This is a genomic window from Nocardiopsis coralliicola (assembly GCF_054779695.1).
In genome coordinates this window covers 1-57,671 of record NZ_BAAGXT010000001.1, presented here as the reverse complement: position 1 = coordinate 57,671, position 57,671 = coordinate 1, and the positions used below count along the sequence as shown (strand labels likewise).

Annotated in this window: 45 protein-coding genes (1 of these 45 running past the window's edge); 29 read left to right on the top strand and 16 right to left on the bottom strand. The window is 74.1% G+C overall.

Annotation, left to right across the window (positions count from 1 at the left end):
• Nucleotides 1-227 carry the 5' end (the start) of a sugar ABC transporter substrate-binding protein gene (locus tag ACYVGT_RS00225; RefSeq protein WP_460854255.1) on the bottom strand. Its footprint begins 835 nt before the window's first position, so 227 of the gene's 1,062 nt are visible here — the first part of the coding sequence; it begins with the start codon at nucleotides 225-227; its stop codon lies off the left edge, out of view.
• Nucleotides 228-559: 332 nt separating this feature from the next.
• Between ACYVGT_RS00225 and ACYVGT_RS00220 the strand changes: the two genes are divergently transcribed.
• From ACYVGT_RS00220 to dctA, 7 genes are all read left to right on the top strand, one after another.
• Nucleotides 560-1,390, top strand: coding sequence for a FadR/GntR family transcriptional regulator (locus ACYVGT_RS00220; protein WP_460854254.1), 831 nt, complete (start codon nucleotides 560-562; stop codon nucleotides 1,388-1,390).
• Nucleotides 1,391-1,858: 468 nt separating this feature from the next.
• Nucleotides 1,859-3,175: an enolase C-terminal domain-like protein gene (locus tag ACYVGT_RS00215; RefSeq protein WP_460854253.1), complete on the top strand. Its 1,317-nt coding sequence runs from the start codon at nucleotides 1,859-1,861 to the stop codon at nucleotides 3,173-3,175.
• A 523-nt stretch (nucleotides 3,176-3,698) separates the two neighbouring features.
• Nucleotides 3,699-4,538 carry an SDR family NAD(P)-dependent oxidoreductase gene (locus ACYVGT_RS00210; RefSeq protein ID WP_460854252.1) on the top strand — a complete coding sequence of 280 codons (840 nt, stop codon included), beginning with the start codon at nucleotides 3,699-3,701 and terminating at the stop codon, nucleotides 4,536-4,538.
• Nucleotides 4,535-5,551, top strand: a complete 1,017-nt coding sequence (locus ACYVGT_RS00205; protein WP_460854251.1) for an aldo/keto reductase — start codon at nucleotides 4,535-4,537, stop codon at nucleotides 5,549-5,551. Before ACYVGT_RS00210 ends, ACYVGT_RS00205 begins: the two co-directional genes overlap by 4 nt.
• A 97-nt stretch (nucleotides 5,552-5,648) precedes the next feature.
• Nucleotides 5,649-5,972 (top strand): L-rhamnose mutarotase, encoded by a 324-nt coding sequence (locus ACYVGT_RS00200; protein ID WP_460854250.1) that lies wholly within the window; start codon nucleotides 5,649-5,651, stop codon nucleotides 5,970-5,972.
• A 239-nt stretch (nucleotides 5,973-6,211) separates the two neighbouring features.
• Nucleotides 6,212-9,511: an amidohydrolase family protein gene (locus ACYVGT_RS00195; protein ID WP_460854249.1), complete on the top strand. Its 3,300-nt coding sequence runs from the start codon at nucleotides 6,212-6,214 to the stop codon at nucleotides 9,509-9,511.
• A gap of 456 nt (nucleotides 9,512-9,967) precedes the next feature.
• The gene (dctA, locus tag ACYVGT_RS00190) at nucleotides 9,968-11,461 is read left to right on the top strand and encodes a C4-dicarboxylate transporter DctA (protein WP_460854248.1); all 1,494 of its coding nucleotides are present in this window, start codon (nucleotides 9,968-9,970) and stop codon (nucleotides 11,459-11,461) included.
• A 261-nt stretch (nucleotides 11,462-11,722) separates the two neighbouring features.
• Here the strand turns inward: dctA and ACYVGT_RS00185 are convergent, their stop codons facing one another.
• Nucleotides 11,723-12,718 carry a threonine ammonia-lyase gene (locus ACYVGT_RS00185; RefSeq protein ID WP_460854247.1) on the bottom strand — a complete coding sequence of 332 codons (996 nt, stop codon included), beginning with the start codon at nucleotides 12,716-12,718 and terminating at the stop codon, nucleotides 11,723-11,725.
• Between the two features lie 79 nt (nucleotides 12,719-12,797).
• On the opposite strand from ACYVGT_RS00185, the gene ACYVGT_RS00180 reads away from it, so the two are divergent.
• The 4 genes from ACYVGT_RS00180 to ACYVGT_RS00165 all read left to right on the top strand — a co-directional run bounded on the left by ACYVGT_RS00180 (nucleotide 12,798) and on the right by ACYVGT_RS00165 (nucleotide 18,501).
• Nucleotides 12,798-13,397 (top strand): flavin reductase family protein, encoded by a 600-nt coding sequence (locus ACYVGT_RS00180; protein WP_460854246.1) that lies wholly within the window; start codon nucleotides 12,798-12,800, stop codon nucleotides 13,395-13,397.
• 122 nt (nucleotides 13,398-13,519) lie between these two features.
• A complete protein-coding gene (locus ACYVGT_RS00175; protein WP_460854245.1) occupies nucleotides 13,520-15,496 on the top strand; it encodes an ABC transporter ATP-binding protein in 1,977 nt (658 codons plus the stop codon).
• Between the two features lie 149 nt (nucleotides 15,497-15,645).
• Entirely contained in the window at nucleotides 15,646-17,205 is a 1,560-nt protein-coding gene (locus tag ACYVGT_RS00170) for an aldehyde dehydrogenase family protein (RefSeq protein WP_460854244.1), read from the top strand.
• A 144-nt stretch (nucleotides 17,206-17,349) separates the two neighbouring features.
• Nucleotides 17,350-18,501, top strand: a complete 1,152-nt coding sequence (locus ACYVGT_RS00165; RefSeq protein WP_460854243.1) for a pyroglutamyl peptidase — start codon at nucleotides 17,350-17,352, stop codon at nucleotides 18,499-18,501.
• Nucleotides 18,502-18,618: 117 nt separating this feature from the next.
• Here ACYVGT_RS00165 and ACYVGT_RS00160 read toward each other — a convergent pair whose 3' ends face one another.
• The 5 genes from ACYVGT_RS00160 to ACYVGT_RS00140 all read right to left on the bottom strand — a co-directional run bounded on the left by ACYVGT_RS00160 (nucleotide 18,619) and on the right by ACYVGT_RS00140 (nucleotide 21,361).
• On the bottom strand, nucleotides 18,619-19,002 hold the full coding sequence (locus tag ACYVGT_RS00160) for a hypothetical protein (protein ID WP_460854242.1): 384 nt from the start codon (nucleotides 19,000-19,002) through the stop codon (nucleotides 18,619-18,621).
• 54 nt (nucleotides 19,003-19,056) lie between these two features.
• Nucleotides 19,057-19,443, bottom strand: a complete 387-nt coding sequence (locus tag ACYVGT_RS00155) for a hypothetical protein (protein ID WP_460854241.1) — start codon at nucleotides 19,441-19,443, stop codon at nucleotides 19,057-19,059.
• A 24-nt stretch (nucleotides 19,444-19,467) separates the two neighbouring features.
• A complete protein-coding gene (locus tag ACYVGT_RS00150) occupies nucleotides 19,468-19,851 on the bottom strand; it encodes a hypothetical protein (RefSeq protein ID WP_460854240.1) in 384 nt (127 codons plus the stop codon).
• 281 nt (nucleotides 19,852-20,132) lie between these two features.
• The gene (locus ACYVGT_RS00145; RefSeq protein WP_460854239.1) at nucleotides 20,133-20,504 is read right to left on the bottom strand and encodes a hypothetical protein; all 372 of its coding nucleotides are present in this window, start codon (nucleotides 20,502-20,504) and stop codon (nucleotides 20,133-20,135) included.
• Nucleotides 20,505-21,097: 593 nt separating this feature from the next.
• The gene (locus tag ACYVGT_RS00140) at nucleotides 21,098-21,361 is read right to left on the bottom strand and encodes a hypothetical protein (RefSeq protein ID WP_460854238.1); all 264 of its coding nucleotides are present in this window, start codon (nucleotides 21,359-21,361) and stop codon (nucleotides 21,098-21,100) included.
• A 267-nt stretch (nucleotides 21,362-21,628) separates the two neighbouring features.
• On the opposite strand from ACYVGT_RS00140, the gene ACYVGT_RS00135 reads away from it, so the two are divergent.
• Entirely contained in the window at nucleotides 21,629-23,236 is a 1,608-nt protein-coding gene (locus ACYVGT_RS00135; protein ID WP_460854237.1) for a polysaccharide deacetylase family protein, read from the top strand.
• A 713-nt stretch (nucleotides 23,237-23,949) separates the two neighbouring features.
• On the opposite strand, the gene ACYVGT_RS00130 is transcribed toward ACYVGT_RS00135, so the two are convergent.
• Entirely contained in the window at nucleotides 23,950-24,687 is a 738-nt protein-coding gene (locus ACYVGT_RS00130) for a GntR family transcriptional regulator (RefSeq protein WP_460854236.1), read from the bottom strand.
• Between the two features lie 294 nt (nucleotides 24,688-24,981).
• Between ACYVGT_RS00130 and ACYVGT_RS00125 the strand changes: the two genes are divergently transcribed.
• The 5 genes from ACYVGT_RS00125 to fdhD all read left to right on the top strand — a co-directional run bounded on the left by ACYVGT_RS00125 (nucleotide 24,982) and on the right by fdhD (nucleotide 32,671).
• On the top strand, nucleotides 24,982-25,992 hold the full coding sequence (locus tag ACYVGT_RS00125; RefSeq protein WP_460854235.1) for a 2-dehydropantoate 2-reductase: 1,011 nt from the start codon (nucleotides 24,982-24,984) through the stop codon (nucleotides 25,990-25,992).
• Nucleotides 25,993-26,259: 267 nt separating this feature from the next.
• The gene (locus ACYVGT_RS00120) at nucleotides 26,260-28,242 is read left to right on the top strand and encodes a molybdopterin oxidoreductase family protein (protein ID WP_460854234.1); all 1,983 of its coding nucleotides are present in this window, start codon (nucleotides 26,260-26,262) and stop codon (nucleotides 28,240-28,242) included.
• Nucleotides 28,243-28,571: 329 nt separating this feature from the next.
• Nucleotides 28,572-30,641, top strand: a complete 2,070-nt coding sequence (locus tag ACYVGT_RS00115; RefSeq protein WP_460854233.1) for an NAD(P)H-dependent oxidoreductase subunit E — start codon at nucleotides 28,572-28,574, stop codon at nucleotides 30,639-30,641.
• Complete coding sequence (locus tag ACYVGT_RS00110) at nucleotides 30,638-31,645, top strand: 2Fe-2S iron-sulfur cluster-binding protein (RefSeq protein ID WP_460854232.1); 1,008 nt, start codon at nucleotides 30,638-30,640, stop codon at nucleotides 31,643-31,645. Before ACYVGT_RS00115 ends, ACYVGT_RS00110 begins: the two co-directional genes overlap by 4 nt.
• A 147-nt stretch (nucleotides 31,646-31,792) precedes the next feature.
• The gene (gene fdhD / locus ACYVGT_RS00105; protein ID WP_460854231.1) at nucleotides 31,793-32,671 is read left to right on the top strand and encodes a formate dehydrogenase accessory sulfurtransferase FdhD; all 879 of its coding nucleotides are present in this window, start codon (nucleotides 31,793-31,795) and stop codon (nucleotides 32,669-32,671) included.
• Between the two features lie 90 nt (nucleotides 32,672-32,761).
• On the opposite strand, the gene ACYVGT_RS00100 is transcribed toward fdhD, so the two are convergent.
• Nucleotides 32,762-33,748: a hypothetical protein gene (locus ACYVGT_RS00100; RefSeq protein WP_460854230.1), complete on the bottom strand. Its 987-nt coding sequence runs from the start codon at nucleotides 33,746-33,748 to the stop codon at nucleotides 32,762-32,764.
• A 225-nt stretch (nucleotides 33,749-33,973) separates the two neighbouring features.
• On the opposite strand from ACYVGT_RS00100, the gene ACYVGT_RS00095 reads away from it, so the two are divergent.
• On the top strand, nucleotides 33,974-34,753 hold the full coding sequence (locus ACYVGT_RS00095; protein WP_460854229.1) for an SDR family NAD(P)-dependent oxidoreductase: 780 nt from the start codon (nucleotides 33,974-33,976) through the stop codon (nucleotides 34,751-34,753).
• Nucleotides 34,754-34,802: 49 nt separating this feature from the next.
• Here ACYVGT_RS00095 and ACYVGT_RS00090 read toward each other — a convergent pair whose 3' ends face one another.
• From ACYVGT_RS00090 to ACYVGT_RS00065, 6 genes are all read right to left on the bottom strand, one after another.
• Entirely contained in the window at nucleotides 34,803-36,122 is a 1,320-nt protein-coding gene (locus ACYVGT_RS00090; RefSeq protein ID WP_460854228.1) for an SLC13 family permease, read from the bottom strand.
• 99 nt (nucleotides 36,123-36,221) lie between these two features.
• Nucleotides 36,222-36,428 carry a hypothetical protein gene (locus ACYVGT_RS00085; protein WP_460854227.1) on the bottom strand — a complete coding sequence of 69 codons (207 nt, stop codon included), beginning with the start codon at nucleotides 36,426-36,428 and terminating at the stop codon, nucleotides 36,222-36,224.
• A gap of 72 nt (nucleotides 36,429-36,500) precedes the next feature.
• Entirely contained in the window at nucleotides 36,501-37,874 is a 1,374-nt protein-coding gene (locus tag ACYVGT_RS00080) for a WW domain binding protein 11 (protein WP_460854226.1), read from the bottom strand.
• Nucleotides 37,856-39,943 (bottom strand): hypothetical protein, encoded by a 2,088-nt coding sequence (locus ACYVGT_RS00075; RefSeq protein WP_460854225.1) that lies wholly within the window; start codon nucleotides 39,941-39,943, stop codon nucleotides 37,856-37,858. Before ACYVGT_RS00075 ends, ACYVGT_RS00080 begins: the two co-directional genes overlap by 19 nt.
• The gene (locus ACYVGT_RS00070) at nucleotides 39,931-40,953 is read right to left on the bottom strand and encodes a hypothetical protein (RefSeq protein ID WP_460854224.1); all 1,023 of its coding nucleotides are present in this window, start codon (nucleotides 40,951-40,953) and stop codon (nucleotides 39,931-39,933) included. The genes ACYVGT_RS00075 and ACYVGT_RS00070 overlap by 13 nt, the downstream gene beginning before the upstream one ends.
• Nucleotides 40,954-41,055: 102 nt before the next feature.
• Complete coding sequence (locus ACYVGT_RS00065; protein WP_460854223.1) at nucleotides 41,056-41,736, bottom strand: Crp/Fnr family transcriptional regulator; 681 nt, start codon at nucleotides 41,734-41,736, stop codon at nucleotides 41,056-41,058.
• Nucleotides 41,737-41,948: 212 nt separating this feature from the next.
• Here ACYVGT_RS00065 and ACYVGT_RS00060 point away from each other — a divergent pair, with 212 nt between their 5' ends.
• From ACYVGT_RS00060 to ACYVGT_RS00010, 11 genes are all read left to right on the top strand, one after another.
• Nucleotides 41,949-43,733 (top strand): PQQ-binding-like beta-propeller repeat protein, encoded by a 1,785-nt coding sequence (locus ACYVGT_RS00060; RefSeq protein ID WP_460854222.1) that lies wholly within the window; start codon nucleotides 41,949-41,951, stop codon nucleotides 43,731-43,733.
• A gap of 114 nt (nucleotides 43,734-43,847) precedes the next feature.
• Nucleotides 43,848-44,975: a CdaR family transcriptional regulator gene (locus ACYVGT_RS00055; protein WP_460854221.1), complete on the top strand. Its 1,128-nt coding sequence runs from the start codon at nucleotides 43,848-43,850 to the stop codon at nucleotides 44,973-44,975.
• Between the two features lie 713 nt (nucleotides 44,976-45,688).
• Nucleotides 45,689-46,831 (top strand): glycerate kinase, encoded by a 1,143-nt coding sequence (locus ACYVGT_RS00050; protein ID WP_460854220.1) that lies wholly within the window; start codon nucleotides 45,689-45,691, stop codon nucleotides 46,829-46,831.
• A gap of 190 nt (nucleotides 46,832-47,021) precedes the next feature.
• Nucleotides 47,022-48,083, top strand: coding sequence for a 2-keto-3-deoxygluconate permease (locus ACYVGT_RS00045; RefSeq protein WP_460854219.1), 1,062 nt, complete (start codon nucleotides 47,022-47,024; stop codon nucleotides 48,081-48,083).
• Nucleotides 48,084-48,177: 94 nt separating this feature from the next.
• Entirely contained in the window at nucleotides 48,178-49,446 is a 1,269-nt protein-coding gene (larA, locus tag ACYVGT_RS00040; protein ID WP_460854218.1) for a nickel-dependent lactate racemase, read from the top strand.
• An 83-nt stretch (nucleotides 49,447-49,529) separates the two neighbouring features.
• On the top strand, nucleotides 49,530-50,459 hold the full coding sequence (gene larE, locus ACYVGT_RS00035; RefSeq protein WP_460854217.1) for an ATP-dependent sacrificial sulfur transferase LarE: 930 nt from the start codon (nucleotides 49,530-49,532) through the stop codon (nucleotides 50,457-50,459).
• 119 nt (nucleotides 50,460-50,578) lie between these two features.
• Nucleotides 50,579-51,361: a nickel pincer cofactor biosynthesis protein LarB gene (gene larB / locus ACYVGT_RS00030; protein WP_460854216.1), complete on the top strand. Its 783-nt coding sequence runs from the start codon at nucleotides 50,579-50,581 to the stop codon at nucleotides 51,359-51,361.
• Entirely contained in the window at nucleotides 51,358-52,542 is a 1,185-nt protein-coding gene (gene larC, locus ACYVGT_RS00025; RefSeq protein ID WP_460854215.1) for a nickel pincer cofactor biosynthesis protein LarC, read from the top strand. The genes larB and larC overlap by 4 nt, the downstream gene beginning before the upstream one ends.
• Nucleotides 52,543-52,687: 145 nt before the next feature.
• A complete protein-coding gene (locus tag ACYVGT_RS00020; RefSeq protein ID WP_460854214.1) occupies nucleotides 52,688-53,770 on the top strand; it encodes a toxin C-terminal domain-containing protein in 1,083 nt (360 codons plus the stop codon).
• 116 nt (nucleotides 53,771-53,886) lie between these two features.
• A complete protein-coding gene (locus ACYVGT_RS00015; RefSeq protein WP_460854213.1) occupies nucleotides 53,887-54,720 on the top strand; it encodes a hypothetical protein in 834 nt (277 codons plus the stop codon).
• A 602-nt stretch (nucleotides 54,721-55,322) separates the two neighbouring features.
• Nucleotides 55,323-56,239, top strand: a protein-coding gene (locus ACYVGT_RS00010; protein ID WP_460854212.1) for an IS5 family transposase whose coding sequence is annotated in 2 segments (ribosomal slippage) — nucleotides 55,323-55,710 and nucleotides 55,710-56,239 — 918 coding nt in all. Because the reading frame shifts where the segments join, the coding sequence is not laid out codon by codon here.
• A gap of 161 nt (nucleotides 56,240-56,400) precedes the next feature.
• Here the strand turns inward: ACYVGT_RS00010 and ACYVGT_RS00005 are convergent.
• Nucleotides 56,401-57,671, bottom strand: a 1,271-nt coding sequence (locus ACYVGT_RS00005) for a hypothetical protein (protein ID WP_460854211.1), incomplete at its 5' end; no start/stop codon positions are given.

Genomic DNA, 57,671 nt, shown 5'->3' with positions numbered 1-57,671 from the left:
GCGGCGTCGTTGTCGGAGTTGACCGACGGCAGCACGTGGACGTCGTTCTCGACGGCCTTCTGCGGGATGTAGTCGTTGTAGGACTGCCAGAACGGCGACGTGAGCATCGGCAGGACGGCTCCGACGTCGCCGGATCCTTCTCCGGCCGAATCGGCGGTGCTGCCGCATCCGGCGACCAGGACGAGCGCGCCCGCGAGCGCCGACGTCCGGAGGAGGGTGCTGGGCATCTCGGCTCCTTGGGGGGGGGTTCGCGGCGCTGCGCTGGAGCTGCGCCGGGGCGAGAGGACCGGCCCGCTCCGACCGGCCGCCGGGGGAGGCAGCACGTCATCGGACAATAGCGTCGGACCAGATCTCGATATTCGCCGGATATGCCCGATTAAAGACACCTCGGACCACAATCCCGGCCAATTGGTATGATCTCTTCTACTCCCGACACTGAGACGTGTCAAACAAGCGTGTCGGCGGGGGTCGGCGGCGACCCGCCCGGACATGTCCGGCCCCGCGGGCGCACCGATCCCCCCGGCGGCACGGCCGGTACGAGCGGATCGGATGGCCCCGCATGACCACGGACCACGACCCGGCCCACCCCCGGACTTCGGTCGCCCGCCGTGCGATCGAGCAGGTCAAGGAGATGATCGCGAGCGGCTCCCTGCGGCCCGGGCAGCGGCTGCCCACCGAGCGCGAGTTCGCCGCGCAGCTGGGCCTGTCCCGCAGCTCCATGCGGGAGGCGATCAGCGCGCTGGCAGTGCTGGGGATCGTGGAGATCCGGCACGGGTCCGGCGCTTACGTCTCCTCGCTCAGCCCGCGCGACCTGCTGGAGGCGCTCGGCTCGGTGGCCGAGGTATCCAGCGGAGCGACGCTGGTGGAGCTGATGGAGGTGCGCCGCCTTCTGGAGGGGCACGCGGCGGCCGCCGCTGCGGCGCGGATCGGCGCGGCCGGGCTGGCCGAGGTCCGCGCCCACCTGGACCGGATGGAGCGGGGCGGACCGGTCGAGGAGATGATCGCCGCCGACCACGACTTCCACCAGGCCATCGCCGAGGCGTCCGGCAACGCGGCGCTCGCCGCGATCCTCGCCGGGCTCTCCTCGCGCACGTTCGGCGCCCGCGTCTGGCGGGGCCACCGGGCGGCCGAGGTCATGCAGCGCCTGCACGCCGAGCACCAGCGCATCTACGACGCCCTGGAAGGCCGCGACCCCGGTGCGGCCGAGGCCGCCGCGGCCGCCCACGTCCTCGAGGTGGAGGGGTGGCTGCGCCAGCGGGGCGCCGCCGGCCAGGGCACCGGCCTGCCCGCGGAGGCAGCCGGCGGCGGGACTCCGGACCCGCCGGACGGGCCCGCAGCCGTGCCCGACGCCGGACCGCCCGGCCCCGCAGCGGACGCCGTGGCCGACTAGGGTGTGCCGGGCGGGCACCCGGTCTGCTGCGTGGCGCCCTGGCACGCCCCTCGCGGCGTTCTCCTCTCCTCGACAGGACAACCCCGCCCTGACCCCTTCGCCGGCCGTGCGACGGGTGCACCGCCGACACCGCTCGCGACGAACACCACCCACCCAACACGCCCTGGGGGCCCGCGGCCGCCCCCGGCGCGGTGCGCGGCACCGCACGGCCGGGCAGTGCGCGGCCGGTGACCCGCGGGCCAGGGCCGTGCGCTGCGCGGATCAGCGGCAGTCTTGACAGCCGGCGCCCCCGCTCCGTAAAAGTGGTCGGACAATCCGGTCGGATCCCTGCGAACCGGCCGAATGGGCACCGGCACCGCCCCCCCCCCCGTCCGGACGCCGGTGCACCGTTGCGGTGTCCGCGTCCCGCCCCGTCCCCCGACCTGCGGGCCGGTGCTGCGCCGCGGCCCCCCGAGCGAGGGAGTGCGCTTGACCGCCACCATCGTCGACATCGAGGTGCACGACGTCCGCTTCCCCACGTCGCGCGAGCTCGACGGCTCCGACGCAATGAACCCCGACCCCGACTATTCGGCCGCCTACGCCGTGCTGCGCACCGACAGCGGCCCCGACGGCCACGGGTTCACCTTCACCATCGGCCGCGGCACCGAGGTGTGCGCCGCCGCGATCCGCGCCTATGCCCCCCTCGTCATCGGGCTTCCGGTCGACGAGGTCACCGGCGACCTGGGCGGCTTCGCCCGCCGGCTGACCGGCGACTCCCAGCTGCGCTGGCTCGGGCCGGAGAAGGGCGCGGTGCACTTGGCGGCCGGCGCACTGGTCAACGCGGCCTTCGACCTTGCGGCGCGGCGGGCCGGCGCACCGCTGTGGCGGCTGCTGTCCGCGATGTCGCCGGAGGACATCGCCGACCTGGCCGACTGGCGCTACCTGAGTGACGCGCTCACCCGGGACGAAGCGGTCGCGCTGCTGCGGGCCGCGGAGCCGGGCCGCGCCGAGCGCACGGCGGCGCTGCTGCGCGACGGCTACCCCGCCTATACGACGACGCCGGGCTGGCTCGGCTACTCCGACGAGCGGCTGGTGCAGCTCTCGCGGGCGGCCGCGGAGGAGGGCTTCACCCAGGTCAAACTGAAGGTCGGCGGCGACCTCGGCGACGACAGGCGCCGGCTGCGCCTGGCCCGCGAAGCGGTCGGGCCCGGGGTGCGGATCGCGGTCGACGCCAACCAGCGCTGGGACGTCGGCGAGGCCGTGGCGTGGATGCGCGAGCTCGCGCAGTTCGACCCGTACTGGATCGAGGAGCCCACCTCGCCCGACGACGTACTGGGCCACGCCGCGGTGCGCCGGGGTGTGGCCCCGATCAAGGTCGCCACCGGTGAGCACGCCCAGAACCGGGTGATCGTCAAGCAGCTGCTGCAGGCCGAGGCGGTCGACGTGGTGCAGCTGGACGCCTGCCGGGTGGGCGGGGTCGCGGAGAACATCGCCATCCTGCTGCTGGCGGCGAAGTTCGGGGTGCCGGTCTGCCCGCACGCCGGCGGCGTCGGCCTGTGCGAAGTGGTGCAGCACCTCGCCATGTTCGACTTCGTGGCGGTCAGCGGCACGGTGGCGGACCGGGCGGTGGAGTACGTCGACCACCTCCACGAGCACTTCGCCGACCCGGTGCGCGTCGCGGCCGGCGCCTACCGCGCCCCCGAGGCCCCCGGCATGAGCGCCGAGATCCTCCCGGACTCGCTGCGCGACTACGCCTTCCCCAACGGCGCCGCATGGCGCTCCGCAGCCGCGGACACACCCCGATGACCGCGCCGGCCAGCGGCCCCGGGAGCGTCCGCTGCAGCGGCCCGGACCGCGGCCCCCGCACTGCGCCCGTCCGCAATCGGGCGGCCGAGGGCGGTCCTGCCGCTCCGCCGGGCAGCAGCACCGGTGGCGGTACCCACCCCGGAGCCCTCCGCGGCGGCGTCCGGGCCGGTGCCCGCCGTCCCCGCATCGCCGAGCGCAGCGCTGCCGGACGGACAGGCCGCCGAGCAGGCAGTGGGACGGCCAGCGGCCAGCCCCCGGCGGCCGGCGCAGCGGCCGGCTGCTCCGGCGCCGATGGCTCCCCGTCCGCGCCCGACCGGGCTCCGGGCCCGCCGGGGACGGCACGGGGGACCGGACGGTGCGGCCGCCCCCGGGACCCGAACCGCACCGATCACCGCCGGAAGCGGCGGCACCGACCGCGGCGCGCTGCCGCAGGGAACGGAGGAACCCGGATGAGCACGGTGGTCCTTGTGCAGAGCGGTTGCAGCCGGCGGCGCGCCGCCGGCCCCGCGGACGGGGGTGCGTGATGGCGGGCGGGTTCGACGGCGTGCGCGTGCTCGTCACCGGCGGCGCCTCCGGCATCGGCCGGGCTTCCGCCGAGCACCTCGCGGACCGGGGCGCCCGCGTGGTCTGCCTCGACCGCGACCTGGACCCCCGGACCGTCCCGGAAGGCACCGCGGCCAGCTCCGCCGCCGCGGTCCCGTTCTGGCCGGGCGGTGTCCGCGACGCGGACGCGCCGCTGCGGGCGGTTCGGGCCGACGTGGGCGACGACACCGCGGTGCGGGCCGCAGTGGCTGCGGCGGCCGCAGAGCTGGGCGGGCTGGACGTCCTCGTCAACAACGCCGGGATCGGCGCGCAGGGCACGGTCGCCGACAACCCCGACGAGGAGTGGCGCCGGGTCTTCGACGTGAACGTGTTCGGCCTGGTCCGGGTCTCCCGCGCGGCGCTGCCCCACCTGCGCCGCGCGGCCGGCGAGCGCGGCGGCGCGGCGATCGTGAACACCGCCAGTATCGCCGCGACGGCCGGCCTGCCCCAGCGGGCGCTGTATTCGGCGAGCAAGGGGGCAGTCGCGTCGCTGACGCTGGCCATGGCTGCCGACCACGTCGCCGACGGGATCCGGGTGACCAGCGTCAACCCCGGCACCGTCGACACTCCGTGGGTCGGGCGGCTGCTGGAGGCCGCGCCCGACCCGGCCGCGGAGCGGGCCGCGCTGGAGGCGCGCCAGCCGACCGGCCGGCTCGTCTCCGCCGGCGAGGTGGCCGCGGCGATCGCCTACCTGGCCGCGCCGGACTCGGCCGCGACCACCGGCACCGCGCTGGCGGTCGACGGCGGTATGCAGGGGCTGCGGCTGCGGAGCCCGCGGTGAGCGCGCCGGCCGCGGGCGCACCGGCGCCGGGGGCCGTCCGCGAACTGGGGTCCAGCGGCGTCCGGGTCAGCGCGCTCAGCCTGGGCACCGCGCCGCTGGGCGGTCTGTACACCGCGGTGGACCGGGAGGCGGCGCTGGCGACGGTGGGCGCCGCGCTGGACGCCGGCGTCTCCTACGTGGACACCGCGCCGCACTACGGGCTGGGCCGCGCCGAGGAGCTGCTCGGCGCGGCGCTCGCGGGCCGGGCGCGCCCGGCGGTCTCCACCAAGGTGGGCCGGCGGCTGCGTCCGCTGCGCCCCGGCGAGGAGCCCGAGCCGGAGGGGTTCGCCGCCCCGCCGCCGCGGCGCCGCGTCTGGGACTTCTCCCGCGCCGGCGTGCGCGCCGCGCTGGAGGAGAGCCTGGAGCGGCTCGGGCTGGACCGGGTCGACATCGTCTACCTGCACGATCCCGACGTGCGCCCGGAGCACGAGCGGGAGGTGTACGAGACGGCCTATCCGGCACTGGCCCAGCTGCGCGATCAGGGCGTGGTGGGGGCGATCGGCGCCGGCATGAACCAGGCGGCGATGCTCACCCGGTTCGTGGAGCGGCTCGACCTGGACGCGGTGCTGTGCGCCGGCCGCTACACGCTGCTCGACGGCTCCGCGCTGCACGGGCTGTTCCCGGCCTGCCAGCGGCGGGGCACCTCGGTGGTCGTCGGCGGGGTGTTCAACTCGGGTCTGCTGGCCGATCCGAGGCCGGGTGCCCGGTTCGACTACGCGCCGGCGCCCCCGCACCTGGTGGAGCGCGCCGCCGAGCTGCAGCGGACCTGCGCGGCGTACGGCGTACCGCTGCGGGCGGCCGCGCTGCGCTACGCCGCGGCGCACCCGGCGGTCGCCTCGGTCCTGGTGGGCTGCCGCAGCGCAGCGGAGGTGCGGGAGAACGCCGCCGCCTGGTCGCAGCCGGTTCCCGGCGCGCTGTGGGACGCCCTCGCCCTGCCCGGCCCCCGCCCCTCCCCCGCGGGTGCATCCCGGTGACCCCGGCGGCGGAGCCCGCTGCTTCCCGGGCGCGTGGCCGCGCGCCCGGCCACGTCCCGCGTCCGCGGCGTGCGGGCGCCGACCGAGAGAGGCATCCATGGAACGCATCGGCCAGGTCGTGCGGCTCCGGCCCGAGCACCGCGAGGAGTACATCCGGCTGCACCGCGAGGTGTGGCCGCAGGTGCAGGACCAGATCAAGGCCAGCAACATCGCCGACTACACGATCTACCTCTACGGCGACCTGCTGTTCAGCCACTTCGTCTACACCGGCACCGACTTCGCCGCCGACATGGCCGCCATGGCCGCCGACCCCGCAACCCAGCGCTGGTGGCTGCTGACCGACCCCTGCCAGGAGGCGCTCCCCGCGCACACCGGCGAACGGCCGTGGGCGCCGATGGAGGAGGTCTTCCACCTCGACTGACCGGGCTAGCACCCGGCGGGCCGCTGCGGAGCGGGCGCCTCCGGGGCCGCCCGAACCCTGGACAGGCCACGGAGGGTGATACCGCGGCGCTCTCGAATCCGGTGATCTGCGACCCCCGAGAGGCAGTCGAGCCGGAGTGACACGCTGGGTGACTGGGGGATTGCACGGGCGGGAGGGGCGGGTTAGAACGGTCTGGGCGCGTGATCGGCACGCCGCCCGCTGAGACCCCCGAGGTAGGCATGGGACATCCCGAATCCCCCCTCCCCCCTGTCCCCGAACCGTCTCGCTCCCCCGCTGCCGCGCGCCCGGACGCCTGGTCCGCAGCGGCTCCGGCCCGCACCCCCGCCCCGTCTCCCCCCTGCGCACCCGCACCCGGCTCCGCCCCGGCAGAGCCGCACGGTCCCAGCAGGCGTGCGCTGCTCGCCGGAACCGGCACCGCGGCGGCGCTGGGCGGCCTGCTCACCCCGGCACCGCCGGCACTGGCGGCGCCCGCCCCCGCCGAACCGGACGGCCGCCGCATCACCGTGCGTCAGGGCACCAACATCTCCGCCTGCCCCTCCCCCGACGGCAGCTGGATCGCGTTCGACCTCTACACCGCGATCTGGGTGGTGGCGGCAGACGGCGGCAAGGCCCGCCGGCTGACCGGCGACCTCACCGACGCCACCCGGCCGCGGTTCTCCCCCGATTCGCAGCGGCTCGCCTTCCAGGCCTACGCCGAGGGCAATTACCACGTGTACGTCCTCGACCTGCCGGACGGCGACCCGAAGCGGCTCACCACCGGCCCGCACGACCACCGCGAGCCGTGCTTCGCGCCGGACGGCGCGTCGATCGCGCTGGCCTCCGACCGCGGCGAGGGCTACGGCATCTACCGCTACGACCTGGAGAGCGAGGAGCTCACCGCGGTCACCGACACGGCCGACGACGAAGCCGAGCCGGCCTGGACACCGGACGGCGAGCGGATCGTCTACCTCTCCGGCCGGTCATCGGTGCGCGCCACCACCCTGGACGGGGAGACCGAGGAGCTCGTCGCGGCGGAAGACCACACCACCCTCTACGCGCCGGCATCCGGGCCGGACGGCCGGCTCGCACACGTGGCGGCCCGCGGCGGTTCGGTCCGCCTCGTCGTCGACGGCGAAACGGCCTCCGACGACGGCGAGGACGTGTTCGTCGGCACCCTCACCTGGACCGGCGAGGACAGCCTCCTCTACACCGCCGACGGAGCGCTGCGGCAGCGCACGCTGGGCGGCGGCACCTCCGACGTGCCGTTCAGCGCATCGGTCCCCTACGTCGTGCGCGAGGACCGCGGCCCGCGCCGCGACATCGGCGACACCGGCAAGCACGCGGTGCGGGGCATCGCCAGCCCGGTGCTTTCGCCGGACGGGAAATCGGTCGCCTTCCGCGCGCTGGGGAAGCTGTGGACGATGCGGATCGGGAAGAAGCCGGTCGCGATCGTCGGCGACGGATCCTTCTCCTCCGATCCCGACTGGCACCCGGACGGGCGCTCGCTCGTCTATTCGAGCGACCGCTCCGGAGCGCCCGCGCTCTACCGCTACGACATCGAAGCCGAAACCTCGGAGCGGCTCACCGACGCCGACGGCGCGCAGATCACGCCGCGCTGGGCGCCGGACGGCGAGCGCATCGCCTACCAGGACGCCGACGGTGCCACCTGGGTGGTGGACACCGGCTCCGGCGAGACCCGGCAGGTCCTGCCGGAGCTGTTCCAGCCGGGCCGGCCCACCTGGTCCCCGGACGGGCAGCGGATCGCCCTGGCCGCGGTCCGCCCGCGCTCGGAGCGCTTCCGGGAGGGCACCAGCCAGATTCTCACCGTGGATCTGGAGTCGGGCGAAACGGCCTATACCGAGCCGGCGCCGGCGGTGTCACTGTCGACCCGCGGCGACGACGGACCGGTGTGGTCGCCCGACGGCGGCCATATCGCCTTCGTCATGGAGAGCCTGCTGCACGTGGTGCCGGTGGACGCGGAGGGGGCGTTCACGGGCGAGCCGCGGGCGGTGTCCGGCGAGACCGCCGACGCCCCGAGCTGGAACGGCGACGGCACCGAACTGCTCTACCTCAGCAACGGGGTGCTGCGCCGCGTCAGCGTAGACGGCGGCAAGCCCGCCACCGTGGAGGTGCCGCTCACATGGCGGCGGCATGTCCCGGAGGGCCGCGTGATCGTGCAGGCCGGCGCGGTGTGGGACGGGAAGTCCGACGCACTGGTGCGCGACGTGGACATCGTGGTCGACGGCAACCGCATCACCGCGGTGGAGCAGCGCACGGCGCGCACCGAGGAAGAGGGCGTGCGGGTCGTCGACGCGACCGGGCTGACCGCCATGCCGGGCCTGATCGACGCGCACAACCACTGGCACCTGCGCGGCCGCCAGTGGGGCTCGCGGCAGGGGCCGCTCTGGCTCGCCTACGGGGTCACGGCGACGCGCTCTCCGGGAGACCCCGTCTACCAGATGCTGGAGACGCGGGAGGCGCTGGACTCCGGCGCCGTCACCGGGCCCCGCTACCTCGCCACCGGCGAGGCGGTGGACGGCTCGCGCGTCTACTACAACTTCATGCGCACCACGCACAGCGCCGAAGGGCTCGAGCGGGAGCTGGAGCGGGCCTTCGAGCTCGACTACGACCTGGTGAAGACCTATGTGCGGCTGCCGGTGCGCTCGCAGCGCACCGCGGTGGAGCGGGCGCACGCGGCCGGGGTGCCGCTGAGCTCGCACTACCTCTACCCGGCAGCGCACATCGGCATGGACGGCATGGAGCACACCGGCGCCACGAACCGGCTCGGCTACTCCCAGACGGTGAGCCTGCTCGGCAACTCCTACGAGGACGCCACGGCGCTGTTCGCGGCCGCCAAGATGGCGATCACGCCGACCCTGTTCACCTCCTCGGCGCTGTACGCCGACGACCGGTCGCTGGTCGAGGACGAGCGCACCCGCACGCTCTTCCCGGCCTGGGAGTACGCCGCGTTGGAGGAGAAGGCGGAGGAGGCCGGCTCCGACACCCCCGAAGCGGAGCTGGCCCGCACCGCCCTGCCGGCGCACGTGGCGATGGTGAAGGCGATCCGCGAGGGCGGGGGCCTGGTGATCGGCGGCACCGATGCGCCGCTGGACAACATCGCGGTCAGCCTGCACCAGAACCTGCGCGCCCTGGTGGAGCACGGGTTCACCCCGCGGGAGGCGCTCACGGTGTCGACCTCGGCCACCGCGGGGTGGCTGGGGCTCGGCGCCGACCTGGGCCGGATCGAGGCGGGCCGGCTCGCCGACATCGCCCTGGTGGAGGGCGACCCGCTGGACGACATCAAGGCCGCGGCCGCGGTGCGGATCACCGTCGCCAACGGCGTCCCGCACACCGTCGAGGACCTGCTGAAGCCGTTCACCGAAGAGGGGCGCGCCGCCGCACTGGACGGGGAGGGCGGAGGCGGCGCGAGCACCCTGCGCGCCGAGCAGCCGACCCGCGCGGGCTCCCCCTACCCCTCGGCCGAGGGCGGCCCGTGGTGGCACGGCGAGTCCGAGCGCACCAGCCCGCACCGCTGCTGAGGCACTGCTGAAATCCGCCGGCCGGCCTCCGGGCCGGACGGAGGCCGGATTGCACCGCTGCGCGCCGGCGCCCGCTCCAGGGCTCCGGCGCGCAGCGGTCCGCACCCGGTCGCCGGCGGACCCGCAGCCGCCGTCCACCCGCCCCTGGACTCCGCTGCGGATGCGCGGGTGAACGGAGTGTGACGGCGGCACGGCGCCTGCATGTCGCGCGTGCGCCCCCACCACTGCAGATACACCCGCGGCAACCGCGCCGTCTCCGGCCCATCAGGGGGTTTGCCCATCCCGGTGCGCGTAACGGGCGGATTGCGAATGTCAGGGGCATCTGAAGAAGTCGTCAACGGAGTTGCCCCGATCACCCCTTCGTACGGAAAGTCGGGTGTCGCCGGTCACAGGTCAGCGGTCACAGGCCTGGGTGGCGCAGACAGCATCCGCACCCCCACACGAGGAGATCCGTCCATGGGAGCCCTGGGCAGCACGAGGCGCTCGGAATCCGACGGCGCGGGCGACGGCACCCCGCCCGTCAAGCGCAAGCGCATCTGGCACCACCTGTACTTCTGGGTCCTGGTGGCCATCGCCCTGGGCATCGGCGTCGGGTTCGCCTTCCCGGAGCAGGCGGCCGGCATGAAGTGGCTGGCGGACTTCTTCATCAAGCTGGTGAAGGTCGTCATCGCCCCGACGATCTTCTGCACCGTCGTGGTCGGCATCGCCAACCTCGGCAACCTCGCCAAGGCCGGCGGACTGGCGCTGAAGGCGATCGTCTACTTCAACGTGACGACGGTCTTCGCGCTCGGCATCGGCCTCGTCACGATCAACCTGATCAAGCCGGGCGACGGCCTCAGCGTCTCCTTCGACGAGGCGGACGCGGCGGGCACCATCGCCGAGGCGGAGGAGACCGGCGGCGGAGGCGTCACCGGCTTCGTCCTCGACCTGGTCCCCGAGACGTTCTTCTCGGCCTTCACCGAAGGCCAGCTCATCCAGGTCCTGGTGCTGGCGATCCTGGTCGCCTGTGCGCTGACCATGATGGGCGAGCGCGGCCGCCCCGCGATCCGCGCTCTGGACACGATGTCGCACATCATGTTCGGCGTCATCAAGATCGTGATGTACGCGGCGCCGATCGGCGCCTTCGGCGGCATGGCGTTCACGATCGGCGAGTACGGCTCCGAGATCCTCGGCAACCTCGCCTTCTTCATGGTCAGCTTCTACCTCACCTGCCTGCTGTTCATCTTCCTGGTGCTGGGCGCCGTGTGCTGGATGTGCGGCATCAACCTCTTCAAGTACATCCGCTACATCCGCGACGAGCTGCTGATCGTCCTGGGCACCTCCTCCAGCGAGTCGGTGCTGCCGCGCATGATGGCCAAGATGGAGGCCGCCGGCGCGAAGAAGTCGGTGGTGGGCCTGGTCATCCCGACCGGCTACTCGTTCAACCTGGACGGCACCGCGATCTACATGACGATGGGCGCCCTGTTCATCGCGCAGGTCACCGGGGTGGACGTGCCGATCGCCACCCAGATCGGGCTGCTGCTGTTCATGCTCATCTCCAGCAACGGCGCGGCGGGCGTCAGCGGCGCCGGACTGGTCACGCTGGCCGCTTCGCTCGCGGCGTTCGACACCGTCATCCCGCTGGCCGGCATCGCGCTCATCGTCGGCATCGACCGGTTCATGTCCGAGGGCCGCGCGCTGACCAACCTGACCGGCAACGGCATCGGCACGCTCGCCATCGCCCACTGGAACGGCGAGCTCGACAAGGAGCGGATGCGCGAGGTCTTCAACAACCCCGACTCGGTCGACACCGAAGCGCTGTTGAGCTACGAGACCGCTGAGTCCGACTCCAGTGGCAGCGCCAGCACCGGGGACGCCCCCGAGGCCGGCGGAGCTGCGGAGCCGACGGACGGCGGAGGCGGCGACGGCGGGCCGGACAAGGCCGCAGTCGGCGCCGGCGACAGCCGCTAGCCGCACACGGCCGGCGCCGGCAGAGCCGGCCCTGGCGGTCCGCGGGAGCCCCGGCTCGCAGAGGGGTTCCCGCGGGTCCGCCCGCAGACGGCCGAGGCATCGGGCCACCCCCTCCCGGCCCGCCCCTCCCGCCTCGGCCTCCTGGGAGAGGGGCGCCCGTTCCCCATCGGGCGCCCCTCCCCTTTTTCTGCGCCGTCCTCCGCGGCTCCGGAGACGGCCGCTGCCCGCCCGCTCCAGCGGCCGCGGATCGGCGCCGCGGGCTCAGGCGGGGCCCGGCCCGGCGGCGGGCGGGCTGGGGCTCCCCCCGCCCGGCCCGGCACCGGCGAGGACGCGGGACAGCAGCGCCGGATCGGCGTTGCCGCCGGAGACGACGGCGACGGTCTTCCCTCCTCCGGCCCGGCCGGCGAGGAACGCGGCCGCCGCAAGGGCGCCGCTGGGCTCGGCGACGATCCGCGCGCCGACCGCCAGCGCCCTGACGGCGGCGAGGATCTCCTCCTCGGTGACGGTGACGATGCCGTCCAGCAGCGCGGCCAGGTGCGCGAAGGTCAGCTCGGAGGGCCCCACCCGCACGCCGTCGGCGACGGTGCGGCCGGTCCGCTCCGGGGGCCAGACGACGCGGTGGCCGGCCGCGAGCCCCTCCGCCGCGTCGGCGGCCAGCTCCGGCTCGACGCCGACCACGGCGGTGCCCGGGCTCAGCTCGGCCAGCGCGGCGGCGACGCCGGAGGCGAGCCCGCCCCCGCCGACCGGGACCAGGACGGTGGCCGCGTCCGGCAGGTCCGCGGCGATCTCCCGGCCCACCGTGCCCTGGCCGGCGATCACCTCCCGGTCGTCGAACGGCGGCACCAGCGCCCGCCCGGTGCTGGCGGCGATCCGCTCCGCGGCGGCGGCCCGCGCCGCCGGCTCCACGACGACCACTTCGGCGCCCAGCGCACGGACCGCGTCGACCTTCACCGCGGGCGCGCCGCGCGGCACCACAACGGTGCACGGCACGCCCTCCGCTCGGGCGGCGTAGGCGAGAGCACGGCCGTGGTTGCCGGAGGAGTGCGTGACGACCCCGGCGCGGCGCCGCCCGGGGTCCAGCGCGAGCAGCGCGCTGGTCGCGCCGCGGATCTTGAACGCGCCGACCGGCTGCAGGCTCTCCGGCTTCAGCAGCAGCCGCGGATCCTCCCCGGGCCACCCCAGCAGCGGCGTCCGCAGCACCCGCCCCCGGATGCGCTCCGCGGCGGCGTCGACGTCGGCCAGGCTGATCAGGTCCATGCCGCGGGTCTTCCCGTGCGGGGGCCACTCCACCCCCGGCGGGTGCCGCGCGCCGCCCCACCGGGGATAATGGCGCGCGATGCGTACCGAATACACACCCGCAGACCTGCCCGGGCGCGACTTCTACCGGATGCTCACGTCGGTGGTGGTACCGCGGCCGATCGCGTGGGTGTCCACGCTGACGGCGGAGGGCACGGCGAACCTGGCACCGCACTCGTTCTTCACGGTCGCTTCGGCCGACCCGCCGACGGTGCTGTTCACGTCGATGGGCCGCAAGGACACGCTGGCCAACATCGAGGCGACGGGCGAGTTCACCGTGAACTTCGCGCCGGAGCGGCTGCAGCAGCAGATCAACGCGACCTCGGCGGCGCTGCCGCCGGAGGCCAGCGAGTTCGACGCGGCAGGCCTGGAGCGCGAGCCGGGCTCTGCGGTGGCGGTGCCGCGGGTGGCGGACAGCCCGGTGGCACTGGAGTGCGTGCTGCATACGACGGTGCCGGTCGGCGGCGCCACCGTCGTCTTCGGCCGGGTGGTGCACGTCGCCGTCGACACCGGGGTGCTCACCGACGGGCTGCCCGGCATCGAGCGGCTGCGCCCGATCGCGCGGCTGGGCCGCAACGAGTGGGGCGCGCTGGGCGAGGTGACCCGGCTGGACCGGCCGCCGCAGCACACGGCCCGGTAGCCCGCAGCGGCTGCGCCGCCGCCTCCGTCCCGCTCCCCGCCCCGGCCGCCGGCGCGTTGACTTCGAGTTAACACGAAGTCCTACGCTCCTCCAGACCGGCCCTGCGGCAGAGGAGCAGCACCATGAGCATGGAGATGGCGGCGTGGTCGTCGCTGTACACGGCGATGCACGCCGACCCGGACCGCCGCCCGTTCTCGATGGCGGTGCTGCGCCGCATCGCCGTCTTCGCCCGCCCCTATCGCGGGCGGCTCGGCCTCTTCCTCGCCGCGAGCGTGCTGCTGGCGGCGCTCGCCGTCGCCTCTCCGGTCCTCGCCGGCCGGGCGGTCGACGCAATCATCGCCGGCACGCCGCTGGCGACGGTGCTCGCGCTGGCCGGGCTGATCGCCGTCATCGCGCTCGCTGAGGCGGGGTTCGGGCTGGCCGCGCGGTACTTCTCCGCGACGATCGGCGAAGGCCTCATCCTCGACCTGCGCACCGCCGTGTTCGACCACGTGCAGCGGATGCCGGTCGCGTTCTTCACCCGCACGCGCACCGGTGCGCTGGTCAGCCGGCTCAACAACGACGTGATCGGTGCGCAGCGCGCCTTCAGCGATGTGCTTTCCGGCGTGGTCGGCAACCTGGTCACGCTCGTGCTCACGCTCGCGGTCATGCTGGGGATCTCTTGGCAGATCACGCTGTTCACCCTGGTGCTGCTGCCGGTGTTCATCATTCCGACCCGGCGGCTGGGCGCCAGGCTGGCCCGGTTGCAGCGCGAGGGCGCCGGCCACGACGCGGCGATGGGTGCGCGGATGACGGAGCGGTTCTCCGCGCCCGGTGCGACGCTGGTGAAGCTCTTCGGCCGGCCCGCCGAGGAGTCGGCCGAGTTCGCCGAGCGTGCCCGGCGGGTGCGCGACATCGGCGTGCGCACCGCAATGGTGCAGGAGGCGTTCGTCATCGCGCTGACCCTGGTCTCCGCACTGGCGCTCGCCGTCGTCTACGGCCTGGGCGGGTACAGCGTGCTCGCCGGCGCCCTCGACGCGGGCTCGGTGGTGGCCATGGCCCTGCTGCTGGCCCGGCTGTACGCGCCGCTGACCGAGCTTGCCAGTGCCCGGGTCGAGGTGATGAGCGCCATGGTGGCGTTCAGCCGGGTCTTCGAGGTACTCGACCTGGAACCGCTGGTCGCCGAGCGGCCGGGGGCGCGCCCGCTGCCGGACGGCCCGCTGGCGGTGGAGTTCGACGGCGTCGGCTTCGCCTACCCGAGCGCGGAACGGGTGTCGCTGGCCTCACTGGAGGAGGTGGCCGTGCTGGACACCCGGGAATCCGGGCCGGTGCTGCACGGGGTGTCGTTCAGCGCCGAGCCGGGCGAGACGGTGGCGCTGGTCGGGCCGTCCGGCGCCGGCAAGTCGACGCTGGCCCAGCTGGTGCCGCGGCTCTACGACGCCGACGAGGGGGCAGTCCGCGTCGGCGGCCTCGACGTGCGCGACGCTTCGGCCGCCGCGCTGCGCGCCGCGGTGGGCATGGTGCCCCAGGACGGCCACCTCTTCCATGACACGGTGCGCGCCAACCTGCTGATCGGCGCGCCCGGCGCCGATGACGCGCAGCTGTGGGAGGCGCTGCGCCGCGCCCGGATGGACGGGCTGGTGGCCGGCCTTGCGGACGGGCTGGACACCGTCGTCGGCGAACGCGGGCACCGCTTCTCCGGCGGCGAGCGGCAGCGGCTGACCATCGCCCGGCTGCTGCTGGCGGCGCCGTCGGTGGTGATCCTGGACGAGGCCACCTCCAGCCTGGACGCGTCGTCGGAGGCGGCCGTGCAGGCGGCGCTGGCCGAGGCGCTGGCCGGACGGACGGCTCTGGTGATCGCGCACCGGCTGGCAACGATCCGCTCCGCCGACCGGATCCTGGTGGTCGACGGCGGCCGCATCACCGAGCAGGGCACCCACACTGAGCTGCTCGCGGCCGGCGGCACCTACGCGGAGCTGTACCGCACCCAGTTCGGCGCGGACCCCGCCGCGGACGGCGCAGTGGAGCGGGGCGGGCCCGGCGCCGGGGAGGCCGCGGAGCGCGGCGCCGCATGCGGCCCGGACGCCGGGCGGCAGGCCGGTCTGGGCGCGGCGCACTGAACCGCAGCGGGGCCCCGCGCGCCCGCTCCGGCGCAGGCAGGGGCGGGGACGCGCCGGGGCCGCAACCGGCGGCCCTGGCCCCGGAGACCGGCGGCGGGCAGAATCGGGCGCACTGATCCGCACCGCCGAACAGAGCAATGGAGCACTCGGTGACCCAGACCCCTGACGACCTCCGCAGCGTCATCGCCGGCAAGCGGCTTCCCCGCACGGAATCGCCGATGACCAGCACCAACCCCGCGCGCACCAGCGAGGTCCTGGCCGAGGTGAGCCTCGCCGGACGGGACGACGTGGCTGCCGCCTGCCGCTCCGCCAAGTCCGCGCAGGCGGCCTGGGCGGCGACGCCCGCGCCGATCCGCGGCCAGGTGATCGGCAACATCGGCGATCTGGTGCGGGCCAACAAGGAGGCGCTGGCGCGCACCGTCACCCGCGACATCGGCAAGCCCTACGGCGAGGCGCTCGGCGAGGTCCAGGAGATCATCGACACCTGCGAGTTCTTCCGCGGCGAAGGGCGCCGGCTGTACGGCCAGACGGTGCCCTCGGAGATGCCCGACAAGCAGCTGTTCACGTTCCGCCGCCCGGTCGGTACCGCGATGGTCATCACCGCGGGCAACTTCCCGGTGGCGGTGCCCAGCTGGTACATCGTCCCGGCGCTGCTGGCCGGCAACACCGTGGTGTGGAAGCCGGCCGAGTACGCGGCGTCCTGCTCGTGGGCGTTCTACCAGCTGTTCACCCGGGCCGGGCTGCCGGAAGGCGTGCTCGACATCGTCTACGCCGGCGGGGAGGAGACCTTCGCCGGTCTGGAGGCGGCGCTCGGCGAGGGCACCGTGGACAAGGTCGGTTTCACCGGATCCTCCGAGGTGGGCACCCGCATCGGCGCCCTGTGCGGCCGCTACCTGCAGAACCCCTGCCTGGAGCTGGGCGGGAAGAACCCGATGGTGGTGGCCGAGGACGCCGACATCGACCTCGCGGTGCAGGGCGCGCTCTTCTCCGGGTTCGGCACGGCGGGGCAGCGCTGCACGTCCCTGGGCACCGCCATCGTGCACGAGTCGGTGCACACCGCCTTCCTGGAGCGCTTCGAGGCGGCGGTGGCGGGCGCCGCCGTCGGCGATCCGGAGTCCGACGTGCTCTACGGGCCGATGATCAGCGAGCGCTTCGCGGACCGCTACGAGGGCTACCTCGGCTGGATCGGCGGCCACCACCGGGTGCTCGGCTCGGGCGCGACCGGGCGGATCACCCCGTCGGCGCCGCGGCCGGGCTTCGTCGGCGACCCGTCCGCGGGCCTGTTCTACCATCCGGTGATCGTGGACGGCGTGCGCCCGGAAGAGCCGCTGTTCCTGGAGGAGACGTTCGGCCCCATTGTCGGCGTCACCACCTACCGGCACCTGACGGAGGCACTGGAGCTGGCCAACCTGCCCGGGTACGGGCTGTCCTGCTCGGTCTACACCGAAGACCCCGAGACGGTGTTCGCCTTCGCCGGCGGTATCGGGGCCGGCATGGTCAGCGTCAACAACTCCACCTCCGGCGCCGAGGCGCACCTGCCGTTCGGCGGCAACGGCCGCTCCGGCAACGGCGGCCGGCTCTCCGGCCTGTGGGTGCTCGACCAGTTCACCCGCTGGCAGTCGATGAACTGGGACTACTCGGGATCGCTGCAGAAGGCGCAGATGGACGTCGGCGCGATCGAGGCCGACCTCGGGTTCCGGCTGGAATGACCCTGCTTTCAGGCCCCGCCCGGCCCCGCGGGGCCGGGCGGGCGCGGCGCCCGGGAAACGCGGCGGTTCCGGGGCGCGGGAGCGTCGGCGGGGACCGGTAAACTCACGCCCCGGCCCCGACCGCGCCCATCCGAATCAGGAGACATGCACTCCACCGCCACCACCCCCGAGGAGGAGCGCGCTGCACTGGACGCTCCTCAGGCCCTGCTCCGCCGTTCCGGGTTCGCAGCGGCGGCGCCGCTGTTCGCCGCCGACCTCGACCGCGCCGCCGACCTCGCCGAAGCGCAGCAGGCCGCAGCCGAGCACGGACACCGGCTGTGGTCGGAGGCGGTGGCGGCCCGCGACCGCGTCGGCGACGACCGGCCGCTGTACTGGGCGCGGCTGAGCCTGGTGGCGCGGCTGCGCGCCTGGCAGCCGTCGTTCCCGCTGGACGAAGCGGACCGGGCCGGCCTGCTGGACCGGCTCGAGTCGGCATCGCGCGGCCTCGACGACCTCGTCTTCGCGCCGGACGACCGGCAGCTGCGCGTCATCGTCACCGGGTTCGACCCGTTCGGGCTGGACGAGGACGTGCGCCGCTCGAACCCGTCGGGCGTAGCGGCGCTGGCGCTGCAGGGCGAGGCCTTCGAGGCGGGCGGCCGCACGGCGGTGGTGCGCACGGCGGTCTTCCCGGTGCGCTGGCGCGATTTCACCGGCGGCATCGTCGAGCGCTGCCTGGCACGGCACTATGCCGGCGGCCCCGTGCTGGCCGACGCCGTCATCACCGTGTCCCGGGGGCGCGGCGACGCCTTCGAACTGGAGGCGTTCAACGCGGCCTGGCGCGGGGACGCGCCCGACAACGAGCGGGTGCGCGCGCCGGGACCGGTGCCGTCGCTGCCGGACGACCGGCCGCAGTGGACCGAGTCGACGCTGCCGCGCGGGGCGATCGTCCGCGAGGCGGCCGGCGCCTACCCGGTGCACGACCACCGCGCGGTGGCCGAGGTACCGGCCGGCGGCGGCGCCGCGGTCGAGCGCCCGGACGGCCCCTCGCCGGACTCCCAGGCCCGCCGCGGCAGCGGCGGCGACTACCTGTCCAATGAGGTGGCCTACCGCAACACGTTCCTGCGGGACACGGCCGGCCGCAGCATCCCGGCCGGCCACGTCCACACGCCCTGCCTGGAGCTCGACCCGTCGGATCCGGACGCCCTCACCGGTCCCGCCTTCGAGGAGACCCGCGCCGCTATCACCGAGCAGCTGCGCTCCATCGTCCGGACCGCGGTACGCACGTCCGCGGCCGCGGACGAGGACGGGAACGGGTGAAGCTGGCCGGCTGCCTGCCGGCCGCGGAGCGCCTCCGCCGGCACCGCAAGGATGCAGTGCGGCCGCCCGCCCCCGCAGATACGGGGCGGGCGGCCGCACGCGCGCTCGGCCGAACCGTCAGAGCGAGTTGTACATGTACAGGTTGCTGAACCCGTACAGAACGATGTAGATGACGTAGCCCACGAGGGTGAGCGCCATCAGGATCCAGCCGATCAGCGCGCAGATCTTCGATGCCTGCGGGCTGTTGTCCGCCATGACCAGGGACACGATGCCCAGGATCAGCGAGACCGGGTTGCAGCAGCAGAGCCCGAGCACTCCGACGACGATGAGGGCGATCGGGCTGGCCTTGCCCGCCGGCGGCTCCTGCTGCGGCCCGTACCCGCCGGGCGGAGGCGGCGGAGGCGGCGGGCCGCCCATGCCCCCGGGTCCGCCGTAGCCGGGCGGGGGCGGACCCTGCGGGGGCGGAGGCGGCGGCCCGTAGCCACCGGAACCGTAGCTCATCTGCGAAGTCTCCAGCTTTCCATGAGGATGGACGGACCGGCGCCCGCGGACACGTCAGTAGGTCGTGTCGTAGGACCCGGTGGGAGTGAGCATCGCGTCGAAGACGCCGAGTGCGAACAGCGCGATGTTGACGACGATGCCCAGCGCCACGAGGATCCAGCCGATCAGGGCGCACGTCTTGGCGGCCTTGGGGTTGCTCTCCGCCATCGTCAGCGACACGATGCCCAGCACCAGCGAGATGCAGTTGCAGCACAGGACGCCCAGAACGATCAGGATGATCGGGCTGGCCTTGTTGATGGGCGCCTCGCCGCCGTAGCCGCCGCCGGGCGGAGGCGGCGGGGGCGGCGGGCCGCCCATGCCCCCGGGTCCGCCGTAGCCGGGCGGGGGCGGACCCTGCGGGGGCGGAGGCGGCGGCCCGTAGCCACCGGAACCGTAGCTCATCTGCGAAGTCCCTGCCTCGTGTGCCTAATAGCCGTAGCTGGGTTCGGACATCCCTGCGGTGATGCCGTTGATGCCGACGATCGCCACGTAGCCGATGCTGATCACGACGCCGATAGCGAAGAGGATCCACCCGATCAGGGCGCACGTCTTCGACGCCTGCGGGTTGCTGTCCGCCATCGTCAGCGACACGATGCCGAGCACGAGGGTGAGGCAGTTGCAGCACAGGACGCCGACGACGATCAGGCCGATCGCGCTGCCCTTGCTGACGGGCTCCTGGCCGCCGTAGCCGCCGGGCGGAGGCGGCGGGGGCGGCGGGCCGCCCATGCCCCCCGGACCGCCGTAGCCGGGCGGGGGCGGACCCTGCGGGGGCGGAGGCGGCGGCCCGTAGCCGCCGGGACCGTAGCTCATGCTCGAAGTCTCCAGCTTTCCATGGACGTATGCGGCCTCTCCGGGAGCTCCGCCCTTATCAGGGCAGTAAGCGCGGGGGCCTGCTGATGCTCTCATCTCCGATGCACCGGCCGCCGCAGTGGTTCCCGCTCCCGGAGGATTCGTTATCGGCTCGTTGGCCCAGGCCGGGAACCGGACGGGGCCGGATCGGGCACCGCCGGAGGGCTGGGCTGCCAGCGCGATCGCCGCCAGCGCGGGCCGGAGTGCACGCAGCTGACGGTCCGTCCCGCGGGGCAGCCCGCTCAGTACACGCCGAGGAAGCCCATCATGAAGAACGAGGCGATTGCCAGGGTCCCCACCCCCCACACCACCCAACCGATGGCGGTGCACACCGTCGCACCGCGCGGGTTGCCCTGGGCCAGTACCAGTCCCAGGATCGCTAGCACCGCCGAGACGGGCGACAGCAGGTGGCAGCAGGCCACCAGGCTGACCAGCGAGAGCACCAGCAGCACGATTGCGTTCACGGTCCCCGGCGGCGTCCCGCCCGGCTGGCCGTAGGGCCCGTAGCCGGGCGGGGGGCCGTAGCCGGGCGGGGGGCCGTAGCCGGGCGGGCCATAACCCGGCGGCGGACCGTAGCCCGGAGGAGGCTCGTAGCCTCCTGGCATGTGGCTCATCAGGGCTCCCTAGGCGTGTCGGGGGATCAGGGAGGAACAGCGGGCTCGGCCGCTACTGCTTCTGATGCGCCGCCGGCCTTCCCGGTTCCGCCGGACGCGGACCGGGTCCGCACCGCTGCGCCCGTCCGACCCGGCCCGCTCGGAAAAGCTCGCCCAGGATGCCGGGGGGCGATGGAGCCCCGCGAAGTGCAGGGCGCCCAGCCCCCGCGTCCACCCGACGGCGGTGCAGGTCTTCGCGCTCTGCGGACCGCTCTGCGCAGGCGCCGGTCCGAGCCCGCCGGGGCCGGCGGCATGAGCGAGAGGAGGGTGCAGCACGGCGGGGAGAGCGCCGGCAGCACCGCGGCGCTCACCGAGGCCTGCGGAGTCGCTCCCGGCAGGCCCGGCGGCCCGGGCCCATCACCCGGTGCCGGCGGCCCGTATCCGGGCGGCGGGGGCGGACCGCACCCGGGCGGCCGAGGCGAACAGCCTCCGGGTACGTGGCTCATCGGGGCTTCCCTGGGCTGATCGGCGTGCGGTGGAGATCCCGCTGCCTCCGCTCTGGTTCCCGTGCGGACCGCCGGGTTCCCGCCGCCCCGGGAGCGGCCACGTCCTGTTCAGACCTCGTATGAGCCGAGCAGGGAGAGCAGCGTCAGGCCCCCGACCACCAGCACGCTGATACCGAGCACCGCCCAGCCGGCGGCGGTGCATGCCCTGGCGGCCCGGGGACGGGACCCCGCCAGGGCGATGCCGAGGACGCCGAGCACCGGCGTGACGGGGTTGAAGCAGCACACCGCCCCCGCCGGCGCCAGCACCAGCAGCACCGTCGCGCTCGTCCGGTCCGCTGGCGGCGGCCGCTCCTGCGCCGGCATATCGCTCATCGGGCACTCCTTCCGGGACCGGTCAGGGGCGGGACCGCTGCCCGCCCCGTGCGATGCAGTGCCCGGCTGCCGGGTTCCGCTGCGGCGGGCGCCGCTTGCGGCCAGCAGCGGCCCCGGACGCGGAAGCGCCTGCGTGCGGCCGATCCGGGCGGTGACCGCCCGATTGCACGCGGGGGCAGACGGCCGTATGTTCGGCGTGGCCGTTTTTGTGGCCGTGCCCCGCCGCAGCCGGCCCCTGATTCCCCTTCTCCCTGGAAAGTCCGCCTCGTGCTCGCCGCCCGAATCCGCTCCGCTGCCCGCTCCGCTCTGACATCAGCCCGCGCTCTGCCGCGCCGGGTCCTCGGGGCGGAGAGAACCGCCGCGGTCGGCTCCGCGCTGGGAGGTGCGCGCGCCGCAGCGGCCCGGTGGGCCGGCGCGGTTCGGGACCGGGCCGCCGCGGCTCCGGTGGGGCCGCGGACGCGGCGCACGCTCCGCTACGCGCCGGCTGCGCTCGGCGGTGCCCTGGTGCTGGCGGTGCCGGGTGCCGCCGCGGTGGGTGCCGGGCCGAGCGATCCCGCTGCTCAGGCGGCCGCGGTCGACGCACCCGGTCTGCGCACGGTCGCCACCGCGGTCGAGTCCGGGGGCGTGACCGTCGACACCGCGCATTTCGTGCTCCCGGGCGCCGACGCGTTCGCCGGCGAAGTCCGCACGCTGATGGCCGAGGCCCAGACCGCCTTCCTGGAGGAGCACTCCGGCGAGGACGGCGCATCGCTCACCCAGGCCGCGGAGCCCGTCGCGGTGTCGGAGGAGGTGCAGGGCGCCCGCATCGAGCGCACGGTCGAGGCGGACGGCGCCGAGGACGGACCGCAGGCGGAAACGCACTGGTGGAACGGCGGCGAGGTGCTGCCCTGGACGGCGCTGTTCGCGGGCGGGAGCGCCCTGGCCGAGCTCGACGGCGAAGTGGCGCGGCTCGCGGCCGAGCAGACCGGCCAGGTGCCGGATGGCCTTGCCGGCGACGGCTCCGCCGAGCCCCTGGCAGGCGGCGGCGCTCCGGCGCAGAGCGGCCCGGACGCCGAGGAGGCCGGCGCGCTGGCCGAGGAGTACTCCGGATCGCCGCTCGCCGGCGCCGCGTTCGACACCGAGGGCGGCCTGCTCGTCACGGCCGGCGGCGAGCAGATCGCGGTCCCGGCCGAGCAGGCGCTGCCGCTGCTCTCCCCGTTCGGTGTGCAGGCGCGCGATGCGGCGGTGGACGGCGAGCCGCCGGCGGACGAGGGCCCCGGCGCCGCGCCGCTGGACTGCTCCCGCGCCAAGTGCGTCGCGCTGACCTTCGACGACGGTCCCGGTGAGCACACCGGCCGGCTCCTCGAGGAGCTGGACGCCTACGGCGCCCAGGCGACCTTCTACGTACTCGGCCAGCTGGTCGACGCCGAACCGGAGATGGCGCGGCGCATCGTGGAGGAGGGCCACGAGATCGGCAGCCACTCCTGGAAGCACGACGACCTGGGCAAGATGTCGGGTGGCGCTGTGGCTGACGACCTGGACCGCACGGCCGCAGAGATCGAGGACGCGACGGGGGTGCATCCGCCGACGATGCGCCCGCCCTACGGCTCCTACACCGACGCGACCCTCGCCGCCGCCGACATGCCCGTGGTGCTGTGGGACGTGGACACGATGGACTGGCAGAGCCGCGACTCCGGCAAGGTCGCCGACGAGGCCGTGTCGCTGTCCCAGCCCGGCTCGGTGGTGCTCATGCACGACATCCACGCCTCCACGGTCGACGCGGTCCCCGACATCCTCGCCCGCCTGCACGCCGAGGGCTACCACTTCACCACGGTCACCGACCTCTTCGCCGGCACCGGCTTCGCCGACGCCGAGGCCCACGAGCGGCGCCCCTAACCGCCCGCCAGGACCGCCGACCGCGCTAACGGCGCACCTCCGCGGCACTGACCAGCCACCATCAGGCAGCTGCGGGTGCGGGCGGCGCGGCGCTGACTCTGCGCATCACCGCGCCGGAGCGGGCGACACGGTGTCCTGTGCCCGGGTCTCACACCTCCTCTCCCGCCAGTGGCACAGGACGCAGGCAGCAGCGTCGCCGCCGGAGAGACAGCTCAGGCCTGCCAGGGAGCAGGTACCCGAGGACACCCGCAAGCCGCAGCGATCGAATGCGCTGAGCATGCACCGGGGACAACTGGCGGTGCGCCGCTCGCAGCACCGCGCAGAACAGGTGCAACGGCGTCCAGCGCCCGCTCTTCGCCGTCTCACGGCGGTACGGGTCGCCGCCCAGATGCCACGGCTGCGGTCCGAACCCGCGCTCGTCGGGTCGCAAGGCTGGGGCCGGGCCACCGCCGGGGGCAGCTGAGGTCCGAGGAGGCAGACTCCACGTTGCGGGTGCCTTCCGGGGACCCATGCGGGCCGCCGCAGTGGAGCGCCGAGGCCCCTTGTTCCGGGATCACGGCAAGAGTGCGAGTGCGTCGGGTTCCTCGGCCGGCTGAGGGCCGCCATCTGCGCAGTGGGTGGCCGCTGGCCGGCCGCGACCGGCGGCGGGAAGCAGCGCGTCGCCGGGCAGGCCCTGCGAGATCGGCCTCATCAGGCGGCCTCTGCTGGGCCGGCTAGTGGCTCGGGGCGGGAGCGGCGCCGTCGCCGTCGGCGCGGTCGGGTTCGGCGGGTTCGGCGGCACAGTAGGCGCGGTAGGCGCCGCGGGTGCGTTCAGTGTGGGTGTTCATGAGGGTGGCGGCGGCGAGGGAGTCACCGGCGGCCACGGCGTCGATGATGGCGGCGTGCTCGTCCCAGGAGGCGGGGCCGCGGTGCCGGGCGATGGGCGCGTAGTACCAGCGCACGCGCCGGTCCACCTGGGCGGCGAGCTCGGCGAGCACGCGGTTCCCGGACGCCTCGGTGACCGCCCGGTGGAAGTCGGCGTTGGCGGCGACGGCCTCCTCCACCTCGCCGCCGGCGGCCAGCGCAGCGCCGCGCCGGCACGACTGGCGCAGCCGCTCCACGTCGCCGCCGGCCGCGTGCAGGGCCGCGAGCCGGGCCGATTCGGTCTCCAGCAGCGCACGCACGGCCAGCAGCTGGTCGGCCTCGCTCTCACTGGGGGTGTGCACGAAGGCGCCGTACCCGGGGCGCAGGTCGACCCATGCCTCGTTGCTCAGCCGCTGCAGCGCCTCGCGCACGGGCTGCCGCGACACCCCCAGGTAGGCGGCGAGCTCGGTCTCCACCAGGTGCCGCCCCGGCGGCAGCGCGCGGGTGGTGATGAGGTCGAGCAGGGATTCGTAGACCGCCTCGCGGAGCGGTACCGGTCGGCGGACGCGCCCGTTGCCGGTCGGGGTGCTCGTCGATCGGGGGGACATGGCGGCCTCCGCTTCCTGGCGGCGTACTCCTGGGCGCTGGTGCGGTACGGGGGTCGGCGGCTGCGGGGCGGCGGGCCCGCCGCGCACGTTCTGTACACAGTCTACGAAATTCGATCCTTCTTCCGCTGCCGAACGGACGAGGCGCCGCCGGATCGGCGCGGCGAGAAGAACATGCAAACTTCGCGGCCCGCCGGTTTCCGGCATTCCTTCTCCGTTCCGGCGGGTCGACGGGCCCGGCAGAACTGTTCGCATACTGTATACGATCTTATCCGCACGAGAGAAGGGACCCCAACCATGCGTATCGCCGTCCTCGGCGCCGGCGCCATCGGCGCCTACGCGGGCGCCGCACTCCACCGCGGCGGGGCCGACGTCCACCTCATCGCGCGCGGCCCCAACCTGGCGGCCATCCGGTCCGGCGGGGTCCGGGTACTCAGCCCGCGCGGCGACTTCACCGCGCACCCGCACGCAACCAGCGACCCCGGCGAAGTGGGTCCGGTCGACTACGTCCTGCTCGGCCTGAAGGCCCAGCACTACGCCTCCTGCGGCCCGCTGCTGGCGCCGCTCCTGGGCCCCGGAACAGCGGTCATCGCCGCGCAGAACGGGATCCCCTGGTGGTACTTCCACGGACTCGGCGGACCGCTCGCCGGGCGGCGCGTCGAAGCGGCCGACCCGGGCGGCGCCGTGACCGCCGCCATCGCACCCGAGCGGGCGATCGGCTGCGTGGTCTACGCGGCGACCGAGCTGGAGCAGCCGGGTACCGTCCGGCACCTGGAGGGCACCCGGTTCTCCATCGGCGAGCCGGACGGCACCCGCTCGCAGCGGTGCGCCGACTTCGCCGCCGCGATGGCCGCCGGCGGGCTCAAGTGCCCGGTCGAGGAGGACATCCGCTCCGACATCTGGATCAAGATCATGGGCAACGCCGCGTTCAACCCGCTGAGCGCGCTGACCCGGTCCACCATGGCGCAGCTCTGCGGCAACGGCGCCGCCGACGTCGTCCGGACGATGATGGCGGAGGTCCTCGACGTCGCCGGCCGGCTCGGGGTGCGCCCTGCCGTCTCCATCGAGCGGCGGATGGAGGGCGCGGCCCGCGCCGGCGGGCACCGCACCTCGACCCTGATCGACGTGGAGCGCGGCCGGCCGCTGGAGCTCGACGTGATCCTGTCGGCCGTGGTGGAGCTCGCCGACGCCACCGGGGCGCCGGCGCCCACCCTGCGCACGGTGGATGCGCTGGCCCGGCTGCTGAATGAGCGCCTGGCCGACGGTTCGCTCCGGCCCCCCGAGCCCGCGGCGGCGCCTGCCGCCTGAACCGGCCCCCCGCTGCCGCGCGCCGATCGCGGCGCCCGGCGCGCATCCGGGGGCGCCGCAGCGGGCACACCCCGGTTATGCCGCGCCCGGGCGGCCCGCCTCCCAGCGCCGGGCAGGGCACCGCCAGCGGCCGCACCGCTCCCCTTGATCCGCCAACAGCGTCGTGAATACTGTAGACACTATCGAGTACTGCCGCCTTCGACCCGGCGGGTGCCGCCCCCGGCGACAGCGACCGACCCCCTGCGAGCACCACCCTGCGAGGCAACGATGCGATCGGAACGGCGGGATACCGCCTACGAGCGACTCACCACACCCCTCGTCCGCACCGGCGGCGAGCTCCGCCCGGCCACCTGGGAGGAGGCGCTGGACCGCGCCGCCGAAGGCTTCCGGGCGGCGGTGGACCAGCACGGCCCGGACTCCTTCGCAATGCTCTCCTGCGCCCGCTCCACCAACGAGATGAACTTCGTGGCGCAGAAGTTCGCGCGCGCCGTGATCGGCACCAACAACGTCGACTCCTGCAACCGCACCTGCCATGCACCGAGCGTCGCCGGCCTGTCGGCCGCATTCGGCTCCGGCGGCGGCACCTCCTCCTACCAGGAGGTGGAGGAGACCGACCTGGTGGTGATCTGGGGCGGCAATCCGCGCGCGGCCCACCCCATCTTCTTCCAGCACGTCCTCAAGGGCGTCCACCGGGGCGCGCGGCTCTTCGTCGTCGATCCGCGGCGCACCGGAACCGCCCAGTGGGCCGACCGGTGGCTGGGGCTCAACGTCGGCACCGACATCCCGCTCGCGCACGCAGTGGGCCGGGAGATCATCCACGCCGGCCTGGCCAACACCGCCTTCATCGAGCGCGCCACCAGCGGCTTCGAGGAGTACCGGGAACTGGTCGAGCCGTGGACCCTGTCCGCCGCCGAAGCGGTCACCGGCGTCCCCGGCGAGGCCATCCGGGAGCTGGCGCACACCTATGCCCTGGCCGAGCGCGCCCAGCTGAGCTGGACACTCGGCATCACCGAGCACCACAACGCCACCGACAACGTGCGCGCGCTGATCAACCTGTCCCTGCTGACCGGGCACGTCGGCCGGTACGGCTCGGGCCTGCAGCCGCTGCGCGGCCAGAACAACGTCCAGGGCGGCGGCGACATGGGGGCCATCCCCGACCGGCTCGCCGGCTTCCAGGACATCCTCGACGCCGACCTGCGCGGCCGCTTCGAGGAGGTGTGGGGAGTCACCATCCCGCCCTACAAGGGGCGCAACCTCACCCAGATGTTCGAGGGCATGGACGAGGGCGAGGTCAAGGCGCTCTACGTGATCGGCGAGAACCCGGTCCAGTCCGAACCGGAGACGGAGACGACCCTGCGCCGGCTGGGCCGGCTCGACCACATGGTGGTGCAGGACATCTTCCTCACCCGCACCGCCGAGCAGGCCGACGTGGTGCTGCCGGCCAGTGCCGCCTGGTGCGAGGCCGACGGCACCTTCACCAACAGCGAGCGGCGCGTCCAGCTGGTGCGCAAGGCGCTCGACCCGCCGGAGGGCGCGCGCGACGACATCGAGATCATGCGCGCGCTGGCCGGCCGGCTGGGCACCACGTGGCCGGAGCTGGCGGCCGAGGAAGTGTGGAACGAGCTCCGCTCGCTGTCCCCCATCCACCGCGGCATGTCCTATGCCCGCCTCGAGGAGCACCAGGGCATCCAGTGGCCGTGCTTCGACGAGGACCGGCTGGAGCCGGTCTACCTGCACGGGCGGCTGTGGGCCGACGACCCGGCCGAGCGCGGCGCCCCGGCGCCGTTCGGCCTGGTGGGCCACTCGCCGCCGGTGGACCTGCTGGACGACGACTACCCGTTCCGGCTCACCACCGGCCGGCGGCTGGACGACTACAACACCGGTGTGCAGACGCGCGGGTTCTCCTCGCCGCTGCGCCGCGGCGAACTGCTCGACCTCTCCCCCGAGGACGCCGAGAAGCTCGGTGTCGACGACGGAGAGGCGGTGCGGGTGAGTTCGCGGCGCGGATCGGTCGAGGTGCGGGCGTCGATCACCGACGCGATGCGGCCCGGCCTGGTGTTCATGACCTTCCACTTCCCCGAGGAGGTCGACACGCAGCTGCTCACCATCGACGCGACCGACCCGATCGCCGGCACGGCCGAGTACAAGGCCGCGGCGGTGCGCATCGACCGGATCGCCGACGCTGATCCGGAGCGCGGGCGGGGCGCGGACGGCCGTGCCGCCCCGGCGGAACCGGTCTCCGCGGGATGAACGGCGGCCCGACCGCCCGGGACGCACTGCGGTGCGTCCCGGGCGGCGCGCGCCGGGAGCGCCCCCCAGGGCTGGCGGCAGCCCTGCACGCGTCCTCCCGGTGCGGCTCTCCCCCGGTTTGCCGGGCCCCCGGTGCACCCGGCGGCGCCGGGCGGCCGGCGCTGCCCGTGCGGACAGCCGGGACCGCGGTGCGCCGGCGATTCCGCGGGGTTGAGGGGGTTGCCGACCACCACTCGTCAGCATACTGTAGCCGGTATACAAAATCCTGTGATGTGGGTTACAGCGCCACGGCGCCGGGCCCCAGCGAATGGGAAAGGTGAGCGGAGCACGTGGACCTTCACCATCAGGACGCCCCTCCGAGCGACGCGGAGCGCTCCGCGGTCGACGCACTGCTCGGGCCCCCGGAATCGTCCTGGGAGGGCGGCGCTCGCTCGGCCGCCGACCTGCGCCGCGCCGACGGCGGACACGCCGCGCGCAGCCGGCGCGACCTCCTGCTTCCGGCCCTGCACGCGGTCAACGACCGGGTGGGCTGGGTCAGCCCGGGCGCACTGAACTACATCTGCCGGCGCCTGACGGTGCCGCCGGCCGAGGCCTACGGCGTCGCGTCCTTCTACGCGATGCTGTCGCTGTCCCCCAGCCCGCGCCGCACCGCCTACGTCTGCACCGACATCGCCTGCGCCGCCCGCGGCTCGGGCGCGCTCTGCGAGGCGGTCACGGAGCGCCTCGGCCCGCCCGGCCACGGCGGGAACGGCGCCGACGGCTCCGGAGACGGCGCTGACGGCGGCATGTCCTGGGTGGAGAGTCCCTGCCTGGGGCTCTGCGAGCGCGCGCCGGCGGCCGTGGTCCTGGAGGCCGGCGAGCGACCGCGCTATGCGGTCTCGGCGCCCGCCGACGCGGCTGCCGTCTGCGCAGCCGAAGCCAGCGGACCTGCCGCAGCCGGCCCCGCGGAGGACGGCGGCGGCGCCGGCGCCGCGGCGGCTCCCCCGGCCGGCGGCAACGGCCACGCGCCCGACCGGCCGATCCCGCCGGCGCGCGGCGCGGCCGCCACCACCTTCGACCCCGCCCCCCTGCCCGGCCACACGGCCGAGCCGCCCGCCGAGGCGGCGGTCCCGCAGGCCGGCGAGGGCGGGCTGCTCCTCCTCGGCCGCGTCGGCCGGATCGACCCCACCGACCTGGACGCCTACCGCTCCGCCGGCGGCTACGCGGCGCTGCGCCGCGCCGTGCGGCTCGGCCCGTCCGGGGTGATCCGGGAGGTCACCGACTCCGGGCTGACCGGCCGGGGCGGCGCCGCGTTCCCCACCGGCCGCAAGTGGGGGGCGACCGCGCAGCGCCCCGAGCGGCCGCGCTACCTGGTCTGCAACGCCGACGAGAGCGAGCCGGGCACCTTCAAGGACCGCGCCGTCCTGGAAGCCGACCCGTTCTCGGTGGTCGAGGCGATGACGATCGCCGGCTTCGCGATCGGCGCCGAGAAGGGCTACCTGTACCTGCGCGGCGAATACCCGCGGGCGCTGGAGCGGATGGAGAACGCGATCGCCCGCGCCCGGGGGCGCGGCCTGCTGGGCCCCGACGTACTGGGCGCCGGGTTCGCCTTCGACATCGAGATCCGGCGCGGCGCCGGCGCCTACATCTGCGGCGAGGAGACCGCGATCTTCAACTCCATCGAGGGGCTGCGCGGCGAGCCGCGCAGCAAACCGCCCTTCCCGGTGGAGCGCGGCCTGTTCGACCGCCCCACGGCGGTCAACAACGTGGAGACCCTGATCAACGTGCTCCCGGTGCTGCAGATGGGCGGACCGGCCTACGCGTCGATCGGGTCCGGATCCTCCACCGGCCCCAAGCTGTTCTGCGTGTCGGGGACGGTCCGCCGCCCCGGCGTCTACGAGGTGCCGTTCGGCGCCACCCTGCGCGAGCTGCTGGAGCTGGCCGGCGGCACCGAGGACGGCCGCGAGATCCGCGCGGTACTGCTCGGCGGAGCGGCGGGCGGCTTCGTCCGCGGCGACGAGCTCGACATCCCGCTCACCCTGGAGGGCGCCCGCGAGGCCGGGGCGACCCTCGGCTCGGGCGTGGTGCTGGTCTTCGACGACACGGTGGACCTGCCCGAGGTGCTGGTCCGGATCGCGGCGTTCTTCCGCGACGAGTCGTGCGGCCAGTGCGTTCCGTGCCGGGTGGGCACCGTCCGCCAGGAGGAGTCGCTCATCCGGCTCTCCCGGGGCGGCGCGGCAGCGGCCGAGCTGCCGCTGCTGCGCGACGTGGGCGCCGCGATGCGCGACGCCTCCATCTGCGGCCTCGGCCAGACCGCCTGGAACGCGGTGGAGTCCGCGATCGACCGGCTCGGCGTCTACGCCGGCGCCGGCGCACCAGCCGAACCCCCTGCACAGCCGTCCACCGAGGAGGCCCGGTGAGCACCCGCACCCGCGTCGCACCCGTCGAGCTGGGCCTGCCCAAGCGGCTGGTCGAGATCACCCTGGACGGCGAGACGGTCGCCGTCCCCGAGGACGCCACCATCCTGGACGCCTGCGGCACCGCCGGTACCGAGTGCCCCACGCTCTGCTACGGCGAGACCCTGGCCCCGCGCAACGCCTGCCGGGTCTGCGTGGTCGAGGTGGTCGGCGCGCGCACGCTGGCGCCGGCCTGCTCGCGCAAGGTCGAGGAGGGCATGGAGGTCCGCACCGACTCCGAGCGGGTGCAGCACAGCCGCCGGATGGTGCTGGAGCTGCTCGGCTCCTCGGTCGACCTCTCCACGACGCCGGGGGTACCGGAGTGGAACGAGCGCTACGCGGCCGAGCCGGACCGGTTCGGGCCGCGGGCGGAGCCGGCGCCGCTGGGCGAGCGCGACGCCCGGCAGGCCGGCGAGCACGAGGCGGGCATCGGCGCCGTGGCGGAGACCGTGGAGCAGCCCGCCAAGGACGACAACGACCTGTACGTGCGCGACTACAGTAAGTGCATCATGTGCTACAAGTGCGTCGACGCCTGCGGCGAGCAGTGGCAGAACACCTTCGCGATCGGGGTGGCCGGCCGCGGGTTCGACGCGCGCATCTCCACCGAGCAGGACGTCCCGCTGCCGGACTCGGCCTGCGTGTACTGCGGCAACTGCATCGAGGTCTGCCCCACCGGTGCGCTGTCGTTCACCACCGAGTTCGACATGCGCGCAGCAGGCACCTGGGACGAGGAGAGCCAGACGGAGACCACCACGGTGTGCACCTACTGCGGCGTGGGCTGCAACCTGACCCTGCACGTCCAGGACAACGAGATCGTGAAGGTGACGTCGCCGCAGGACAACCCGGTCACCCACGGCAACCTGTGCATCAAGGGCCGCTTCGGCTTCCAGCACGTGCAGCGGGACTCCGCGCGCGAAGACCGGCGGGGCCGCACCGCGGCTCGCTCCTCCGGCCCTCCGGCGGAGTAGCCGGGGCGCGCCGGGCCGGGCGGGGCGCAGCAGTGAGCAGCGCCGGCGGGGAGCCGCCCGCCGGCACCGGACGACGGCCGATTGGAGGCGCCGGATCGCGGGAAGACCCCGCGCGGAGCCGGTGCGAGGCCAGAAAGGCGGCGGGCCATGGGACGGGTCACGACGCGGGAGAAAGTACTGCGCATCCGCGAGGGCGCGGTCGGCGACCGGGCGGACACCCTCGTGGTGGAGGAGCCGCTGGAGATCCGGATGGGCGGCGCGCCGCTCACCGTCACCATGCGCACCCCGGGCAGCGACTTCGACCTGGCCGCGGGCTTCCTGGCCGGTGAGGGCGTGCTGCAGGCGGCGGCCGACCTGTCCGGGATCCGCTACTGCCTGGGCGCCACAGCAGACGGCTCCAACACCTACAACGTCGTCGACGTGTCCGCGGCGCCGCACGTCCGGCCGCCGGACACGTCGCTGGAGCGCAACTTCTACACCACGTCCTCCTGCGGGCTGTGCGGCAAGGCCAGCATCGACGCGGTCCGGATGCAGGTGCCCTGGGAGGTGGCCGGCGGCGGCCCCGCGCTGACGCCGCAGCTGCTGGCCGAGCTGCCCGACCGGCTGCGGGCGGCCCAGCGCGTCTTCGACCGGACCGGCGGACTGCACGCGGCGGGCCTGTTCGACGCCGAAGGGCAGCTGCTGTGCCTGCGCGAGGACGTGGGACGGCACAACGCGGTGGACAAGCTGGTCGGCTGGGCGCTGCGCGAGGACCGGCTGCCGCTGCGCGACACGGTGCTCCTGGTGTCCGGCCGGGCCTCCTTCGAGCTGGTCCAGAAGGCGCTGATGGCGGGCATCCCCGCCATGGCGGCGGTGTCGGCGCCGTCCTCCCTGGCCGTTGAACTGGCCCGGGAGCACGGGCTGACCCTGGTCGGGTTCCTCAGGGGCGCCTCCATGAACGTCTACGCCGGCCGAGACCGGATCTCCCTGGAGACGGCGCCCCCGGCGCCGATGGCGGCCCCAGGCCGACCCGCGGTCGGATCGTAGGCGCGAGGCCGGCCGGCGCTCACCAGCCCCCTGCGCCGGTCGGCCCCGTCACTCTGCCGCTGCGCGAGCCGGCGCCCAGATCCCGCGCGGCTACGGTGCATCGGCGAGGACGTCGCGGAAGTAGCCGAGCGGCACCCGGTCCAGCGCTTCGCTGTCGGCCGCGGCTTCGGCGATCCTCTGCGTTTCGCGCGCGTCGGCGGGCCGGAGCCCTCCGCCGGCCTCCGCCAACCGGGCGGGCGCCTCGGAGAGCATCCCGCCGTCGATGCGGGCGTACCACTCCGGTCGCCCGCCTCCCCCGAGCACCACGACTGAGCGCGCAGACGGACTGCCTCCCTCGTCGATGAACGTGCGCGGGCTGCCGCTGACCAGGGTGCACGGAGCGTTCCCGTCCGTTTCCCAGCAGGGCAGGGGCCGGCCGGAATCGATCCAGATGTTCACCTCGGCTTCGAGGTCCGGGTCGGAGCGGCCGGCGTAGGCGATGCGGATGAAGTCCTCGTTGGCCACTACCTCGCGCATCTCCCACTCCTCGCTGTCGAGCACGAGGAGCGGCCCGGGGAACTCATGCAAAACCGCCCTGGCCTCAGCCCGAGCGGAAACGGTGGTGCCGAGTGTCCAGCAGGCTGCAGCGGCGAGGGCCACGGCCGCTGCCGCGGCAGCCGAGCGGAGCACGGACGCCGCCCCCGCACGCGCCGCCCCGGCGAGCACCGCGGCGCCCCCGGCAGCAGCCCCGGCTATGGGAGCGCCCGCCATGATTCCGGCGGACAGCGCGGAGCCGAATGCGGTGGCGGGCGGGAAGGAGACCGACCACAGGAGCACGGACGCTGGAACGAGCACGCACTGGCCCGCCACCGCGGCCGCCATCGGATGCTGCGCGCGCGTGCACGCGAGGACCACAGCGGTGGCGGCCGTGCACAGGCCGCCGATGACGGCCGCGGCGACGAGCGGCTGGTGGATCGTGTCGCTGCCCATCAGGTAGGGCTTTGCGCCGTGCGCCGCGAAGACCGCGGTCATCCCGAACCACCAGCAGAATCCGCCGACCGCTCCGGTCGCCGCCGCGGTCCAGTCGCGCAGTCCCATGGGCGTCCGACGCCGCGCCCGCACCGGGCGTTCCCGGCCTGCCCTGCGCCGCCGATCACGCTCGCCGCCGCTGCCGCCTTGCGCTTCTCAGACGCTCTCTGGGCGGCCTCCCCAAAGGACGGTGTCCTGCGGCGCCGCGGTCGGGAAAGGGGCGGCGTGTCGGCGGGGGCGGGGCGGGGGCCGGCTGATGATCGGGGGACACGCAGTCGAATTCGGGGGCAGGCCATGGCGAATACGGTGTTTCCGGTTCTCGCGGACAAGGTCGCGATCGTGACCGGCGCCGCGAAGGGGATGGGGGCCGCGACGGCCCGGCTGTTCGCGGCCGCGGGTGCGCGGGTGGTGGCCGCGGACATGGATGAGGCGGGCGGGCGCAGCGTCGTCGCCGGTATCGAGGCCGAGGGCGGGCGCGCTGTCTTCACGCGCGTCGACGTCTCCGACAGCGAGCAGGTCCGCGGGATGGTCGGCGCCGCGGTGGACGCGTTCGGCCGGCTCGACGCGGCGGTCAACAATGCGGCGCTGACTCCGGACGGCAAGCCGGTCGCCGAGTTCGACGAGGGCTACTGGGACCGGCTGATGGCGGTCGATCTGAAGGGCACCGCGCTGTGCGTCAAGTGGGAGCTGCAGCAGCTCCTGCGGCAGGGCCGGGGCGGGTCGATCGTCAACATCTCCTCGGTCAGCGGCTTCCGCCCGCAGCCCGACAACGTCGCCTACGTCGCCGCCAAGCACGGCGTCAACGGCATCACCAAGACCGCGGCGCTGGAGAACGGCAGGCACGGGATCCGGGTGAACGCGGTGGCGCCGGGCGCGATCGACACACCGATGCTGCGCGGCGCGCTGGAGCAGTTCGGGCTGGACGAGGCGTCGTACGCGCCGCAGCTGAGCCTGCTGGAGCGGTTCGGCCAGCCCGACGAGGTCGCCCAGGCCAGCCTCTGGCTCGCCTCCGACCAGTCCTCCTACGTCACCGGCAGCGTGATCCACGCCGACGCCGGCTACACCAGCCGCTGAGCCGGCGCCGGCTCTGGGCCCGGGCGGAGCCAGGCCCGCAGCGCCGGGCTCACAGCGACGGCGGCACGGCCGCAACGAGCCACGCCAGCCCCGGGCCGGCGGCGACGACCACGCCGGCGTAGACCAGCATCCGCCGGTAGTAGCGGTCGCGGTCTTCGTCGGCGACGTTGGCCAGCACCAGGGCGCCGTTGGTGGAGAACGGGCTGACGTCCACCACGGTGGCGGCGATGGCGAGCGCCACGGTGAACCCGATCGGGTCGACCGCGCCCTGCTCCAGCAGCGGCACGGCGAGCGGGATGGCGACGCCGATGATGCCGAGCGAGGACGCCAGCGCCGAGGTGGTGCCGGCGAGGTAGCACAGCAGCAGCACGGCGAGCAGCGGCGCGCCGATCGCGGTGATGCCGGCGCTGACGTAGTCGACGGTGCCCGCGGTCTCCAGGACGTGCACGTAGGTGAGCACGCCGCAGATCAGCACCACCGTCGACCAGCTCACGCCGGCCAGCGCCCGTTTGGCGTCGCCCGGCGCCAGCAGCGCCAGGACCGCACCGATGGCGATCGCCAGCACCCCAGTGTCGAGTTCGAGTACTGCAGCGCCGACGGCGAGCACGCCGATCCCGGTCAGCGTGGCGGCTTGGTGGAGGGCGGTGCTGCGGCTCCGCGCCGCGGTTTTGACGGCGGCGGTGCCGGGGGCGCCGCCGTCTGCCCCGCCGTCGGCGCCGGGCGGTTCCACGGTGGCGCGCACGCCGAGCAGGCGGCGGCCGCCCATCGCGAGGTAGACGGCGACGGCCACGACGGTGTTGAACAGCAGCGGACCGGCGAAGAGGGTGAGCGGCTCGACGGGCAGCCCGGCACTGCGCAGGTAGCCGTTGACGAACGCGCCGTAGACGCTGATCGGTGAGAAGGCGCCGGCGAGGGCGCCGTGCACGACCATCATGCCCATCATGAGCCCGTCGATCCGGTAGCGGCGGGCGAACGGGATCGCCAGCGGCGCGATGATGGCGACCGCGAACAGCGCGCCGACCGACATCAGCGCCGCGGTCAGCGCGAAGAAGATCCACGGCGCCGCTGCGATCCGCCCGCGCACCAGCCGCATCCCGGTCCGCACCAGCAGGTCGAGGCTCCCGTTGCACTGCGCGAACCCGAACACGAACGTCAGGCCCACCAGGATGAGGAAGATGTCGGCCGGAAAGCCCGCGAAGACCTCCTCCTCGGTCATCCCCGCCGACAGCAGCCCCACCCCGAACGCCGCGGCGAACGCCGGTACTCCGAGGTTGATCCCCCGGGCGGTGGCGAGGACGAACAGCGCAACGAGAACGGCGATCGACACGAGCGGAGGGGACACGGGGCGCTCCAGGATCACATACCGCATACAGGACGCCGGGAATGCTAGCCCCGCCACGCACCGTGCACCCCACCCGCCCCGCTCCTACCCGCCAGTACCAACCGCCCCCGCTGAGGGGCCGCGTCCTCAGGAGGCGCGGCGCACCCGGCCGGCCACTGCTCCGGCCGCAAACGCCACCACCGGGACCGCCGCCGGCACCAGTGCGAGGCCGACCGTGCCGTCGACCACGAGCGGCAAGTCGGCGGCGATCAGCACCAGCGCCCCGGCAAGGGCGGCGAGCGGACTCGGCCGCCGACGCCGCCCGAGTCCGCCACTGGCTGCGGCACGCTGCACTCGATCAGTGCGAGGGTGCGGTGCGCAGTCCCTCCGCGGACGCGGTGGTGAGGCAGAGCCAGAAGGACCGCTCTACTCCCCCGCCCTCTCCGGGGCTCTCCGACCGCTCGGCACCTCCCCCGCGGACCACGCGCCGTCGGCGCCCCCGTTGCTCCGATCGTCCTCATCCGCTTCCCGAGGCGCGCTCTCTGCCGTAGCCGCGAACACGTCCGCGGTATCCGCGCTGGGACCGGCCTCTTCTCCGCCCTCGCTGACCACACCGTCGGCGAAGAGCGTTTCAGCGACTGCTCTGCCGTCCGACCCGGAGCTCCGGCCCCCGTTCGGTGAGGTCCCGGCTTCGCTCCAGGCGTCCGGGCACCCGAACTCAGCACGGACGGCAGCAGCGAGGTCGGCCCGGCCGCCGACCGCAAGGTCCTCCGCGGTCTGGTCGACGTGCCGTAGCGCCGCGTCCTCGTCGAGGCCGTTGACAATCAGCCGCAGCGCCCGGAGGACGGCGCCGGTGTCGCCGCCGGACTCGGGGCCTTCCTCCGCCGGCTCCGGCTCGGAGTCCTCTGTACCGCCGTACTCCGCTCCAGAACTGCTGTCCGGACTGATCCCTCCGGAGGGGCCGTGTTCCGCACCCGCTGGGTCGTACCAGGAAACAGGACGCCGCTCGGCTGCCAGATCGCGGTAGTGGTCCGGCACGGAGTTCCCGGTTGCGGCGGAGGACAGCGTCGCCAGCATGGAAATGCGGTCCACTGCCTCATCGATGCGGTCAGGGTTGCGGGACAGCCACCACACCAGAGCCGTTCCGGGGGCCGCGAGGGCGTCGGCACCCAGATAGTCCCGCTCGTCGCGCTCCAGTTCGCGCTGTTCCGCCCGCTCCGCCTTCTGCTTGCGGAGCTCTCGAAGCCGCTGCAGCCGTTCGGCATCCGCCGGGACCATTTCGAGGCGCACCTCTTCGGCCCAGACATGCCACACGCCCGGGTGGCCGCAGCCGCCACCGGCGCCGAGGGCGAGGACGAGCGGCTCGTCGGCGCCCCCGACAGCGTCCGGCTCGGTCCGGCCGGCGAAGGCGCGCGCCCGCTCGACCACGGAGTCGACCGCGGCGGCTTCTGCCACGCGGTCCTCCAGGTCGGGCCCGCGCCAGCAGACGATCGCGGAGAAGAGGAGGCCGAACTCCGGGCGAGCGCTGGGGAGCTCCCGCTGGAACACGTGCTTGCGGCGGTGCGGGAGCACGATCTCCGGTTCCTCTATCCGCGGGGGAGGTTCCTCGGCGGGGGCTTCGCTGACGGTCTCGGCCGGCTCCGCGCCGTACCACCGCAGCACCGCTGCGATCACGGCTCCGCCGATGGCGACGACGCCGAATACCACCGCCGCAGCTCCCCAGCCCGTGAAGCCCGCAGCGACGGCGGCGGCCGCTGCGGCCGCCATGCCCACCGTCCCGATCAGTGTCCCGATACCCATCGCCCCTCCTCGCTTCGGTGGCGCGCCGTGCGGCAGGGCTCGGCGGGCCGCCGCCATGCATCGATCTCGCTGCGGACCTGGCGCGCGATCACCTGACGTGAGCCGCGAGCATCGCCGTCCGCAGTCTCGGCGAGCCAGGTCCGCGTCTCCGCGTACAGGGCGTCGAGGCGCCCCGCGTCGGCAGCCGCTCCGGTGATCAGGGAGACCGTGGTGGTTCGGTGCGGCCCTCCCGTCCAGAACTCCAGCCACCGCCGCGCGTGAGGGCGCACTTCGGCGCGGTCGCGCCTCCACACCGCTGCGAGGCAGGTCCGCAGGTCGCCGCCTTCGGCTGCAGTCAGCGGAAACCCGCCCGAACTGGTGAGTACGGCCGGATCGACGACGCCCCAGAGGATCGACGCGTCGGCGTCCCAATACTTCCCGGGCCCCGCAGCGAAACGGTCAGCGAATCGGCGCAACACGCCGCTGCGGAGCGAGGAAGACTCACGGGCGAGGTCGGCGAGACGCAGCGCCGCCTCACCCGCGGCCTGCCGCGGTTCCGGCCCGGCACCGCCCCGCCGGGCTGCGTGGTGGAGCCGTACGATCGCCTGGTTGGGGTGGGTGTCTGCGAGGACGCCGTAGGACACGGCGGTGACCACCCGTATACATGACGCGGGCAGGCTCTCTTCTTTCGCGGTGTCGTAGAGCCAGCGGCGAACGGCAGGGGCTGCGCGTTCATCGCGCAGGCCGCATCTCAGCAGCTCGAGGGCGAGCTCAGCCGTCCAGAGCGGCCCGTTCGACCATCTCCGGGCCAGAGTCAGCAGCGGTCCGTGCCGACGCACCCGCAGGCACTGCTCCGCGAACCGCTCTGCTGCGCGGAGCCTGTCCCTCAGGTGGATCCTCTCCTTTTCAAGGATCCTGCTAATCCACTTCTCGAACACCTCGTGAAGCCAGGGATATTCATCCCAGAAGCGGGTCAATACCGCCTCGCCGTAGCCGAACCGCTCGAATTCGACGCGCCTGTCTTCGCGGATCACGGCCCCAAGACGCTTCAGTCGTCCGGCGAATCCGAGCCGCTCCAGCGGCGACCCTTCTTCCTCCGGCACCGCCGTCGCCTCCGCAAGCCCCTCTGCCGCCGCGGCGACCTGTTCAGCGGTGGCGTTCTCGAATACTGCGGCAGCCAGTAGAACTGCCCGATCCTGCGGTGCGGGCTGCGAATCCAGCCATCCGGCGACGTCCTCGCGCCAGTCACCAGCGGCACGGTGGGCGGTGGCGAGCCAGTCGGCAACCGTCCCCGTTCCTTCCTCCGCCAGGGAGGCGTCCCTGGCGTGATAGGCGAGCTGGACGGTCTCCTCGACTCCGGCCGCTGCCAACCAGTCCGTGATCCCCGCCGCTGCGAACTCCCGCGGGCCGGCGGTGATTCTGAGGTATCCGAGGTAGGAGCGAAGTACCGCGCCGGTATCGGGCCGCCGCACGGCCACAGCGTCGGCTTCCGCCCTGACCTCGAGGTCGATGGCCTGCTGCGGTTCGAGAACGACGGCGATCCGCCCGCCGCGCTCCGCAACCTCGGCAGCAAAGCGCGGCAGCTCGCGCAGCAGCGCCGTTGCACGCGTGCCGTCCGACAGCGTCGCGTCAAGGTAGAGGAGTTCCCCTTCGCTGATGGCCTCCCCGTCGAGCAGCGGCGGACGGTCCGCGTCGGGAAGGGTGCGAATCCCCTTCTCCGGTGCTCCGAATTCGGACAGCCAGCGCATGGCGGCGCCGCGCCGTCCACTCCCGCGCGGTCCGCTGATGAGGAGCGCGGCGGGGGCTTCGTCACCGGACAGGATCCGAGAGAAACCGGGTGGTTTCACGAAACAAGCGTCGTTGCGCTCAATATCAGCTGTAGTAATCGACCCCCCAGCGTCGGCTGCAGAGCGGTCCTCGCTCCTCAGGAGGGCGAGCAGGGATTCGGCGTCGGGCGGCGCCCAGGGGCCGACGTTGAACGTCCGGTTGTCCTGGCGCCCTCCGGTGTTGACCGGGGCCTGCGCGCTGGTGACGATGTCGCCGGTGTCTCCGCCGACAGAGCCTACGGCGGGGGCGTTCATCCGTCCCACCCGTCTTCTTCGGGCTCGGCGCCGCGGTCGTCGCGGCTGCGGCGTGATCCGGGGCGATCGCCTCCGTGCCAGCGGCGGTTGTCCTGGCGGTTGTCCTGCCGTCCTCCAGTGTTGACCGGCCCATTCGCACCCAAGACGATCGAACCTGTATTGCCGCCAATGCTGCCGATCGACCCGTCGCCCAGGCTGGTGCGGTTGTCGTCGCCGATACGGACGTCTCCCTGTACCGTCCCGAACTGGTTGGCGTCCCGCCCCGCCCGAGTGTGCCCGGAATCATCGGCCGATTCAGGCGGAGCCTTTGCTTCCGGCCTGTGCGGCCGGCCGTCTGGCTGGTCCGAATCGCTCTGCGGGAGGCCCGGATTGCGCGACGGCGTGGGGATGAACAGGAAGCCTTCGGCGTTGAAGCGCTTCTCCGGGATGTCGGCTTCGACCGGGGTCCAGCGGGTGGGCTCGATGTCGGCGAAGCCGCCGAGGACGGCGTCTTCGTGGACGCGGCGGGAGATGATAGCGGCGAGGAGCGTGGCGTCGGGGTCAGAGGTGCGGAGGGCGTCTTTGACGGCGGTGGAGTCCAAAAGGCGGTGGGTGGTGATCATCGCCTCGCCCATCGCGTCGAGGGGGTTGCCGCCCCCGAAGTCGGGGAGCGGCCCGACGTCGATGCTGGCGCGCAACCGCAGGCGCAGCGACCGGCTGTGGCGGGCGAATTCCGGGTCCTTCTCCCGCAGCACTGCGTCCAGCTCCGTCAGGAACGGGTCGACCAGGTACGGAAGATTCTCCGGCGGGGTGCCCATCACGTACCCGTCGCCCCCGTGCCGCGGAAATCGCGCGTCATCCCAAACATCGAGCATGTTGCAGCGCACGAACGCCTCGCGCAGAATCTCGGGGATCGCCGTACCGATCACTTGCTGGTGTCGAGCCGAATTGTCGCTGAACCGCTCCATGTCGACGGCGAGTACGGCCCGGTACGGCGGAAGCGCGACCGTGCCGCGCACGGGGACACTGGTGAATTCCACGATGCCTCCTGCTGATGCGTGACCTGTGCAGACGGGCATCACGATGGCACCGTGCGCGGCACGGGACTGTTCAGGTTTGGACAGTCCCGGATGCCAGCTGCGTCACAGATCCTCCGCGGCGGCGCTCAGGCGGGCACTGTCGACGAGGACGGCGCGGTACTCGGTCCTGATGAGGTTCTGATTGCGCAACCGGAGATAGCCGGCGGCCACCGATCCACGCGACATTCCCGCGAAGGTCGCGACATCGTTCTGCGGAAGCGGAATCCGGTAGAGCGGACCGACGTCCGGAAAACCGCTGTCCTCCTTTTCACCGACGGTGCGGGCGAGGTAAAGGAGTACTTCGGACAGCCACCGCTCCGATGTCCTGCGCGCCTGAAGGATGCGCAGCGCGTCGCTTTCCCGCTGCCGGTGGACGATGCTCTCGGCGACGATCGCGCCGATCCCCATCCCTTCGGTGACCTGCTTGAAATGTGCGGCGCGGAAGACAGCAGAGACAGTTTCGGAAACCGCAGTGACCGAGGCGGCGCGCGTCGGCTCCCCGCTGAAGAGCGCCGCCTCGCCGATCAGTTCCCCGCAGCCGCGGAACGCAAGTGGAACCTCTTCCCCGTCCCGCCGCACCGCACTCACGCGCACGCGTCCACCGACCAGCAGGTGCACCGTTCCTCCCGCGTCGCCCTGGCGCAGGACTGTCTCACCGCGCCGGTAGCGGCGCTCTCCTGCTGCGGAGACCAGGTCCTCCCAAGCTCGATCGCTGACCAGGCCGCCGAATCCATGCCGTTCCACAGTGATACTCCCGATCGCGAGTGCAGGGCGATGGCCATCCGAGGAGAATGCATCCGCCTCCCGGCAGACACCTTCCGTCCCGATCCAGCCACCCGGAGTTCCTTCCACGCGCGGTGCTCGGCTCTGCCGCCGTGTCCTCATCCGGCCGCGCACAGCGCCGCGGCCTCGCTGGGGGCGGCCTAGCATCGGGCGGGTCTGGTGGGTGGGGGCGGATGGCGGGGCTGGTCGGGGTCGGGGCGGGTGCCGGGGCGGTCGGCGGGGCCGGGCTGCTGGTCGGGGGTGTGCAGGCCGGGGCGCCGGGGTGGGTGGTGCTGGCCGGAGCGACCTGCCTGGCGGGGGTGCTGGCGAGCGTTGCGCTGGGCGTGCGCGAGGGGCAGGGGTCGTCCGGGCCGCGGACCGCTGCGGCGGCGACGGCAGCCGTCGCGCTGATCGCGGCCGTCCCGGCCGGCATCGCTGCGGCCCAGGACGCCTCCGGGGGAATCCCCGATCCGTGGGTGGCGGTGGTCGCGGTGGGGGCGCTGCTGAGCGCCGCCGGCGCGGGGCTCATGGCCGCCGTGCGGCACGGCGGGAACACGCGGCCGTTCAGCGGATCGACACTGATCGGCGCAACCGCAGCGGTGCTCCTGCTCGCGGGGGCCGGTCCACTGGTGGAGTACCGCGCCCTGGACGCCTCGCGGGCGGGTCGTGCGTCGCCGCCGCCGGTACCGGATCAGGTTTCCGGGGCCGCCTGGTCGTGGACCGTGCCCAGCGGCGAGCAGGTCATCGACGCTGCCGTCGCCGGCCCCGGCATGGTCGTGCGCACCGCGCGCGGCGTCTACGGCATCGACACCGGGAACGGGACGCAGGTCTGGCACTACCGCCGCCCCGGCGCCGAGACCGGGGTGCTCCGCGCGTCCGCCGACGGGTCCGGGGCGGTCGCCACCTTCGCCACCACCGGAGCGGCCTGGCACGGCATCGAGCAGGCCGTGGTCTTCGACGCGTTCACCGGCGCCGTCAAGCACGAATACGGCCGATCGGCTGGCGGGCCTCCGGTGGCCCGCACCGATCCGCTGCTGTCGGTCGCCGGCACGCAGCTGATCCTGCCCGGGGAGCCCGGGGAGCGGCACGTCTTCAGTGCCGCGGACGGCTCCTGGCGGTTCATTCCGCCCGCGGACTGCTGGCGGGCCGAGGGCTCAGAGCCCGGCTACGCAGCCGCCGGCGGTACCGTGGTCACCGCGCTGTTCTGCGGCGATACCGACGCCCTCACCGCGGCCGCGGAGGGAGAGGGGGAGCCGGTCGCCGCCACGCTGCGGGTGCTCGCACTCGACGCGGCGACCGGCCGCGAGGAGTGGCGCCACGAGGAGAGTGCGGACGTCTCGGGCCTTCCGGTCGCCGAGCCCGCGGTGTCGGCCGACGGCGCCGCCGTCGCGATCGACCTGACGGCGGCAGCCGGGGATTCGTCCGCCGCTCCGCTGGTCCTCGATGCGGCCACCGGCTCGGCACTCGACCATGCCCCCGGCCTGCCGCAGGAGCGCACCGCCGGCCGTGCGGGCCTCGCGCCCGTCCCTCCCCCGTTCACCGCCGACGCATTCCTCGACATCCGCCCGGTCAGCGGCGGCGCAGCGGAGGGGCACACGTTCTCCCGGATCCCGCTGAGCTCCGGCGAAAGCGACCGCTATGCCCCGCCGATCACCATCCCGGCCGACGGCTGCGACGCCGGGGCCGGCCAGCGTCCGCCGCCGGCGCGCATGCTGGAGGACGCGCTGCTCACCCTGTGCTGGGACGCCTACCCCACCGACGACGCGGCGCGCGACGCCGTGCAGGCGACCGTCACCGCGACGCCGTGGGAGGGCGGCGATCCGGTCCGCATCCCGGTGGAGGCCCGGCTCGGCAGTGCCGGCGGCTCCGCAGCCGGCCCAGGCCCGGGCGATTGGCCCGCCTCCACGCCCCTGTTCGCCGCGCCCGGAGCCGTGGTGGTCGCCGTGAGCGGGCTGGACCGGATCGTCGGACTGCAGTGAGGTCCGGGCGCCTCATCGGCCGGGAGCGCTGTCGATGCCGGTCAGCGGGGCGGGGGCCGACTAGGGTGGGGCTGCCCGCGGGCGAGGGCCGGCGGGGAGGCGACGGAGGGACCCATGGCCGATGCGCGGCCGCCGGGCGGCGGCGAGGCGGCGCTGCTGCTCACGGCGGACCTGGCGCAGTCGGTGGTGGACGAGGTGGCAGGGCGGCTCCGGTACCGGGCGCAGATCATCGACCGGGACGGGATCATCCTGGCCAGTGTCGACCGGGACCGGATCGGGCGACGGCACCAGGGCGGGCGGTGGGTGCTCGCGCACCGGGCGCCGCTGATCGTCACCCCCGCCGACGCCGAGCACCTGGAGGGCACCCGGCCCGGCGTGAACCTGCCACTGGAGGTGGAGGGCAGCCTGGTCGGAGTGCTCGGCGTGTCCGGGCCGCCGGCGGAGGTCGCGCCGGTCGGGGAGCTGCTGGCGATGGCCGTGCAGCTGCTCATCTCCCAGCGGCTCACCGCGCAGGACGCCGAGTGGCTGGCGCGGGTGCACCGCCAGCTGGTGGCCGACCTGTACCGGCAGGAGGTGGACGAGGCCGGCTGGACCGCACGGCTGGCCACCGTCGGGCCGCGCCTGGCCGCGCCCTACACCCTGATCGCGCTGGACCTGCGGGACGCGCCGCCCGCCTCGGCGTCCTCTGCCGCGCGGGCGCTGCAGCCGCTGCGCTCGTCCTCGGTGGTGGCCGAAGACCTCGCCGGCGCGGTGTGGGTGGTGACCTCGCCGCAGCACCGCGGCCGCGCCGAAGGCGTGCTGCAGCGGATCCGCGATGCGGCCGGCAGCGGAGCCGGACCGGTCGTCGCCGGCGGCGACCAGCCGGGCTTCGCCGCGCTCGCCGCGGCCGCCGGCCGCATCGCCGCAGCCCTGTCGCTGCCGGTGCCGCTGCCCGGCTCCGGGGAGGCCGCCGGACTGCAGGCGCTGGAGCTGCCGGCGCTGCTGGCGCGGGCTCCGGCCGCCGACCGGTCGGCCATGGCGGCGAGGGTGCTGGACGGCATCGGACCCGCGCAGCGGGCGACACTGCGCGCGTTCTTCGCGACCGATCTGAGCGCGAGCGCCGCTGCACGCCAGCTGCACACGCACCGCAACACCGTGCTGTACCGCCTCGACCAGATCGCGCGGCGGTCCGGGTACGACCCCCGCCGGTTCACCGACGCGGCCACCCTCGCGGCCGCCTTGGCGTTCGCCCCCGACCACTGACCGGCAGGCGTCCCGGCGGCGGGCAGGGCACCGGTAGCGCGGGACCCCGGCCGCCGGCCCGGCCGCGGCAGCGAGGGGCCGGACGGCACCGGAGCGGCGCAGCGGGCAGCGCTGCACCGTTCTCCGCGGCCGACCGGTGAACGGCGCGCAGTCCCGCCGTGCGCTCGGTTCTCTTGTGCGCTTTCCGTGCAGCACCGCCGGGGCCGGCGGCGCACCGGGCAGGGCGTATCCCCGGGCGCGTCCGCCGCGAGCGGCGGCGCCAGACGCGTCGGACCGACGGGATTCAGGGCGGACCCGCTTCTCCGCTCGGCTGACGCGAACGCGGCGAGCGGCGTGCCGGGCGCCGCAGCAGAACCGATGTCCACCCGACCCCAGCCCCCGGCGCTCGCCCAGTCTTGCTGCTGCGCGCCGGCCGCCCGCAACGGCGCCGCCAAGAGGAGTGGAACCGCACGGCGCGCCGGCAGCGATGCCGTGTGCTGGACACACGCGCGGTGCGCCGCTTCTCGCACCCCGCAGTGTGAATCCCTGTGACCAGGTCGCAGGCGGGGGACACGGTGTGCTGCCACTCGAACACGTTCGGCGATCGCTTGTGCACCTGCCCGATCCGGGGCCGCCCAACCCGCCCGAGACTCGGGCGCACGCCCATGTCGCGGCCCCCGGCAGCCGGATTACGGTTGTGACGACCTTCACCGCTCCGACCCCTGGACTTCACGTTGCGCATCGCTGTCGCCACCGACTCCTTCAAGGGCAGTCTCGGCTCGCTCGAGGCGGGCCGCACCATCGCCGACGGGCTGCGCTCGGTACTGCCCGGCGCCGATGTCTCGGTGACGGCGATGGCCGACGGCGGCGAAGGCACCCTCGACTGCCTGCTGCACGCGTGGGACGGGGCACCGGAGGAGGTCGCCACCCAGGACGCGATCGGCCGGCCGCGCACCGCCCGAGTGGGGCTGTCGGCCGACCGCACATCAGCCGTCGTGGAGCTCGCCGAGTCCTGCGGGCTGCCGCTGGTCTCCGACACCGCCGCGCAGCCCCGCCGCGCGGACACCTTCGGCACCGGCGTGCTCGCCGCGCACGCCCTGGACGCGGGCGCCCGCGAGATCCTGCTCTGCGTCGGCGGCAGCGCCAGCACCGACGGCGGCACCGGGCTGATGCGCGCGCTGGGCGCCCGCTTCCTCGACGCCGACGGCGCCGAGCTCGCCCCGGGCGGCGGCGACCTGGTCCGGCTGGCCTCCATCGACGACTCCGGGCTGCACCCGGCCGCACGCCAGGCCGCGTGGCGCATCGCCTGCGACGTCGACAACCCGCTGACCGGCGCGCGCGGCGCGGCGGCCGTCTTCGGGCCGCAGAAGGGCGCCGACCCCGACGACGTCGCCCACCTCGACCGCGGCCTGGCCCGGCTGGGGGAAGTGCTCGCCGCGCAGTACGGCCGCGACATCGCCGACCTGCCCGGGTCGGGTGCCGCCGGCGGCACCCCGGCCACGCTCACCTGCATGCTCGGCGCGGTCCTGGTGCCGGGCGCGCGGCTGGTCGCCGAGGGCGCGGGCCTGCCCGGCCTGATCGGGCACGCCGACCTGGTGGTCACCGGAGAGGGCGCGTTCGACTCCCAGTCCCTGGACGGCAAGGTCGCCGGCACGGTCGCGCAGCTGGCCGCCGAGCACCGGCGCCCGGTCGTGGTCTTCGCCGGCCAGGTGGGCCTGTCCACCGAGCGCGCCCGCGCAGCCGGAATCGCCGCGGCCGTACCGATCGCCGCCGGCCCGGCCGCGCTGGCCGACCTAGTGGGCGACGCCGAGCCCCTGCTCTTCGAGGCCGCCGCCCGCTCCGCGGCCCTCCTCACCGCTCTGGAGCCCACCGCCTGACCCGACGCGGCAGCACGCCGCACCCAGCACCCCCGCCGGCCGGCGGCCGCCCCCTGGGCTGCCGCGCCCGTATCCGGCGTACCCGCTCACACCCCTGAACCCGGCCCGGCACCCGCCGGCCGCGGACCGCGCGCACCCCGCACCAATCCCCTCCCCTTCCCTCCCCACCCCCGACCCCACAAGGAACCCCATGGCAACCGGCTCCGGAGCAGCCCCCGCGGCACGGCTCCGCTCCCCCTTCTTCGGATTCATGGACCGCTTCCCCGGCGGCATCATGATCGTCCCGCTGATCCTGGGCTCGCTGTTCGCGACGTTCGCGCCGGCGGCCCTGGACATCGGCAGCTTCACCACCGGCCTGTTCCGCGACTCCGCGCTCCCGCTGATCGGCCTGCTGATCTTCGCGGTCGGCACGCAGGTCAACATGAAGACCGGCGGCCCCGTGCTGGCGCACGCCGGCGTGCTGCTGCTGTGCAAGAGCCTGATCCCGGCGACGCTCGCCGTGGTGCTGGGCCTGTTCGTGGGCCTCGACGGCATCCTCGGCGTGTCGATCCTGGCGCTGCTGGCGGCCTCCGACAACAGCAACAGCGGCCTGTGGGTGGCCTTCACCTCCAAGTACGGCGGCGCGCGGGACCGCGGCGCGTTCATCGGATCGGCGCTGAACGACGGCCCGTTCCTCACGCTGCTCTTCCTCGGCGCCTCCGGGCTCGGCGAGATCCCGTTCACCGCGCTGCTCGCGGCGGTCGTGCCGCTCCTGCTCGGCGTCATCGTCGGCAACGCCGACCCGCGCTGGCGGGAGATCGTGCGGCCCACGCCGAACATCGTCATCCCGTTCTTCGCGTTCGCTCTGGGCACCGACATCAACCTGGCCGACGTGCTCAGCGGCGGCCTGCAGGGCATCGCGCTGGGCCTGGTGCTCGCCCCGTTCACCGGCTTCCTGTGCTACCTGGGCTACCGGTTGCTGCTGCGCCGCGGCGCGCAGTCGGGGATCGGCTTCGCGGCCGGCACCACGGCGGGCAACGCCATCGGCACCCCCGCCGTCGTGGCCGCCGCCGACCCGACGTTCCTCCCCTACGCGGGCACCGCCACCGCGCAGATCGCCGCCTCGGTCCTCGTGACGGCTCTCCTCGCTCCGCTGCTGGCAACATGGATGCTGAAGCGCTCCGGCGGCCTGGAAGCGGCGGCGAAGGCGGCCGAGGAGGAGTCCGGCGACGCCGGGCCCGCCGAGCGCGCCGAACCGGAACCCCGGGTCTGACCGGCCCGCCGCACCACCGCTGCGCGGGGCGGTCCGCCCCGCGCAGCTCTCCTGCCCCCCGCCACTCCGCGATCCCCAGACGAAAGACCCCACCATGGACGTGCGCCTCGCCTACGGCGAGACCGGGCTGACCGTCGACCTGCCGGCGGACACGACGGTCGTCGAACCCGAGCACCACCCCGGCGCCCCCGACCAGATGGCCTGCCTGCGGGCGGCGCTGACCTCGCCGGTCGCCGGCCCGCCGCTGCGCGAGCGGGTGCGCCCCGGGCAGTCGGTCGCCATCTCGATGTGCGACAGCACGCGCCCGCAGCCGCGCCACCTCATGCTGCCGGCGATCCTCGACGAGCTGTCCGGGATCATCGCGCCGGAGGACGTGACGGTGCTCGTGGCCACCGGCACGCACCGCGGCAACACGCCCGAGGAGATCCGGGCGATGGTCGGCGGCGACCTGGCCGACCGGCTGCGGATCGTCAACCACGACGCCCGGGACGCCTCCGCGCTCACCTGGATGGGGCGGTTCGGCGACAACGTCCCGGTGTGGCTGAACTCCCGGTGGGTCGAGGCGGACGTGCGCATCACCACCGGGTTCGTGGAGCCGCACTTCTTCGCCGGCTTCTCCGGCGGCCCCAAGCTCGTCGCACCCGGCCTGGCGGCGCTGGAGACCGTGCTGACACTGCACGACGCCGCCCGCATCGGCGACCCGCGCGCCATCTGGGGCAGTATCGAGGGCAACCCCGTCCACGACGACGTGCGCGCCATCGCGGCGGCCACCGGCGTGGACTTCGCCTTCGACGTGATCCTCAACCGGGACAAGGAGGTCGTGCAGGCGTTCGGCGGCGACCTCCTGCCGATGCACGAGGCGGCGCGCGAGGCCGCGCGCGCCGTGGCGATGCGCGAGGTCGACGCCGCATTCGACATCGTAGTCACCACCAATTCCGGCTACCCGCTGGACCAGAACCTGTACCAGGCGGTGAAGGGCATCTCGGCGGCGGCGACTGTCGTGCGGCCGGGCGGCACCATCATCTGCGCGGCCGAATGCCGGGACGGTTTCCCCGACCACGGCTCCTACCGCGAGGTGCTGGCGTCGGCGGCGTCGCCGCAGGCGCTGTTCGACGAGATCTCGGCCCGCACCGAGACGGTGGCGGACCAGTGGCAGGTGCAGATCCAGGCGCGGATCCAGAAGGATGTCGACGTCATCATGCACACCTCCTACCTCTCCGACGCCGACCTGGCCGGCGCGCACCTCTCCCAGACGTCCGACATCGGCGCCACCGTGCGGCGGCTGTGCGCCGAGATCGGCCCGGGCGCGCGGGTGTGCGCCCTGCCGGAGGGGCCGCAGACCATCCCCTTCTTCGCCCGCTGAGGCGGCCGGCCCGGCCCGCGGGGGCGGGCGGGCCGACCGCTCCGGGCGGGACCGCACAGCACGCCACCGAACGGGGGAGCTCCATGAACACCGCTACCGCCACTGACACCGAAACCGACACCGGCCGCGCCGCCGAACCCGCCGCAGCGGCACGCGCGCAGCGCCCTCCGCGCACCAGCCACGGCGCGGAGACCGACGGGCGCGCCGCGCTGGAGCGGCTGCGCGCGCGGATCGCCGAGGAGGACCGCCTGATCGTGGCGCTCTCCGGCGGCGTCGACTCCAGCCTGGTCGCCGCGGTCGCCGGCGAAGTGCTCGGCGACCGGGCGGTGGCCGCGACCGCCGTCTCGGCGAGCCTGGCCGGACAGGAGCGCCGGTCAGCGCGTGACTTCTGCGCCGAGCGCGGACTGCGGCACGTCGAGGTCGCCACCGACGAGTTCGACCGCCCGGAGTACGCCGCGAACGCCGGCGACCGCTGCTTCCACTGCAAGTCGGCGCTGTTCGACGCCTTCACACCGCTCTCGGAGGTGCTGGGCGCCCGGGTGGCGCTCGGCACCAACACCAGCGACCTGGGCGACCACCGCCCGGGGATCGCCGCGGCGCGGATCCGCGGCGCCGTCGCACCGCTCGTGGACGCCGGTTTGGCCAAGGCCGACGTCCGCGCAGCGGCGGCGGAGATGGGCCTGTCGGTGGCCGGCAAGCCGGCCGCCGCCTGCCTGTCGTCGCGCATCGCCTACGGCGACCCGGTGACGCCGGAGGCGGTGCGCGCCGTGGAGGACGCCGAGGCCGCGCTGGCCGCGCTCGGCTACGAGCGGCTGCGGGTGCGCTCGCACGCGCGCGGCACCGTGGCCCGGATCGAGGTGCCCGAGGACCGCCTGGACGACGTGCTCGCGGCCCGCGCCGAGATCGCCGCCGCGGTCAAGACCTGCGGTTTCGCGTTCGCCTCGCTCGACCTCGACGGTTTCCGCAGCGGCTCCATGAACGCCCTGCTCCCCGTGGTCGAGGTGCGCTCATGACGGCCCCCGGCGCTCCCCGCCGCGCAGATTCGGCCGCCCCTGGCGCGGGCACGGCGGAACCGGGCCCGGACTCCGCGCCACCGCACCCCGCGGGGGACGGCCGCGGTGGGGAACGCGGTGTGCACCCCGCCGGAGCCGCACCCTCCGCGCCCGGCACCGGGCGGACGGACGGCGCGCCGGACCCCAGCGGCTACGCCGACCTGGGGTATGCGCGGGTGGATACCGACCGCGCGCGGCGCCAGGGCGTGCCCGAGGTCGTCTACGGGCCGGGCAAGCGGCCCGAGGAGATCGCCGGGATCGCGGCGCGGCTGCTCGGCGGCGGCGCGGGGCCGGTGCTCGCGACCCGGGTCGGGCCGGAGGCGGCCGCCGACGTCTCCGCCGCGGTGCCCGGAGGTACCTACGACCCGTCGGCGCGGGTGCTGTGCTGGCGCCCGCGGCCGCAGGACCGCGGTTTCACCGTCGCGGTGGTCACCGCCGGGACCGCGGACGGCCCGGTCGCCGATGAAGCCGCCGCCGTGGCCCGCGCCATCGGGCTGACCGTGCTGGAGGAGCGCGACGTCGGCGTGGCCGGCCTGCACCGGCTGCTGGCGGTGCTGCCCCGCATCGAAGAGGCCGACGCCGTCATCTGCGTCGCCGGCATGGAGGGCGCGCTGGCGAGCGTGCTGGGCGGACTGGCGGCGGCGCCCGTCGTCGCCGTCCCCACCTCGACCGGCTACGGCGCCGCGCTGGAGGGCGTGACCGCGCTGCTGGCCATGGCGTCCTCCTGCGCGAGCGGGCTGACCGTCGTCAACATCGACGGCGGGTTCTCCGCCGCCATGGCCGTGCACCGCATGGCCGTCGCCGCCGAGCGGCGCGACCGCCGCGGCGCTGCCGCCGCGCACACCACGGGAGACCGCGCATGATCTGCTGGCTCAACCCCGCTACCGGCCTGTCCGGCGACATGCTGCTCGGGGCGCTGCTCGACGCCGGGGCCGATCTCGACGCGGTCCGCTCGGCCGTCGCCGACACCGGGCTGACCGGCTGGTCGCTGGACGCGGAGCGGGTCGGCGTGGACGGCATCCAGGCAACCAAGGCGGTGGTGGAGACCGATGACGACGCCACCCACCGGCATGCGTCGGTCCTGATCGAGCACGTGCGCCGCACGTCGGAGCCGGCCGTCGCCCGGCTGGCAGAGCGGGCGGTGCGGGCGATCGCGGAGGTCGAGGGCGCCCTGCACGGCGAGGATCCCGAGCGGGTGCACCTGCACGAGATCGGCGGCCTGGACACCGTCGTCGACACGGTGGGCGTGGCAGCCGCACTGTTCTCGCTGGGGGTGGAAGAGGTCTACTCCTCGCCGCTGGGCCTGGGCGGGCACCGCGTTGGCACCGCGCACGGCGTCCTTCCGGCGCCGGCACCGGCGACGGCGCGGCTGCTCATCGGAGCGCGGATCGCCGGGCTGGACGTCGCCGGCGAGACCGTCACGCCGACCGGCGCGGCGCTGGTGCGCGCGGCGGGCACCCGCTTCGCGCCTCCGCCGGAGATGGTGCCGACGGGCGTGGGGCACGGAGCCGGCACCAAGCGCTTCCCCGGTCGCCCCAACGTCCTGCAGGTCATCCTGGGCGCGCCGGCGCGGGAGCGCCCGGAGGGTCCGGTGGCCCGCCGGCTCGTGCAGCTGGAGGCCAACCTCGACGACGTCACCGGCGAGCTGCTCGGCCACCTGATCGACGCGGCACTGGACCGCGGCGCGCTGGACGCGTGGGCGGCGCCGATCGTGATGAAGAAGGGCCGCCCCGCCCACACCCTGTCGCTCCTGGTCCCGTCCGAGGGCGCAGCGGACTGGCGGACCTGGCTGCTCGCCGAGACGGGATCGCTGGGCGTCCGCGAGACCGAGCCGCTCCGCTTCGCCGTCGACCGCTCCTGGTCGGAGGTCACCGTGCACGGCCGCACCATCCGCATGAAGCACGGCCCCTGGGGCGTCAAGCCCGAACACGACGACATCGCCGCCGCCTCCGCCGCCCTCGGCATCCCCTGGCGCCGCATCGCCCTGGAGGCCCACAAGGCCGCGTTCGCCCAGGACACCCCGGCCGAATCCGGACAGGAGTGACCCGCTGACCTGCGCGCTCTGACGGCCTGGGACCAGCCTTGGGCCTCCGGGCCCTTCTCCGATCACGGCACACGGTATTGACTCTGGCATGCGCCCGTTTCCTGTCTTGTGGCGCTCACACGTCGCATTGCCGGGAGATTGAATCGTGCGCTGGGTTTGGAGAGCTGAGGCAGGCGGATTCAAGGTCGAATACGGCGCCGTCGTCCTGCTTGTAGCGGCCGTCGTCGCCGCGGTACTCGCCTTCGGCTTGCCCACCAATGTGCGCCACCTCTACGTGGTCGGTCTCTGCCGCATCGATCCCGATGCTGAGGATTGCGATGCGCTGGGCCCCCCAGACCAGGGAGAGGCAGACAGCCCGCCTGCATCATCGGAATCGCCCGCTCCGCCTTCCCCCTCAAATGATTCTGAAGAGGGAGCCGAGGACGAGGAAGAAGATCCCGATAATGACCCGGAGATCCTCTACGACCCCGCCTTTATGGAGGATTTCGAAGCACTGCAGGACGCGAACAATGCTGTCGATTCCGCCGAGAGCGAGTACGACAATCTCGACGAAGAGCTTATGGGCCTTCTCCTCGACCTCATGGGAGTGGAGGATGCGCGCGCGTGCCTCACCGAGGGTGACATCATTGCATGCCTGTCCACCATTGTCAGTTTCACCCCCTGGGGCAAGGGACTCAAAGCCATCAAGACTGCCCCCAAGATCGCGAAACTCTTCTCGCGCTGGAAGAAGCTGAAGAAGGCACGCGACGAGGCACGCTCCCAGCAAAGGACAGCGCGGGAGCGGATGCAAGAGACATCCGGTTCATGCCCCATCTCGCCGCAGACGTCCAACCGGATGGTCCCCGCCGATTCCTTCGGCACCATCGACACCCTCAGCGCAACGATCACCGTCGCGCCCGCATACACCCAGGCTTCCACTCCGATCGACCTGACTCCGGTGAACAGCGGCAGCCGCGGCAAGCGCTGCACGCCACTGACCAAGAGCCAGCTGACCGATATGGCTAAATATCTTGGCTATAAACCAACCAAGAAGAACGCAAAATGGGGAAAGGTTTGGGAGAATAAGAAGGGGAGTCCCCGCTACATAGCGTTCGATAAGGACCAGCACAACGGCGAGTTCAAGGGCGCCTCTTCGTCGGAAACACTGGAGAAGGGCAAGCGCGACGGTTCCTATAAGGTAGTGGTCGACAGCAACGGGGCGCCGCAGCTCGAATGGGTGAAGGATTGAACATCGAATACCGGATCACCGCCTTCAGCGGTACAGCTGGTCGCGCCGGCTCTACCGCGGCAGCCGACGTCTGGGCACGGGCACTCCGCACAGTAGCTGGCGTGTACGGAGGGCCGGTGGAAGTGCAGCATCCGGTGACCGAGGGGGTTCCGGAAGCGGCGGCCGAGCGGTTTCCGGACGGGACCCGGGTGGACGCGGGGACCGCGGAGGAGCTGCTGCGGCACGCGGCCACGGGGCGCACGCAATGGTGCTTTGCGTTCGGCGGTCGTGCTCTCGTCGTTCCGGGTGAGCCGCCATTCCTGTACGTGGCGGCCGACACTGACCTGGGCGCTGCCCTCACCGCGGCCGTCGGCGCGGGTGCGGAGGTAGAGCGCTGGTCGGAGATCCCGAACCCCTACGCGCTGTTCGACGGTGAGGAGTACGCCACCGCTCCCGCCGATGCCGCCTTCTGGGAACGGGTGCGGGCCGCCTGCCGCGCCTTCCCCGGACCGCACCTGGTGCGGGAGCTGTGGGCGGTGCCATCCGGTTCCGTCTACCACGACCTGACCGTGGCGGCGGTGCCGCCGATCGCTGCGGGGCTCAAGCCGAACTCCCTGGTCTCAGCATGGTTCACGGTGCCGCGCAGCGCCCCAGCGGACGTCTGCCGCGAGCTGGCCGGGCTGGGCTGCGACGATCTCGCGGCGCTCGACGTCCGCCTGCGGTTGGTACCGGCAGGACCGCACCGCTTCACGCACGCCCTGGTCGACGGCCCGAACCTCCGTGCGGACGCCGAGCGCAGCGATCTCCCGGCGGAGCGCCGCTACTCCCCCGACCCCGACTTCGACACCGACGACGCCTGGCTGCACGCCCACCTCACCGCCGTCGTCCCCCGCACAGACGGCACCGTGAAGCGCCGGTGGGGCCTCCCCTCCGACTGGCTCACCGCCGACCTGCGGCCGCCCTCGCCCTGAGCTGCTCGACCTCGCGCGGACGGACCGGAATGGCGCTGCCGCCAGCGCTCCCGCCCGGGGCACCCCGCGGAGGCGAAGGAGAGCAGCCGGTGCGCCGGGGACAGACACCGCGACGGCCGAGCTGAGCGGCCGCTCCGGCGCCTCCGCTCCCGTTGCCGCGCGAGCGTTCAGTCAGCGCCGCTGGCCGCTTACGGTGCAGGCGGCGCAAGGCCGGGCCTCGGCAGCCGGGGCATTACACCCCACCGGCTGGCGGCCCTGCCCGGTGGTGCGTCCCGCCCAACGCGGCGCCACCGCCGCAGGAGTACTCGGGGGCGCCGCAGCGAGCGGCTCGAAGCGGCGTCGTGGGCGGCCCCGTCCGAACTGTGCGGTCGCAGGAGGCAGCGATGGGGCGAAGGCCGGAGCCGATACGCGCACGGCCGACCCAGGTCAGTGTGCCGTGACGAGACTCGGTGCGATCAGAGCCGGCTCGCGAGCGTAATCTGCTGCCGCCGGGCCGGTGCAGCCGAGCGGGTCGGCCAGCGGGGGCGCGGATGCGGGGATCCACGCGAAGGGGCAGCTAGGGCGTGTGTGGTGGATCTTGGTTCTCGGGTCTGTGGCTCGCAATGCCGGTGTACAACCGGTATATGAGCCGCAGATTCGAGCTCACTGACCAAGAGTGGGACCTGATCCGACCTCTGCTGCCCCCGGGCACACCCCAGCGTGGAGGCCGCTGGCGCGATCACCGCCAGGTCCTCAACGCCATCATCTACCGCACCCGTACCGGTATCGCCTGGCGCGACCTGCCCGAACGCTACGGACCCTGGAGCACGGCCCAGCACCGGCTCCAACGCTGGGAGACCGACGGCACCTGGGCCCGCATCGAGCAGCACCTCATCGACACCGACAAGGACACCGACCTGGACGCCCAGATCGACTCCACCGTCGGGCGTGCCCACCAGCACGCCGCAGGAGCACGAAAAAGGGGAAGCGTGCCGAGGACTCACGAGCCGCCCAGGGCATCGGGAAGTCCAAAGGAGGCCTGAGCACCAAGATCCACACGATCTGCGAGGGCACCGGCAAACCCCTGGCCACCACCCTGACCCCGGGTCAGGAAGCCGACACCCTGCAGCTGCCGGTGCTGCTGGGGCTGGTTAGGATCAACACACCCGGGCCAGGCCGGCCCCGGAGCAGGTTGCGTGGCCTGGCCGCAGACAAGGCCTACAGCTCCAAGGCCAACCGGAATCTGCTGCGCACCACGCGAACCACGGGCACGATCCCCGAGCGCGAGGACCAGAAGGCCAACCGCCGCAGGCGGGGCTCGGCCGGGGGCCGGCCGCCCGGCTTTGATGAGCGGGCCTACCGCCAGCGCAACCGGGTGGAGCGGTTGATGAACCGGCGCAAGCAGTTCAGGGCTCTGGCCACCCGGTACGACAAACTCGCCATGACCTACCGGGCCACCATCAGGATCGCCGACATCCTCATCCGGCTACGCGCCCGACCCGACACGACCATGCACCAAGATCCACCCAACACACCCTAGGGCGTGTTGGGTGAATGGCGTTCGTCGCGAGCGGTGTCCTGGTGCACCCGTCGCACAGCCGACGAAGGAGTCAGGGCGGGTTTTCCCTGTCGAGAAGAGGAGAACGCCGCGAGGGCGTGCCGGGGCGACGCGCAGCAGGACAGTTGTCCACCCAACACGCCCTAGGGGCGGGTGTCCCGGTCGTCGGGGGTGCGGGAGGGTTCGGAGGCTTCGGGGTGGTCCGGCCAGAGGCCGTCGCTGCCGGGGGCGCCGTCGTCGGCGTAGCCGGATTCGGGGTCGGCGGTGCCGTAGGGGGCGTCCTCGTACTCCGCACCGAAGTCGCCGTCCTCGTCCTCCTCGCCGAAATCGGAGCCGAAGTAGGCGGCGAAGCCGGGGCCCAGGCCGTGCTCCTTGCGCAGGCGGGCCGCTGTCTCGGTGTAGCCGTTGGACTTGAGGAAGACGGCGAAGCGCTCCAGGAAGCCCTCGTACTCCTCCTCGTCCTCCCAGTCTGCGAGGGCCGCCGAGGCCGCGGCGAGCCACGGGGCGTGGTCGCCCTCCGGTCCGGCGTCGCGGGAGAAGGGTTCGGCCACTGGCGAGGGCGCGCTCGGCGTGTAGCCGTAGGCGGAGCCGCCCGCTCCGAGGATGCGGGCCACCGGGTCGTCGCCGACCGCGTCGGCGATGCTCGGGCCGTGCGCTGCCGCGTGCGGCGGCTCCTGCCCGCCGGTCCGCTCGCTCGGTGCACCGTCGGCGGACCGCGCAGCCGGCACGCCCGGGGACGGCACCGCTGCAGCGCTGTCCCCGGCGAGGGCGGCGAGCGCGGCGGCCGCCGCCTGGATGCGGTCCGGGTCGGCCGCCAGCCACTCCGCCGCAGAGCGCCCGGACTGCTGCGCCGGCCCGGCTGCGGTGCCCGCGTGGGCGGCCGGCTCCGCTGCGCGCAGCGCGCGGTCCCGGCGCAGTTCGCGGAGGCGGGCCAGATACTCGGCGTCGGCGGGCGCCAGGTCCAGCTGGACCCGTTCCGCCCACGCCTCGACCGTGTCCGCCCCGCAGGCCTCCGGGCCGAGGAGCGCCGCGACGCGGAACCGGGCCGCGGCGTGGTCCTCGGGCTGCTCGACCGCCGCGGCCTGCTGCGCCCGTGCGGTGACGGACCGGACGGCATCCGCCTCCGCGGCGTCGCCCCGGCCCGCTCCGCGGGGGCCGCGCCAGCAGACCACCGCGGAGAAGAGGAAGGGGACGTCGGAGCGGCCGCTGTAGAGCCGCAGGCCGAACACCTGCCGCTGCTGCGGCGCGCGCCGGCCGGCCGGCGCGGTGAACGCGGTGGCGGCGAGCAGCACGGCGGTGGCGAGGGCACCGAGCCCGGCGGCGAGGAGGAGGGCGCCGGCGGAGGACGACGCGGCCGGCAGCGCGCCGGCGGCCGCGGCCCAGGCGGCGAGCGCGGCTCCAGCCGTAGCGGCGG

Bases quoted from the DNA above. Each gene is read 5' to 3' on its own strand.
- ACYVGT_RS00220 (WP_460854254.1), top strand. From the start codon at position 560: ATGACCACGGACCACGACCCGGCCCACCCCCGGACTTCGGTCGCCCGC.
- ACYVGT_RS00210 (WP_460854252.1), top strand. From the start codon at position 3,699: ATGGCGGGCGGGTTCGACGGCGTGCGCGTGCTCGTCACCGGCGGCGCC.
- ACYVGT_RS00200 (WP_460854250.1), top strand. From the start codon at position 5,649: ATGGAACGCATCGGCCAGGTCGTGCGGCTCCGGCCCGAGCACCGCGAG.
- ACYVGT_RS00195 (WP_460854249.1), top strand. From the start codon at position 6,212: ATGGGACATCCCGAATCCCCCCTCCCCCCTGTCCCCGAACCGTCTCGC.
- dctA (WP_460854248.1), top strand. From the start codon at position 9,968: ATGGGAGCCCTGGGCAGCACGAGGCGCTCGGAATCCGACGGCGCGGGC.
- ACYVGT_RS00185 (WP_460854247.1), bottom strand. From the start codon at position 12,718: ATGGACCTGATCAGCCTGGCCGACGTCGACGCCGCCGCGGAGCGCATC.
- ACYVGT_RS00180 (WP_460854246.1), top strand. From the start codon at position 12,798: ATGCGTACCGAATACACACCCGCAGACCTGCCCGGGCGCGACTTCTAC.
- ACYVGT_RS00175 (WP_460854245.1), top strand. From the start codon at position 13,520: ATGAGCATGGAGATGGCGGCGTGGTCGTCGCTGTACACGGCGATGCAC.
- ACYVGT_RS00165 (WP_460854243.1), top strand. From the start codon at position 17,350: ATGCACTCCACCGCCACCACCCCCGAGGAGGAGCGCGCTGCACTGGAC.
- ACYVGT_RS00160 (WP_460854242.1), bottom strand. From the start codon at position 19,002: ATGAGCTACGGTTCCGGTGGCTACGGGCCGCCGCCTCCGCCCCCGCAG.
- ACYVGT_RS00155 (WP_460854241.1), bottom strand. From the start codon at position 19,443: ATGAGCTACGGTTCCGGTGGCTACGGGCCGCCGCCTCCGCCCCCGCAG.
- ACYVGT_RS00150 (WP_460854240.1), bottom strand. From the start codon at position 19,851: ATGAGCTACGGTCCCGGCGGCTACGGGCCGCCGCCTCCGCCCCCGCAG.
- ACYVGT_RS00145 (WP_460854239.1), bottom strand. From the start codon at position 20,504: ATGAGCCACATGCCAGGAGGCTACGAGCCTCCTCCGGGCTACGGTCCG.
- ACYVGT_RS00140 (WP_460854238.1), bottom strand. From the start codon at position 21,361: ATGAGCGATATGCCGGCGCAGGAGCGGCCGCCGCCAGCGGACCGGACG.
- ACYVGT_RS00130 (WP_460854236.1), bottom strand. From the start codon at position 24,687: ATGTCCCCCCGATCGACGAGCACCCCGACCGGCAACGGGCGCGTCCGC.
- ACYVGT_RS00125 (WP_460854235.1), top strand. From the start codon at position 24,982: ATGCGTATCGCCGTCCTCGGCGCCGGCGCCATCGGCGCCTACGCGGGC.
- ACYVGT_RS00120 (WP_460854234.1), top strand. From the start codon at position 26,260: ATGCGATCGGAACGGCGGGATACCGCCTACGAGCGACTCACCACACCC.
- fdhD (WP_460854231.1), top strand. From the start codon at position 31,793: ATGGGACGGGTCACGACGCGGGAGAAAGTACTGCGCATCCGCGAGGGC.
- ACYVGT_RS00100 (WP_460854230.1), bottom strand. From the start codon at position 33,748: ATGGGACTGCGCGACTGGACCGCGGCGGCGACCGGAGCGGTCGGCGGA.
- ACYVGT_RS00095 (WP_460854229.1), top strand. From the start codon at position 33,974: ATGGCGAATACGGTGTTTCCGGTTCTCGCGGACAAGGTCGCGATCGTG.
- ACYVGT_RS00090 (WP_460854228.1), bottom strand. From the start codon at position 36,122: ATGCGGTATGTGATCCTGGAGCGCCCCGTGTCCCCTCCGCTCGTGTCG.
- ACYVGT_RS00080 (WP_460854226.1), bottom strand. From the start codon at position 37,874: ATGGGTATCGGGACACTGATCGGGACGGTGGGCATGGCGGCCGCAGCG.
- ACYVGT_RS00060 (WP_460854222.1), top strand. From the start codon at position 41,949: ATGGCGGGGCTGGTCGGGGTCGGGGCGGGTGCCGGGGCGGTCGGCGGG.
- ACYVGT_RS00055 (WP_460854221.1), top strand. From the start codon at position 43,848: ATGGCCGATGCGCGGCCGCCGGGCGGCGGCGAGGCGGCGCTGCTGCTC.
- ACYVGT_RS00045 (WP_460854219.1), top strand. From the start codon at position 47,022: ATGGCAACCGGCTCCGGAGCAGCCCCCGCGGCACGGCTCCGCTCCCCC.
- larA (WP_460854218.1), top strand. From the start codon at position 48,178: ATGGACGTGCGCCTCGCCTACGGCGAGACCGGGCTGACCGTCGACCTG.
- larE (WP_460854217.1), top strand. From the start codon at position 49,530: ATGAACACCGCTACCGCCACTGACACCGAAACCGACACCGGCCGCGCC.
- larC (WP_460854215.1), top strand. From the start codon at position 51,358: ATGATCTGCTGGCTCAACCCCGCTACCGGCCTGTCCGGCGACATGCTG.